55 protein-coding genes (2 of these 55 only partly in view) are annotated in these 57,671 nt (G+C 47.9%); 36 read left to right on the top strand and 19 right to left on the bottom strand.

All coding sequences use genetic code 11. From position 1 onward, the window contains the following. Positions 1-201, top strand: partial view of a KPN_02809 family neutral zinc metallopeptidase gene (gene ypfJ, locus KXJ80_RS21360; RefSeq protein ID WP_218737549.1) — the final stretch only. The gene continues 678 nt to the left of window position 1, outside the view; 201 of the gene's 879 nt are visible here — the last part of the coding sequence; its start codon lies beyond the left edge, outside the window; its stop codon occupies positions 199-201. A 97-nt stretch (positions 202-298) separates the two neighbouring features. Next, the gene (locus tag KXJ80_RS21355; protein ID WP_218737548.1) at positions 299-706 is read left to right on the top strand and encodes an NUDIX hydrolase; all 408 of its coding nucleotides are present in this window, start codon (positions 299-301) and stop codon (positions 704-706) included. 285 nt (positions 707-991) lie between these two features. Here the strand turns inward: KXJ80_RS21355 and KXJ80_RS21350 are convergent, their stop codons facing one another. Next, complete coding sequence (locus KXJ80_RS21350; RefSeq protein WP_218737547.1) at positions 992-1,330, bottom strand: DUF2314 domain-containing protein; 339 nt, start codon at positions 1,328-1,330, stop codon at positions 992-994. 696 nt (positions 1,331-2,026) lie between these two features. Then, a complete protein-coding gene (locus KXJ80_RS21345) occupies positions 2,027-2,482 on the bottom strand; it encodes a hypothetical protein (RefSeq protein ID WP_218737546.1) in 456 nt (151 codons plus the stop codon). Positions 2,483-3,262: 780 nt separating this feature from the next. Here KXJ80_RS21345 and uvrD point away from each other — a divergent pair. Next, positions 3,263-5,431, top strand: a complete 2,169-nt coding sequence (gene uvrD, locus KXJ80_RS21340; protein ID WP_188871845.1) for a DNA helicase II — start codon at positions 3,263-3,265, stop codon at positions 5,429-5,431. A 125-nt stretch (positions 5,432-5,556) separates the two neighbouring features. Beyond that, the gene (ubiA, locus tag KXJ80_RS21335) at positions 5,557-6,417 is read left to right on the top strand and encodes a 4-hydroxybenzoate octaprenyltransferase (RefSeq protein ID WP_069453723.1); all 861 of its coding nucleotides are present in this window, start codon (positions 5,557-5,559) and stop codon (positions 6,415-6,417) included. 75 nt (positions 6,418-6,492) lie between these two features. Here ubiA and KXJ80_RS21330 read toward each other — a convergent pair whose 3' ends face one another. Together KXJ80_RS21330 and KXJ80_RS21325 are read right to left on the bottom strand one after the other, a co-directional pair. Next, positions 6,493-6,885 (bottom strand): DUF4156 domain-containing protein, encoded by a 393-nt coding sequence (locus KXJ80_RS21330; RefSeq protein WP_218737544.1) that lies wholly within the window; start codon positions 6,883-6,885, stop codon positions 6,493-6,495. 91 nt (positions 6,886-6,976) lie between these two features. Continuing rightward, positions 6,977-7,393: a DUF2541 family protein gene (locus KXJ80_RS21325; protein ID WP_218737543.1), complete on the bottom strand. Its 417-nt coding sequence runs from the start codon at positions 7,391-7,393 to the stop codon at positions 6,977-6,979. 390 nt (positions 7,394-7,783) lie between these two features. Between KXJ80_RS21325 and KXJ80_RS21320 the strand changes: the two genes are divergently transcribed. Next, on the top strand, positions 7,784-8,842 hold the full coding sequence (locus tag KXJ80_RS21320; protein ID WP_218737542.1) for an NAD(P)H-dependent flavin oxidoreductase: 1,059 nt from the start codon (positions 7,784-7,786) through the stop codon (positions 8,840-8,842). 279 nt (positions 8,843-9,121) lie between these two features. After that, entirely contained in the window at positions 9,122-10,228 is a 1,107-nt protein-coding gene (locus KXJ80_RS21315; protein ID WP_055648687.1) for an AI-2E family transporter, read from the top strand. On the opposite strand, the gene KXJ80_RS21310 is transcribed toward KXJ80_RS21315, so the two are convergent. Further along, the gene (locus KXJ80_RS21310) at positions 10,225-10,515 is read right to left on the bottom strand and encodes a helix-hairpin-helix domain-containing protein (RefSeq protein ID WP_218737541.1); all 291 of its coding nucleotides are present in this window, start codon (positions 10,513-10,515) and stop codon (positions 10,225-10,227) included. The genes KXJ80_RS21315 and KXJ80_RS21310 overlap by 4 nt on opposite strands. Before the next feature lie 159 nt (positions 10,516-10,674). After that, complete coding sequence (locus KXJ80_RS21305) at positions 10,675-12,735, bottom strand: prolyl oligopeptidase family serine peptidase (protein WP_218737540.1); 2,061 nt, start codon at positions 12,733-12,735, stop codon at positions 10,675-10,677. A gap of 157 nt (positions 12,736-12,892) precedes the next feature. On the opposite strand from KXJ80_RS21305, the gene KXJ80_RS21300 reads away from it, so the two are divergent. Together KXJ80_RS21300 and KXJ80_RS21295 are read left to right on the top strand one after the other, a co-directional pair. Further along, positions 12,893-13,411 carry a DUF2975 domain-containing protein gene (locus KXJ80_RS21300; RefSeq protein WP_172589202.1) on the top strand — a complete coding sequence of 173 codons (519 nt, stop codon included), beginning with the start codon at positions 12,893-12,895 and terminating at the stop codon, positions 13,409-13,411. A 2-nt stretch (positions 13,412-13,413) separates the two neighbouring features. After that, positions 13,414-13,641, top strand: a complete 228-nt coding sequence (locus KXJ80_RS21295) for a helix-turn-helix domain-containing protein (protein WP_039978987.1) — start codon at positions 13,414-13,416, stop codon at positions 13,639-13,641. A 45-nt stretch (positions 13,642-13,686) separates the two neighbouring features. Here the strand turns inward: KXJ80_RS21295 and KXJ80_RS21290 are convergent, their stop codons facing one another. From KXJ80_RS21290 to KXJ80_RS21275, 4 genes are all read right to left on the bottom strand, one after another. Continuing rightward, on the bottom strand, positions 13,687-14,265 hold the full coding sequence (locus KXJ80_RS21290; protein WP_218737539.1) for a nucleoside triphosphate pyrophosphohydrolase family protein: 579 nt from the start codon (positions 14,263-14,265) through the stop codon (positions 13,687-13,689). A 252-nt stretch (positions 14,266-14,517) separates the two neighbouring features. After that, positions 14,518-15,102: a TlpA family protein disulfide reductase gene (locus KXJ80_RS21285; protein ID WP_037413878.1), complete on the bottom strand. Its 585-nt coding sequence runs from the start codon at positions 15,100-15,102 to the stop codon at positions 14,518-14,520. A gap of 16 nt (positions 15,103-15,118) precedes the next feature. Next, positions 15,119-15,568, bottom strand: a complete 450-nt coding sequence (locus KXJ80_RS21280) for a cytochrome c-type biogenesis protein (protein WP_037413880.1) — start codon at positions 15,566-15,568, stop codon at positions 15,119-15,121. 4 nt (positions 15,569-15,572) lie between these two features. Beyond that, positions 15,573-17,630, bottom strand: a complete 2,058-nt coding sequence (locus KXJ80_RS21275; protein WP_218737538.1) for a heme lyase CcmF/NrfE family subunit — start codon at positions 17,628-17,630, stop codon at positions 15,573-15,575. Between the two features lie 502 nt (positions 17,631-18,132). On the opposite strand from KXJ80_RS21275, the gene sirA reads away from it, so the two are divergent. The 12 genes from sirA (at position 18,133) to KXJ80_RS21215 (ending at position 31,814) form a co-directional block, all read left to right on the top strand. After that, a complete protein-coding gene (gene sirA / locus KXJ80_RS21270) occupies positions 18,133-20,262 on the top strand; it encodes a dissimilatory sulfite reductase SirA (protein WP_037413884.1) in 2,130 nt (709 codons plus the stop codon). A 61-nt stretch (positions 20,263-20,323) separates the two neighbouring features. Beyond that, positions 20,324-20,764 carry a rhodanese-like domain-containing protein gene (locus tag KXJ80_RS21265; protein ID WP_037413886.1) on the top strand — a complete coding sequence of 147 codons (441 nt, stop codon included), beginning with the start codon at positions 20,324-20,326 and terminating at the stop codon, positions 20,762-20,764. A 93-nt stretch (positions 20,765-20,857) separates the two neighbouring features. Further along, complete coding sequence (locus KXJ80_RS21260; protein WP_037413888.1) at positions 20,858-21,637, top strand: FKBP-type peptidyl-prolyl cis-trans isomerase N-terminal domain-containing protein; 780 nt, start codon at positions 20,858-20,860, stop codon at positions 21,635-21,637. 77 nt (positions 21,638-21,714) lie between these two features. Continuing rightward, positions 21,715-22,389 (top strand): tetratricopeptide repeat protein, encoded by a 675-nt coding sequence (locus tag KXJ80_RS21255; protein ID WP_218737537.1) that lies wholly within the window; start codon positions 21,715-21,717, stop codon positions 22,387-22,389. 86 nt (positions 22,390-22,475) lie between these two features. Beyond that, positions 22,476-23,183, top strand: a complete 708-nt coding sequence (locus tag KXJ80_RS21250; RefSeq protein WP_037427340.1) for a 4Fe-4S dicluster domain-containing protein — start codon at positions 22,476-22,478, stop codon at positions 23,181-23,183. Between the two features lie 2 nt (positions 23,184-23,185). Beyond that, positions 23,186-24,133 (top strand): NrfD/PsrC family molybdoenzyme membrane anchor subunit, encoded by a 948-nt coding sequence (nrfD, locus tag KXJ80_RS21245; protein WP_047537518.1) that lies wholly within the window; start codon positions 23,186-23,188, stop codon positions 24,131-24,133. A gap of 117 nt (positions 24,134-24,250) precedes the next feature. After that, a complete protein-coding gene (locus KXJ80_RS21240) occupies positions 24,251-24,742 on the top strand; it encodes a nitrous oxide reductase accessory protein NosL (protein ID WP_037413896.1) in 492 nt (163 codons plus the stop codon). A gap of 10 nt (positions 24,743-24,752) precedes the next feature. Beyond that, positions 24,753-26,027, top strand: coding sequence for a nitrous oxide reductase family maturation protein NosD (gene nosD / locus KXJ80_RS21235; RefSeq protein WP_218737536.1), 1,275 nt, complete (start codon positions 24,753-24,755; stop codon positions 26,025-26,027). After that, positions 26,024-27,070, top strand: coding sequence for an ABC transporter ATP-binding protein (locus KXJ80_RS21230; protein ID WP_218737535.1), 1,047 nt, complete (start codon positions 26,024-26,026; stop codon positions 27,068-27,070). The genes nosD and KXJ80_RS21230 overlap by 4 nt, the downstream gene beginning before the upstream one ends. Beyond that, entirely contained in the window at positions 27,067-27,963 is an 897-nt protein-coding gene (locus tag KXJ80_RS21225) for an ABC transporter permease (RefSeq protein ID WP_218737534.1), read from the top strand. Before KXJ80_RS21230 ends, KXJ80_RS21225 begins: the two co-directional genes overlap by 4 nt. 214 nt (positions 27,964-28,177) lie before the next feature. After that, complete coding sequence (locus tag KXJ80_RS21220) at positions 28,178-29,461, top strand: winged helix-turn-helix domain-containing protein (protein ID WP_218737533.1); 1,284 nt, start codon at positions 28,178-28,180, stop codon at positions 29,459-29,461. A gap of 220 nt (positions 29,462-29,681) precedes the next feature. Beyond that, on the top strand, positions 29,682-31,814 hold the full coding sequence (locus tag KXJ80_RS21215; protein WP_218737532.1) for a M13 family metallopeptidase: 2,133 nt from the start codon (positions 29,682-29,684) through the stop codon (positions 31,812-31,814). A 45-nt stretch (positions 31,815-31,859) separates the two neighbouring features. Here KXJ80_RS21215 and KXJ80_RS21210 read toward each other — a convergent pair whose 3' ends face one another. Continuing rightward, a complete protein-coding gene (locus KXJ80_RS21210; RefSeq protein ID WP_259474508.1) occupies positions 31,860-34,253 on the bottom strand; it encodes a fatty acid cis/trans isomerase in 2,394 nt (797 codons plus the stop codon). Between the two features lie 183 nt (positions 34,254-34,436). On the opposite strand from KXJ80_RS21210, the gene KXJ80_RS21205 reads away from it, so the two are divergent. The 5 genes from KXJ80_RS21205 (at position 34,437) to KXJ80_RS21185 (ending at position 39,002) form a co-directional block, all read left to right on the top strand. Beyond that, the gene (locus tag KXJ80_RS21205) at positions 34,437-35,063 is read left to right on the top strand and encodes a flavin reductase family protein (protein ID WP_218737530.1); all 627 of its coding nucleotides are present in this window, start codon (positions 34,437-34,439) and stop codon (positions 35,061-35,063) included. Positions 35,064-35,752: 689 nt separating this feature from the next. Next, a complete protein-coding gene (locus KXJ80_RS21200) occupies positions 35,753-36,730 on the top strand; it encodes a hypothetical protein (RefSeq protein ID WP_218737529.1) in 978 nt (325 codons plus the stop codon). 194 nt (positions 36,731-36,924) lie between these two features. Then, positions 36,925-37,350: a hypothetical protein gene (locus tag KXJ80_RS21195; protein ID WP_218737528.1), complete on the top strand. Its 426-nt coding sequence runs from the start codon at positions 36,925-36,927 to the stop codon at positions 37,348-37,350. Positions 37,351-37,470: 120 nt separating this feature from the next. Then, the gene (locus tag KXJ80_RS21190) at positions 37,471-37,863 is read left to right on the top strand and encodes an SMI1/KNR4 family protein (protein ID WP_218737527.1); all 393 of its coding nucleotides are present in this window, start codon (positions 37,471-37,473) and stop codon (positions 37,861-37,863) included. Between the two features lie 392 nt (positions 37,864-38,255). Beyond that, positions 38,256-39,002, top strand: a complete 747-nt coding sequence (locus tag KXJ80_RS21185; RefSeq protein ID WP_231570500.1) for a DUF3313 domain-containing protein — start codon at positions 38,256-38,258, stop codon at positions 39,000-39,002. Positions 39,003-39,141: 139 nt separating this feature from the next. Here KXJ80_RS21185 and fre read toward each other — a convergent pair whose 3' ends face one another. Both fre and ubiD read right to left on the bottom strand, forming a co-directional pair. After that, positions 39,142-39,840, bottom strand: a complete 699-nt coding sequence (gene fre / locus KXJ80_RS21180; RefSeq protein ID WP_218737526.1) for an NAD(P)H-flavin reductase — start codon at positions 39,838-39,840, stop codon at positions 39,142-39,144. A gap of 101 nt (positions 39,841-39,941) precedes the next feature. After that, the gene (gene ubiD / locus KXJ80_RS21175) at positions 39,942-41,423 is read right to left on the bottom strand and encodes a 4-hydroxy-3-polyprenylbenzoate decarboxylase (RefSeq protein WP_037413946.1); all 1,482 of its coding nucleotides are present in this window, start codon (positions 41,421-41,423) and stop codon (positions 39,942-39,944) included. Between the two features lie 158 nt (positions 41,424-41,581). Between ubiD and KXJ80_RS21170 the strand changes: the two genes are divergently transcribed. Both KXJ80_RS21170 and KXJ80_RS21165 read left to right on the top strand, forming a co-directional pair. Beyond that, a complete protein-coding gene (locus KXJ80_RS21170) occupies positions 41,582-42,340 on the top strand; it encodes a hypothetical protein (protein WP_218737525.1) in 759 nt (252 codons plus the stop codon). Positions 42,341-42,435: 95 nt separating this feature from the next. Beyond that, positions 42,436-43,647, top strand: a complete 1,212-nt coding sequence (locus KXJ80_RS21165) for an MFS transporter (RefSeq protein ID WP_037414028.1) — start codon at positions 42,436-42,438, stop codon at positions 43,645-43,647. Positions 43,648-43,698: 51 nt separating this feature from the next. Here the strand turns inward: KXJ80_RS21165 and KXJ80_RS21160 are convergent, their stop codons facing one another. From KXJ80_RS21160 to arfB, 4 genes are all read right to left on the bottom strand, one after another. Next, positions 43,699-44,376, bottom strand: coding sequence for an SDR family NAD(P)-dependent oxidoreductase (locus KXJ80_RS21160; protein WP_037413948.1), 678 nt, complete (start codon positions 44,374-44,376; stop codon positions 43,699-43,701). Positions 44,377-44,403: 27 nt separating this feature from the next. Next, positions 44,404-44,859 carry an acetyl-CoA carboxylase biotin carboxyl carrier protein gene (gene accB / locus KXJ80_RS21155; protein WP_037428704.1) on the bottom strand — a complete coding sequence of 152 codons (456 nt, stop codon included), beginning with the start codon at positions 44,857-44,859 and terminating at the stop codon, positions 44,404-44,406. 34 nt (positions 44,860-44,893) lie between these two features. Beyond that, positions 44,894-45,328 (bottom strand): type II 3-dehydroquinate dehydratase, encoded by a 435-nt coding sequence (gene aroQ, locus KXJ80_RS21150; protein ID WP_259474507.1) that lies wholly within the window; start codon positions 45,326-45,328, stop codon positions 44,894-44,896. Positions 45,329-45,429: 101 nt separating this feature from the next. Continuing rightward, positions 45,430-45,843: an alternative ribosome rescue aminoacyl-tRNA hydrolase ArfB gene (arfB, locus tag KXJ80_RS21145; RefSeq protein ID WP_037413953.1), complete on the bottom strand. Its 414-nt coding sequence runs from the start codon at positions 45,841-45,843 to the stop codon at positions 45,430-45,432. Between the two features lie 149 nt (positions 45,844-45,992). On the opposite strand from arfB, the gene KXJ80_RS21140 reads away from it, so the two are divergent. The 7 genes from KXJ80_RS21140 to KXJ80_RS21110 all read left to right on the top strand — a co-directional run bounded on the left by KXJ80_RS21140 (position 45,993) and on the right by KXJ80_RS21110 (position 53,809). After that, on the top strand, positions 45,993-46,358 hold the full coding sequence (locus KXJ80_RS21140; RefSeq protein ID WP_023268861.1) for a SpoIIAA family protein: 366 nt from the start codon (positions 45,993-45,995) through the stop codon (positions 46,356-46,358). A gap of 36 nt (positions 46,359-46,394) precedes the next feature. Continuing rightward, on the top strand, positions 46,395-46,598 hold the full coding sequence (locus KXJ80_RS21135) for a DUF3012 domain-containing protein (RefSeq protein ID WP_037428695.1): 204 nt from the start codon (positions 46,395-46,397) through the stop codon (positions 46,596-46,598). A 163-nt stretch (positions 46,599-46,761) separates the two neighbouring features. Continuing rightward, positions 46,762-47,211: a hypothetical protein gene (locus tag KXJ80_RS21130; RefSeq protein WP_203433859.1), complete on the top strand. Its 450-nt coding sequence runs from the start codon at positions 46,762-46,764 to the stop codon at positions 47,209-47,211. A gap of 222 nt (positions 47,212-47,433) precedes the next feature. After that, on the top strand, positions 47,434-48,786 hold the full coding sequence (locus KXJ80_RS21125; protein WP_218737522.1) for a TolC family protein: 1,353 nt from the start codon (positions 47,434-47,436) through the stop codon (positions 48,784-48,786). Continuing rightward, the gene (locus KXJ80_RS21120) at positions 48,786-50,090 is read left to right on the top strand and encodes an efflux RND transporter periplasmic adaptor subunit (protein ID WP_218737521.1); all 1,305 of its coding nucleotides are present in this window, start codon (positions 48,786-48,788) and stop codon (positions 50,088-50,090) included. The genes KXJ80_RS21125 and KXJ80_RS21120 overlap by 1 nt, the downstream gene beginning before the upstream one ends. A gap of 47 nt (positions 50,091-50,137) precedes the next feature. Then, a complete protein-coding gene (locus KXJ80_RS21115; RefSeq protein WP_218737520.1) occupies positions 50,138-53,356 on the top strand; it encodes an efflux RND transporter permease subunit in 3,219 nt (1,072 codons plus the stop codon). A 129-nt stretch (positions 53,357-53,485) separates the two neighbouring features. After that, positions 53,486-53,809, top strand: coding sequence for an antibiotic biosynthesis monooxygenase family protein (locus tag KXJ80_RS21110; protein ID WP_218737519.1), 324 nt, complete (start codon positions 53,486-53,488; stop codon positions 53,807-53,809). An 80-nt stretch (positions 53,810-53,889) separates the two neighbouring features. Here KXJ80_RS21110 and mscL read toward each other — a convergent pair whose 3' ends face one another. Beyond that, positions 53,890-54,300, bottom strand: a complete 411-nt coding sequence (gene mscL, locus KXJ80_RS21105; protein WP_218737518.1) for a large-conductance mechanosensitive channel protein MscL — start codon at positions 54,298-54,300, stop codon at positions 53,890-53,892. A gap of 204 nt (positions 54,301-54,504) precedes the next feature. Next, a complete protein-coding gene (locus tag KXJ80_RS21100; RefSeq protein ID WP_088586195.1) occupies positions 54,505-55,437 on the bottom strand; it encodes a LysR family transcriptional regulator in 933 nt (310 codons plus the stop codon). A 97-nt stretch (positions 55,438-55,534) separates the two neighbouring features. Between KXJ80_RS21100 and KXJ80_RS21095 the strand changes: the two genes are divergently transcribed. Further along, positions 55,535-56,590 carry an HlyD family secretion protein gene (locus KXJ80_RS21095; protein WP_218737517.1) on the top strand — a complete coding sequence of 352 codons (1,056 nt, stop codon included), beginning with the start codon at positions 55,535-55,537 and terminating at the stop codon, positions 56,588-56,590. Between the two features lie 13 nt (positions 56,591-56,603). Continuing rightward, positions 56,604-57,671, top strand: the 5' portion of a protein-coding gene (locus KXJ80_RS21090) for a DHA2 family efflux MFS transporter permease subunit (RefSeq protein ID WP_144375745.1). The gene runs 540 nt beyond the window's last position; only the first 1,068 of its 1,608 coding nucleotides appear in the window; it begins with the start codon at positions 56,604-56,606; its stop codon lies beyond the right edge, outside the window.

The raw sequence follows: 57,671 nt of genomic DNA, 5'->3' as shown, positions 1-57,671 counted from the left end.
AATTTGCTTGAGCCTGGCGATGTAGAAGAAGGCATTGCCGCGGCCAGTGCCGTGGGTGATGATCGCTTGCAAAAAATGGCGGGTCGCGCGGTGCAACCCGAAGCCTTTACCCATGGAAGCTCCGCGGACAGAGTGAAATGGTTTAATATCGGCTTTGCCTCCGGCAAGCTCGCTAGCTGCGATACTTTTAATAGCAAATAGCAAATAGCAAATAGCAAATAGCAAATAGCAAATAGCAAATAGCAAATAGCAAATAGCAAATAGCGAGCTGGTAATCGCGCCAACGTAGGATGGATAGATGGCATTTGAAGATAGGTTTCGGCTCAGTAGTCATGCAGTGATTACCAATGAGTTAGGGCAAGTGCTGCTGCTCAAAGCGAACTATGGCAATTTTGCTTGGGGTTTACCCGGCGGCGCCTTAGAGCTTGGAGAGACCATTCACGAAGCGCTGCTGCGCGAATGCCAAGAGGAATTGGGATTAGAGGTGAACATTCACTATCTTAGCGGCGTTTATTATCACAGCGCCTATCAATCCCAAGCTTTTATCTTTCGTTGTGAGTTTGCATCTGTCGATGTGATGATTCGCTTAAGTCATGAACACTCAGAGTTTGCCTTCCATGATATCGACACGCTTAGCGCGGTTCAGCAGCAAAGAGTTAAAGATTGCCTTAATTTTAACGGTGCTGTCGTGAGTGCAAAGTTTTAAGGCTTTATCAGTAAACTTGGAGTGAATCGGCTTAGGTTTGCGCGATTAGATTTTTAAGCAATGTACCTTTTAAGCCTAGATTTTCACCCATGTAAAATCATTTAGTTAGACTGTCTCTTGCTTTTTATTAATAAAATCAAATGGTTTAGTTCGCGCTTGCGCTGTAAAATTTAACAAAGACTGTCTTGATAAACTCCCATACCTCCGAACTTAACAAAAGCAATCTTAATCATTTTTGATAAAGATGATCAAATTAGCGGTCAGGGGCGCATTGTTAGATTACTGCTATTCGTAAATATCTATTACGTGCTTTGGCTGAAACCATACTTCCATACCAGATCTTATTTCTTCCGTGCAGTATGGGTCATTATCAAGTTGCCCTCTATAAATGTTATCGATGCGGCCTTTAACGATGACCCACATACGTTCTACATTTATCTCTTCCACGCCAGCGTCATCTTCAGTAACTATCTGGAAGATGAGCTTAACCAATTGTCCTGTTTCAAGGTTGTTCCTTGCCTCAAAGGAAGGAATCCAGAAAGTGTCTGAATGCTGATGATGAATGGCCTCCCCATCATTGAGTTCCCATCCATCAATTTCTATGCGGGCAAATTTATCTTCCATAGAGCCTCAGTAATCTAATGTTTAAAGCAAACGCGTGGTGCGAGTTTGTTAGGATCTTATGCCAGTTTATATATGACACTGTTCCCTAAACTGTTTTAGTTTTATAGCCGAAAGCTAGCTTGCCATATATGTGAAGACTCACCAATTGCTCAATTATCCATGCTGCAATTCCGAGGGATGGTGTATTCCACTGACTGTTGAGTTGTTTTGGGACTTAAAGCATTGAAGAGTTGCGGATCTCCAGTTTCTGCTTGTTGGAGGGGGGCAGCCCTAATCTTGTTTGATTTATTTAATAAAAATAAAACCTAAATCAAAATCAAAATCAAAATCAAAGTCAAAGTCAAAGTCGTGGGGCTTCACCCCACACCCGACCAAGGAGGACTGCTCGTCCTATCCTCCTTGGATGCTCCAAGACGTCCCTAGCGAAGTTACATGCTTTGGTTAGTGGCTTCGTGCTTATTCGAAAATCGCTAACGCTTCCGATGGTACATCCTGTACCCCGAAAGCTAGCGAGGCATCCGTGCCTCGCTCACGCGATTTTTTCAACGCCCTTCAGCAACTTCGCAGGGGAAGGTGAACTTCTGTAGTTTTTGTGTTGTTTTTTAGTATTTAAAATAGATCACTAACACTCCATTGTTTTAAAATTTAACAGTGGGTGTCCTAATAAACTTATTGAAAAAATCTGAATGCTCCAATCTAGTCTTTCAAAAATTCAATTTTATGATTTTCTTTTATAAAGCCAGTTGGCGCTAAACACTTAATTATTAAGTTAGGTTCGGTTATTTTAATTATACATGGGCACTCCTTAATTTTTGACGCAAAGTATGCTCCTGCTGCTGCACCAAAAGGCCCCGCGACAACTGCACCCACAAGGGCTCCGCCCCCCATATTCTTAATCTGCGTCGTCTGCTCATCGCCTTTAACAAGTAATTCAATTGTATACTGATGATGGTCTAAACTAAGGCCGATGACGAGCTTTTCTTTTGATGAAAAGAAAAAACCTGGCTTTAAGATGCCAGTTAGGTAGGCTATTGAAATGTTAAGTTTTTTCTTGTGTGGCACATATGCTACAACGGTGTCAGATTCGCAAAATTCATATTTTTTGCCATCCAATTGAAAATCCAATATCTTAAATCTATAAAATAAAGCCATCTACAACGTCCTATATATGTAAGAAAGACAAGTAAGATACAAGCTTTAACTCGCGTTGTTGAATCAATTTCAGAAGAGCTGGATCCCATTAATTGGATAAATAAATTAATTTTCCAGTGAGCAATCTGAGTCATACGGCGAACATTTGTTTTCTAAAGTACACCTCATAAGGGGCGAGATTTGTATTAAGCGATGTATGAGAATAGGTACAAGGCATTGATTTATATCATGCTACATTCGCTATGCCTCTGATGTAAAGCGATAAATATTCGATAGGAATTAGTAATTAACAAGTCACCCATTGTTAAATTTTCAGAGTGCATGCTTGTAAGAAGGGGTTCAGATTACTGTAGGGGTTGGCAAGATTAAGCGCTGACATGGGAGTGACCGTCCGTGACATGGTCGCTCTTTCACATCCATGTGATCGCGACATTCGTAAATCCTTTTACATCAGATGCCGTCGTCGAGCCCTCAGGGATGAGTTAATGGCGTGTCACTGGAATGACAGTGCTTAATCGTTGAAACAGAATGATGAACACCCTTTCTATGAGTAATTAATACCGCTGTGTCTTTGTTTAATTCCAACCCAAAACAAATACAAGCTGGATTCCCGCTCACAAGCATTGCGGCAATGACAGTGCTTAAGAATGGACTGTTCCATACCGATCATCTTATGGCTACTGTCTCGTGCTTCTTGGCTTATGCCTCTTGTCTTGTGGATCAGGCGCGCAGGTGGGATTTCTTCTGTTATAATGCCCCCTCGATTTTTTGGAGGCGAGAATGGACGTATCTTCTTTACTAGACGGCCTGAATGATAAACAGCGCGAGGCTGTCGCGGCACCGCAATCTAGCATGTTAGTGCTTGCGGGGGCGGGCAGTGGTAAAACGCGGGTGTTAACCCACCGTATCGCGTGGTTAATGCAGGTTGAACAGCAGAGTCCTTACTCGATTTTAGCCGTGACGTTTACCAATAAAGCTGCGGCCGAGATGCGTGAGCGGGTTGAAAAAGTCGCTGGCACCAATATGGGGCGGATGTGGATTGGCACCTTCCACGGGCTAGCGCATCGTTTATTACGCACTCACTTCCAAGATGCGGGATTACCGCAGAGCTTCCAAATTCTTGATTCAGACGATCAGCTGCGTTTGCTGAAACGCATCCTGAAAAGTTTGAATCTGGATGAAAAACAATATCCTCCCCGTCAGGCGCAGGGTTATATCAATGGTAAAAAAGACCAAGGATTGCGGCCTAAGCATATCGATGCGGGTGGTTTTCCGATTGAGCAAAACCTGCTGAAGATTTATCAGGTTTATCAAGAGTCTTGCGATCGCGCAGGTCTTGTCGACTTTGCCGAAATCCTGCTGCGTGCCCACGAGCTTTGGCTCAATAAGCCGCATTTGCTGGCACATTATCAAGAGCGTTTTAAGCATATTCTGGTGGACGAGTTCCAAGATACCAACGCCATTCAATATGCCTGGATCCGCGTGCTGGCCGGCCAAACGGCTAATGTCATGATAGTCGGTGATGACGACCAATCGATTTACGGTTGGCGTGGCGCTCAGGTTGAAAACCTGCACCGCTTCCTGAAGGATTTCCCGACGGCGACCACGATTCGCCTCGAACAAAATTATCGCTCCAAGGGCAATATTTTGAAGGCGTCGAACGCCCTTATTGCCAATAACCCCGAGCGCTTAGGTAAAGAGCTGTGGACCGACGAAGCCGATGGTGAGCCGATTTCCCTCTACTGCGCCTTTAACGAAATGGATGAGGCGCGCTTTATTGTCGGCCGTATCAATGATTGGTACGAAAAAGGCGGCAATTTAAGTGACTGCGCGATTTTATATCGTTCAAACGCCCAGTCGCGCGTGCTCGAAGAAGCCTTATTACACAAAGGCTTAGCTTATCGTATTTACGGTGGCCTGCGCTTCTTCGAACGCCAAGAGATTAAAGACGCTATGGGTTATATGCGGCTTATTAGCAATAAAAATGACGATGCCGCCTTCGAGCGAGTGGTTAATACGCCGCCCCGTGGCATTGGCGATCGCACCTTAGATATTCTGCGTTCGACCGCGCGTCAGCAGGAACTCACCCTGTGGCAGGCTTGTTTACGGCTGCTGGATGAAAAAGTGCTTGCGGGCCGCGCAGCCTCAGCGGTGCGTGGTTTTATGGATCTTATCGTCACCCTACAGGAAGAAACCCAGGATATGGCGCTGTACCGGATGACGGACACAGTGATCCAAGCCTCTGGCCTCAAAGCCATGTACGAAGCGGAAAAGGGCGAAAAGGCCCACGCTCGTATCGAAAACTTAGAGGAACTCGTCACCGCCGCGCGCACCTTCGAAATGCCAGAGGAACTCGAGGATATGGGCGAGCTTAACGCCTTCTTATCCCACGCGGCCCTAGAGGCGGGCGAAGGTCAGGCCGACGCCTTTACCGATGCAGTACAGCTGATGACACTGCACTCGGCCAAGGGGCTGGAGTTTACTATGGTGTTTATGGCGGGTGTCGAGGAGGGGATCTTCCCGAGTAAGATGGCGCTCGAAGAGGGCGACAGACTCGATGAGGAACGCCGCCTCTGTTACGTGGGCATGACCCGCGCGATGGAAAAACTCTATATCACCTATGCCGAGTCCCGCCGTATTTATGGCCGTGAAGATTACGCCCGTCCATCGCGTTTTATTAAGGAAATCCCGCCGCAATATGTGGACGAAATTCGCTTAAAGGCGCAGGTGTCGACACCGATGGCTAATAATCGCTTCAGTGCGCAAAAGTCGGCGGTCGCCAACGATACTGGCTTTAGCGTCGGCCAAAGAGTGCATCATCCAAAGTTTGGTGACGGCAAAGTGACTAACTTTGAAGGCAGTGGCGCACAGGCGCGGGTACAGGTGAATTTTAGTGATTTTGGCAGCAAATGGCTGGTGGTCGCTTACGCGCGCTTAGAGGCGCGTTGATTGGTATGAATGTCATGATTTTGTGACAGTTTCAGCCTATGCAAATTCGCTTAAAAGGGGGCTAGGGTATATGATGTTTACCCTAGCAACCGAGATAAAAAATTAGGTTTGGGAGTAGTTAGTTAATGAATCTAAAGCAGAAGTGGGACGTGTATTCCCGCCTGACTCGACTCGACCGTCCTATCGGCACCTTGTTATTACTCTGGCCGTGTTTGATGGCGCTGGTGCTAGCAGCAGGTGGTATGCCCGATCTTAAGGTACTCATTATCTTCATTATTGGTGTGGTGATTATGCGTGCCTGTGGCTGCATTATTAACGACTATGCCGATCGCGATCTCGACTCCCATGTTGAACGTACCAAATCCCGCCCTCTCGCCAGCGGCGAAATCAGCACCAAAGAAGCGTTATTACTGTTTGTGATCTTAGGTTTAGCCGCTTTTGGTTTAGTCTTACTGCTCAATGGCTTAGTGGTTAAATTATCCGTTGTAGGCATTATCCTCACCATTATTTACCCCTTTACTAAGCGGGTAACAAACATGCCGCAGATGTTTTTGGGTGTGGTATGGAGCTGGTCTATCCCCATGGCCTATGCGGCGCAAACCGGTGAAGTGCCCATCGAAGCCTGGTGGTTATTTGCGGCGAATTGGTTTTGGACTGTGGCCTACGACACCATGTACGCCATGGTCGATAGGGATGATGATTTAAAAGTCGGTATCAAATCAACCGCCATTCTTTTTGGCCAATATGACCGTCAAATCATTGGATTATTTCAACTGGCTGCACTGCTGTGTTTTATCGCCGCGGGTTGGAGTGCCGACCGTGGCCTGCTTTATGGTCTAGGACTGCTTACCTTTGTTGGTTTTAGCACTTACCAACAGATGTTGATTTTTGGCCGTGAAAGAGCTCCTTGTTTTAAAGCCTTTCTTAACAATAACTGGGCTGGATTAGCACTGTTTGTTGGTTTAGGTGCCGATTACCTGTTTTAGTTTTCCTCACCGTTTGAATGAGTGCTATCAGGCGTGTCGCCTGATAGCCGCTCAAAAATTAGCTCAAGCCGCGACTCACTGACTCGAAGTGGTATCCTGCGTCGCATCAATTTGCGGATACTGACTGGCTGAACTTTGGATGTCAGAGCATTGGTAAGCATTTCCCATCATAGTCACAGAGCCTAAAAACTTAAGCGGTTGATAGAGATAAACAGTATCGGCGCCGAGCGCATGGCTTTTGATGCGCATCTCGTTGAGTGTACCCCACACCATATCCCTATCACTGTGCAGCCAATAATCATAGAAATGCCCCTGCGAACCAATCACTGTGCCTTTATAAGTACAGTTTTCAATAGCTACGGAGTTTTCCCATAATATTTTGACATGTGCCGATTCCTTAGTAGGAAAGGTAACACACGCTGTTACATTAAGGCCGAGTAATAACATTAATATTGTGCGAAAATTCATTTATTTATGACTCATATTCAGACTATTAATAAAAATCGGCTAGCTCAAAGAATATTATTAGCTGATTAATACTTATTGTTGATGACTTAAGTTATTTACGTCCTAATACTTTTATCCCAGCTTTACTACGATCTGAGTTTCCATATACTTCAATTTTTTTAACACAGCGGCGGGCGCCTAATGATTTCCATTCCGAGTGTTCGTGTTTGTCGATATCGGTATCAAATTTGATGGTGCGGGTTTTATCATCCCCATAGGTGACGACAACGCGATCGATACTCACATCTCTTTCTGCTTTGATTTTGATATATTTTGCCTGTCGGCAAATGATCAAAGGTATGGTGGCTGGATGATCGCCAATGCCGAGTAATATGGTGCGGCCAAGGGTGATTTCATCGTCATTATCATCTTTTTTTGCATAGGCAACGGATGTGGTAAACATCAAGAGTAAGCAGATAATTATTCGATTAATATTGAACGTCGAAAATAGACTAGATTTTATTAACATATGGCCTCCAAAAAATGGGGGCGAATCATAAAGTATTTAATGTAACCTAAATAGTTTTTTTATCGCTTAGTGCGGCTGATATCACGGGTTTTATTTGAATAAGGTCAATAAGTGTTTTGCATTATGATACAAATGTAATTTAAATTATGCCGATATTATTTTTACTTTTAATTAGACTTAAATATCCCTTAACGCATGACATTTTATGATCTAAGCCAATTTACCGATTTTTCAATATTTGGCAAATACTATAAGTTGCGTGCAGTTTTCTGGTAGATTGTGATAAATGCCACTCAGTTTGGTGGTAATCGTTGTTTAAGCTGGCGGTCTCGGAGTGAGTAACTGCTGCGGAGTGAGTGACAGCAGGATTAAGTTCAAAGGAGGTGAAGTATGCCGTGTCGACTTACACGATTATTTGGGATTGAATTTCCGATTATTCAAGCGCCTATGGCTGGAGTGCAAGGCAGTACGCTTGCTATCGCCGTGTCTGAGGCGGGTGGTTTAGGTTCATTACCTTGCGCCATGTTATCCCTCGAGGCGCTTGAAGCTGAGTTAACTGAAATTCGAGCTAACACGACTAAACCTATCAATGTGAACTTCTTTTGCCATAGCGAGCCTCTGCCACAGGCGGCCAAGCAAGCAGCTTGGCTCGAACAGTTAGCCCCCTATTTTTCGGAATTTAATCTCGACTCAAGTGTGCAGCCTGCTGGCGCCCAGCGTACACCCTACAGCAAGTCACAGGCCGAGGTGTTAGCCAAATTTAAGCCCGAGGTGGTGAGTTTTCACTTTGGTTTGCCCGATGAAGAATTGCTGCTGGAAATCAAATCATGGGGCTCGAAAGTTATCTCTACGGCGACAACCGTCGAGGAAGCACTCTGGCTTGAGGCCCACGGCGCCGATGCGATTATTGCCCAAGGCCTTGAGGCGGGTGGGCACCGAGGGCACTTTTTATCCGAGGATTTAACCGAGCAGCTCGGCACTTTTAGTCTATTACCGCAGGTGATTGCGGCGGTGGATATTCCGGTGATTGCCGCAGGTGGCATTGTCGATGTAGCCACAGTGCGCGCAGCCATGACGATGGGCGCTTCGGCCGTGCAAGTGGGGACGGTCTATTTGCTCTGCCCTGAGTGCAATACCAGTGCAATCCATCGTGAGGTGCTGCAAAGCGATGCCGCGCAGCATACAGCGCTGACTAATTTATTTTCTGGTCGACCTGCGCGCGGCATAGTAAACCGCTTTATGGCTGAAATGGGGCCGATGAATGAGGCTGTACCGGATTTCCCCTTGGCATCCTCAGCGGTTGCAGGCTTAAGGACGGCGGCGGAGCGACAAGGATGTGGCGATTTTAGCCCGCTGTGGTGCGGGCAAAATGCCAGAGGTTGCCGAACGATTCCCGCAGCCGAGCTGACACGGCAATTGGCTTTAGGCTTTGGGTTTAATATCCAATAAATAGTTACAGGTGCAAAGCCTGCATCTACTGTTTACTTCCAAGGCTCAAGGCCGCGCCATAAGGATTTTCAGCCATTCGGCCTTCGAGATATTTGAATACCTTTGGGGATGCAAGCACCACTGATACACTACTCACGCTTTTGTTAAATGTCGTTGCCCATGGAAAGCACTGCGCAATAAACTGGCTAACAAAATGGGGAAGACCCAAAGGCTGGTTGTTGCTTGGCACTCTGCCGAGTTTTCCACCTTGTTGTTGGATTCTATTGTGGGAGTATGTGGATGGCACAGATTATCAGTAATGCTGCGGTGGGTCGTACCCTATTGATTTTATTGCTGTGTGCTGGTGTTTTCTTTTTTATCGATTTTTTAGTTCCCGCCTTGGCCGCCCTGATCGTCTGCTTCTCCAGTTGGCCGCTGTATCAAAAATTATTGGTTAAATGCGGTGGTCGCTCGGCGCTGTCTGCCACTATCGCGTTAGTTTTGATTATTGTCGGGCTAATTACACCGCTGATATTTGTTTTTTCCTATGCTTTACAAGAGATTAGGATATGGGCTGAATGGTTGGTGTATGCTAACCAGCATGGCGCGCCCGTTCCCCTTTGGATTAAGGATTTACCTTGGGTTGGTGCGTGGTTTACCCAGCAATGGCAACAGTTTATCGGTGAACCCCATGAACTGGGCAAGATAGTCAGTGCAATTAGCGGACAAAATTTGACAGGCATTTCCCGTTGGGTGCTGCAATTGGGCTGGAATACTTTAGGCTTGCTGCTGACCTTGTTGTTTATGCTGATCACCTTGTTTTTCTTATATAAAGATGGCGCGTCGGTGGCGAAGCAGATTGATATTGTCGGTGAGCGTATTCTACCCGCCCGCTGGTATCGCTTTTCCCGTGTGGTGCCCGCGACGGTAAGTTCAACCGTTATCGGCATGACGCTTATCGCCATCGGTGAAGGCATAGTGCTGGGGATTGCCTACTGGATTGCTGGCGTGCCTTCGGCTGTGGCCTTTGGGGTGTTGACTGCTTTTATGGCCTTAGTGCCCGGCGGCGCGCCAACCATGTTTACCCTGATCTCACTTTATTTAGTCGGCACTGGCGATATGACCGCTGGGGTAGGGTTATTCCTCTGGGGCAGTATCGAGCTGTTTATCGTCGATAAAACCCTGCGCCCTAATCTGGTTGGTGGGCCTATTAAGCTGCCTTTCTTACCGACTTTTTTCGGCTTGATTGGTGGAGTGAAAACCATGGGCTTTGTGGGTCTGTTTGTCGGCCCCGTGTTGATGGCGCTGTTAGTCGCTATCTGGCGCGAATGGTTAAGGGATGATCCTGATAGTTCGGTTGTAACTGAATCCCTTGAATCACCGCAGGAACACGGTCATTCAAATTAAGGATGAGTGAGTGCTTGTTTGCGCTCCTCGGTATAAAACCACCAAGGTTGAGGATCGTCGCCCGCCATAAAGCGGGTAATCGAAATAAACACATCGAGCATACAGGGATCGTGTCTTTGCCCCGTTTTGTCACACAGGGTTTGATACATTTCATAGGGATTTCTCCCAAGCAATTGCATTGGCGTCTCTATGCCGAGCAGACGTAGATCCGCCGCGCTCGCTTTACCAATATTCGGTAAATCCGTTAATTGTTTTACTTGGGTTCTGACAACCTTTGCTGGATTCATTCTTTATCCCTAACCAACTGAAATATTACATCTTTAAGTATAGATTGTTACGGTTTTTTGCTCGTTATCCGGCATGATCTTGAGAGCTGAAGGTGAGCTTATATATAAAATCTAGGCTAGTTTGCCGCCTTTCCCTTCCCTGGTAAAGGCGGCAAAAGTTTAGAGCTTACTGATGTCGACGTTCAAGCTGTCTAAGTGTTTTAGAATTTCAGGATTCACATTGGTGTCGACACGCCCACCTAAATGCTCAGCAAAAAACTGTTCGGTGGCGACAATCGAGGCTAGCTTGTTGGCACGTTTACTAAAGCCATGTCCTTCGTCTTTTGCCAGTACGTACTTAACGGGTAAAGACTTTTGATACATCTTCTTGGCGATATTATCCGACTCAATTTGCGTGACGCGTGGATCGTTTGCCCCTTGGATCAGCATCAATGGCGCCTTGATATTATCGACATAGTTAATTGGTGAGCGATTTTCCATATCTTGCTTCTGCTCGGCAATTTGCGGGTCGCCAACCGACTCAAACCATTGGCCTAAATAGGGACGCCAGTAGTCGGGGAAGGAATTCATCAGTGTCACTAGGCTCGATGGCCCTACATAGGCGATCACAGCATGGTACAAGTCAGGTGTAAAGGTCGCGCCAGACAGCGCCGCATAACCACCGTAGGAGGCGCCGAAGATCCCTAAACGTTGTTTATCGGCAATACCTTGTTCGACTAAGTAATTGGCACCATCGGTGAGATCGTGCTGCATGCTGCCAATGCCCCAGTTACGGTTGCCTAGGTTTAAGAATTTCTTACCGAAACCCGTCGAGGCGCGGAAGTTAGGTTGCAACACGGCATAACCACGGTTGGCATAGAACTGGGCAATCGCGTGGAAATAACCCGAGTCGAGTGTCCAAAAATTCCGTGCCCAAGGGCCGCCATGGGGCAGGATAATGGTCGGTAGCTGAGTCTGTTTACCTTTCGGTAGCGTTAAATAAGCCTGGATTTTCACCCCATCCCGCGCGGTATACACGATAGATTGGCGTGGCGAGAGTTGCTCCGCAGGAATGCTGGCCGGAATGTCGACTAACAGATGGATATCCCCAGTGGCGGCATTGTATTGATAGTCCGCGCCTGCGGCTCTGTCGCTGGCGACATGAATTTGCCACAGATGGGTTTTCTCGTTCATCTCGCCAATTGTGATTTCAACATCTTGATTAAAATGACGATTTATCACATCCCAGTGGCGGGCAAACTCGGCATCTAAGGGATAAACCCGTAAACGTCCACCGTAGTAACCAACCGCTAAGGGCTCACCCGCATCGCTAAACTGTACCCCAAATACGTCGGCCTCGTTGTCGGGATCCCTGTGAATGGTTTCATATTTACCCGTCATCAGATCGACTTTCAGCAATTCTTGCTTATCGCGATCGCCGATATTGGCGCTGATATAGGCGAGCTTCTTATCATCGTTCACTTTAAGAATATCGATGCTCTCGCCCTTGGCACTTTGAATGATCTTGCGCCACTTACCGTCGATCAGCACATACAAGGCATTGGTGTTATCGAGATTACTGCTGCTGGCAATCACAGGTTGACCCTGCTTGTTAAACTTCACCTGAGTAAAGCTCTGCTCGTTCTTCAAGATAGGGGTTAACTTGCCGTCGTTGATATTGAGCAGATAAATATCCATGCGGCTCGAATCGTCGTGGTTGGCTTGAACAACCAACAAATCGGGATTGTCTTTTACCTGCTCGAGCACGCTATATTGCACATCGTCCTTATGTATTAAGCGCTGCTCTTTGGCGGTGATCTTGCCGGCTTTTTCCTCAAAACTCAGCTTATAAATTTGCGTATTTTCGTTACCGCCTTTGTCCTTCATAAAGAATAAGTCATTACCCTTGGCGGACCATTCGAAGGCGCGGATGGGTTCTACCGATTTGGTCAGTGGTGTGGCACTGGCAAGGTCGGCCTTATCGGCCATCAGGAAGATATTGCTGGCTCCTTGGTACTCCTTCACAAAGGCAAGCCACTTGCCATCGTCGGACATTTTTAGATGGCGAATGCTTTGCTGATTGAAGAAGTTTTCGATAGGAATGAGCGGCGCCTCGGTTTGCTGTGTCGCGGCAACTTGAGGTTGCTCGTTGCGAACATCCGCCGTAGTGCAACCCGTCAGCAGCAGTGCGGCGGCAATGGCAGCACTGCATAACTGACTCGTAAAAGGAAATTTTTGCATTGTCGTAACCTTAGTTTAGGAAAATTGACATTATGCTAATACGAAAATTAATTATCGTAAAACAATAAAATTATATTTCTTTGTAATATTTTTTGTCGAAGGATTATACTGGTGTTCGTTCGCTATGAACGGCTTGGGATGATGTTTGGGTGAGTGGATGAATCAAAATTTTAAAAAATTAATAAAAATCAGTGGCTTTTGTCGCTGGCTGGTGCTCTTGTCTGCTGTGGCGATTATCGCCCATCTGCTTTATAGCTATTGGGCCTATGATGAAATCCGCTTCAATACCAGTAATTCCCAGTTCCTCGAACTGTGGAACTTGCCGAACGCTAACCGAAACCTGTTGCTCGTCATGCTAACCCCATTATTTATCTCATTTTTAGTCGGTGTTTATTGGCTACAACGGCTCTTATCCTGCTATCAACGGGGGTTATTTTTCAGTGATGAGAGTATGAAATGTTACTTGTGGCTCGTATGGCTGAAAGCAGCCGCTTTAGTGTTTGAAATGCTACAAAACTTAGGCATAGGCTATTATCATCAGTCATTTTTTGAGGATGGTCGCATCGAATTAGTGCTTGATTTTGGCAATATCACCACGATTTTATTGATGTTGCTTATCGTGTATTTGCTTAAAGCCGCCCGCGATTATGAGGCGGAAAACAAAGAGTTTGTGTGATCTTGAATATTATCGTTAATTTAGACGTCATGATGGCGATGCGAAAGGTTAGTTCTAAAGAGCTTGCCAAGGCAGTAGGCATTACCGAGGCGAACTTGTCCTTGCTTAAGCGGGGCAAAGTCAAAGGGGTGCGTTTTGATACCTTGGCGAGTATCTGTGAATACTTAGCCTGTCAGCCGGGGGATATTTTGGAATACCGAAAGGATGCTGAGCAAGACACGTCGGACTAAGGGAAGATGCCTAGGCTGCATGCTGTGCAGCCTAGGTTTGCGGTTTTACGCTTTTACTAACTGAGTTAAATCCGCTGGGCGATAGTACACCGACTTTAATACCTTGCCTTGGCGCACGACTTTACCGGCCATTTCTACATCTTTAGCGCATTTGGCGATGATAAATTCGCCCTTTTTACTGCCGACGATGTCAACGCCTTGCTCGGCATAAAAAGCAATGGTTTCGGCTAGCTCTTGCTCGTTGCGGCACACTTTGCTCATATTGCTCGAATGGACTTCGTCCCAGCAGGCGATAAAGTCAATTTCACGGTTTTTGGCGACACACAGCAGCAAGTCGATAAGGTAGCTGATTTCTAATTTGTCATGCATGTGATCGGCGCCTAAGTGCACTAAACGCCCCATCAACACATACACTGAATCGACAATGGCATCGGCTTGTTCGATACGGCTATCGGCTTCGGCAAGTTCAGTTAACTCTTCAATAATCAGCGAAGTATGTAAGGTGTCAGCCTTATCATCCAATGAGCTGGCATCGTTGACTGCGAGGTCGAAGGTACTGCGAAACTCACTGATATCACGATACAAGTGGTCATAAATAGGTTGAGTTAAACAGCTGAGTTTCATCGGAGTGCCTTAGATTTTATCAATAGGTTTTACAAATAGATTGGTGAAATCGATTTATGGATAACTGCGGCAATTCTAAAGAAAGGTGGCGCAGAATACAAAGTGTGCTGGCCTTGAAGTAAAAAATACCCGCTGCCAAATCGGGGAGCAGCGGGTTTCGGCAAAGATTAGGGTGGACACCGAATGGAGATTTGATTAACAGGCACGGACTAAGTCACTAAAGACCTCGTCATTGACCGCTGGGTTAACGGCTTATTGCGCGTATTTGGCGATCAGCTTATCCAAATAAGGGGCAACCTCTTTGTCAGACCAATCTAAATAGCCACGAACAAACCCAACAAGATTACCTTTTGCATCAAATAAATAAGTCGCAGGAACCACATTGGCAGGAATGATCTGCTCGATATTTTTGTTGGGGTCGAGCCAAGTGCTGTATTGATTAAAACCATGCTGATTAAGAAACGGGCGTACTTCTTTTATCTCTTCATCAATTGAAATTGGCACAATAGCGATTTTTTTATCGGCAAATTGCTGTTGTAGTTTTTGCAGCTCGGGGATTTCCCTTAAACAAGGGACACACCAGGTTGCCCAGAGGTTTACTAGCGTAAGCTTACCTTGATGTTGTTTGAGGCTTTGTGCTTGTCCTGCTTCATCCATAAAAGGCACTTCGGGTATCCCGCGGGCATGTTGCATCTCAATAAAACCCGTCATGACTCGTGGTTTTGGAATTGCTTCGCCAGTGTCATAGAGTTTGTTTTGCAGAGAATGGGCCTGCACGACGCAGCTCAGCAGCAATGAAGTGCAAAGGAGGGTGAGCTTGGCTGTGGATGATTTCATGGGGTTATCCTTATATTCAAACTGAGCGAGTCGCGTTGTTAGCGGAAGGTGACTTGCGTTTTATCAGGGTAAGACCTAAGCCTAACCCTATGATTAATAACGCCAGTGGGCCTAGCCAAAGCGCCAGTGTTGAGGGTTTTAATTCCGGCTGATAACGGATTTTTTCACCGTAGCGCTGCACCATAAAATCGAGGATCTCATCCCGTTTATAGCCTTGTTCAAGCAGCGAAAAAATTTGCCCTTTGAGCTCATGGGCGATAGGTGCCTGCGACTCGAATAAGGTTTGGTTGGTCGCCATCGGGCAGCGCAGTACTTTGCTGATCGCTATTGCCTGTTGCTGATAGGATGTGCCCATATCCGAGCTTTCCTGTGCTGTAGCGAGAAAGGTTGTCCCGCCAAAACAGAGGATGAGTGACAACAACCAAAACAATAAACTCAAATAGGGGGAGCGAAATAATGGATTCATGGGGTTACAGTCTCCCTAGCTGAGGGGTACCTGCTGCCCTCAGTGCTTCTGTGTGTTCAACATGGCGAACTTGTCTGACGGGCCACGCTGCGATTGCTCCTGCGAGCATCATCAACATGGCGCCTAGCCAAATCCAAGTCGCTAATGGTTTATAGCTAATGCGGATCAGGTACTCAGTGTCGCTCAGTTGCAGTCCCATTGAGACGTAAATATCGCGCCAAAAACCGTGGTCGATGCCCGCGTGGGACATCTCCATACCATTGCTTTTAAAGGTTTGTCTTTGTGGTTGGATATAGCCCAGTACTCGATCGTCCTGCTTGGCATCGCGTACACTGATATTGGCCTGAATAGCAGTAAAACTTTGGCTCTCAACTTGCTCGGTACTCTCATACACCAGCACATAATCCGCTAACGGTTTACCTTGGCCTGGCCCCATTCGTAGCAGGGCTTCCTGCTCGAAAAAAGACACCGATGTTGCGCCGATAATCGTCACTACAACCCCGAAGTGTCCGAGCATCATGGCGACCCTTGCGCGCTTTGATGCTGACGGCTGGATTGGTCGTGCTGTGGATAAGTGTTCTGGAGCGCCGCGTGGTGGCTTGAGTATCATCTTTAGACTCAAACCAAGGCATAACAATAAAAATAACGCGCTGGCACTGCCAAGAACGAGGAATAATGCGCCATCGCCTTTAGTTTGATAACCCAGCACTGTTGCAATAATGGCAATGGCTACAGTGGGGACAGCCAATACCTTGAGTGGTTTGTGGGTGGATTGTCCCCAATTGAGTAGCGGGGCGAGGCCCATTAAGACGACAGCGATAAAGGTCAATGGGACAAAAATCGCATTAAAATAAGGTGCGCCCACCGACAAAGTACCTAGGTTTAACAGCTCATATATCAGGGGATAAAAGGTGCCAAGTAGTACGGAAAAAGCCGCGACTACCAGCACGATCACCCCAAGCAGTAATAAGGCCTCTTTGCTTAATAGAGCATGGGTGACTTCTCGTCTCAGTGCGGAGGCTTTTATCGCAAAAATAAATAGGGCCGCACCAACAAAAAGCACTAATAAACATAGGATTGACATACCTCTGGTTGGGTCAGCAGCAAAGGCATGTACCGATTGCACGATACCGGAACGCACCAAAAAGCTGCCTAACAAACTGAGGGAGAATGCTAATAAACATAAAAACAGTGTGGTAAGGGTAAAGCCCTGTGTTTTTCGGGTGAGCACTAAAGAATGCACCAGCGCTGTAGCAACCAGCCAAGGAATAAATGACGCGTTTTCAACGGGATCCCAAAACCACCAACCGCCCCAGCCCAGTTCGTTATAAGCCCACCAAGAACCAAAGGCATTGCCCCCTGTGAGGAAAATCCACGCCAATAGCACCCAAGGGCGCATGTATTCGAGGTGGCGAGTCGGTAACTTTCCTCCCAGTAACGATGCTAGCGCTGCGGCAAAGCAAACCGTTAGCCCGACATAACCCAAAAACAGCATAGGTGGATGCAGTATTAAGCCTATGTCCTGCAATATGGGGTTAAGGTCGCGCCCTTCGACTGGAATATTTGGTAGCAAGCGGGCAAAGGGATTGGAGGTGAAGAGTAAAAACAAATTAAAGCCGAGGATCACTAAGGCCAAAATTGCGAGGACTTGACCAAAGTAAGCCTTATCAGCCTGTAAACTGGCACTATCGAGATTAACCTTATTCGTTGCTTGGCGCCAATTGATCACTGCGCCCCACAGGGCAATGGCGAATACCCAAAATAACATTGAGCCTTCATGGCTGCCCCACACGGCCGCAATTTTATAGCCCAGAGCGAGTTGACTATTAGAATGGTTGGCAACATAGGCGACTGAAAAATCATCGCTAATAAAGCTAAATATTAAGCTACACAGTGCGGCAAATAAGGTAATAAATAGTGCGTAAAATAATTTATTGCCAAAGTGGATTAGGTAAAAATTATTCCGGTAACTACCAATTAAATGATTCGTTGCCGACAATAATGCAAAAACAGTACTCATGATTAGCAATATGTGCCCTATTTCTGGAATCATATTTATCATTGATATTTCCTGCATGGCATTAGTTATCGATTTACATTAATACTGAAATTAATGGAGGTTATTTTTTTAGCGGTTAATCGGTACAGACTTATTTGTTTTTATCTAGGTAAGTTAGATGTGAAGTCTTTACCCATTCCACGATTGGCTTGCAGGGTAACTGAGTTTTAACGGAAGGAATGTGATCTGTCTCGGTATTAAAATCGTCATTTGTGGCTTTGGTTATTTTTGAAAATTCAAAGCTGTTTTTAGGTTTTTTTAGATCTAAAAAAACAGATTTAAAATCTAAAAAATCACTAATAAAATTTTATCAAATTTATGATTTGTATGTATTTTTTGATTTTTATCTCTATTGATTTCTGAATCAAAATTTAATGTGCTCTAGCGCAGATTTTTTGCTTTTTCTCTCATTCATTATGCCGTCACTGGTCAATTGTTTATGTCGTTCAGTGAACAGTTAGGTTCAGTGGAAAATATAAAACTAATGATAAATTAGGAGTGAATGATGAAGCGATGGAAAACCAAAACAGCCTTAGGCGTGCTGTTTTGTTTAGGTTCTGCCGTAAGCGCTACCACAATCGCATCCGATGCTAAATCGGATGGTAAAGTGGTCCCTGGTGTGGGTAATAAACAACAAACTCACTATACTCAAGATATCTTGGCTAACCCCAATTTAAATGAAAATTTAATGGAGAAATCCCGTGGTGTTAAAACACTGCAGGATTATATTGTTCAAGAGCAAGAATTGTTTGATTTTCTATTTGAAAATCACCCAGTTTTTAAATATGACGCAGAAGGTCGTTTAAAAGGCACTTATAAAGTCAGTGATCGTGGTGAAGAATATTTACACGGTGGTGACAGTGTTGCTTACAGTAAACACAGTAAAGAAGTGAACTCAACCGATGGCACCGCTGTACGTTATAGTTCTTATAATGATGGTCAGCGTCCAAAAGCACTGCAATACCGTTTAGGGGCAAAATCGATTTTAGATTTCCCGAACAAGTTTGTGGGCCCAGAAAAATGCGGTGAGTGTCATGGCCCGCAATACGAAAAATGGAGACGTTCACGTCACTCTAAGACGATTCGCTTCCCTGGCGAACATCCAGAAGTCGATAACGACCTGAAAAAAACCATGTATACCACCAAAGATACCACGATTCTGCCATCGGGTATTACGCCAGACGCTATCTACGCGACTGTGGGTACGCCACGTACTAAATATGGTTTTATCGACGCCTACCTAGTGCGCGGTACTTACCATGTGAAAGACGGTCTGTTGAAAGATGGCACTGGTACTATGGTCGCTGGTGGTAACCAATTCTCCCGCGGTTGGGCTGAGTGGTTAACTCCTGAAATGGCTGCAAAAATTAACAAAGCTATTCCAAGTTTCCCCGTCAAAATGGAAGATTTTGGTACCAGCGGTTCACACCAATGGGGCATGAGTTCATACGGTGCTAAGTATGAGAAGGAATTCCTATTCCAACCTGCTAGCTCCTATTGCGAAATGTGCCATAGCTTCAAGTTTGACTTCCAAACGAAAGATGAATTCTTCGCTGCTTTAGGTAACCCGAAAGAGCTGCAAAAACACACGATTTCTAAAGGGATTACCTGTGAAGAGTGTCATGGCGCAGGCGGCCACTTAGACGGCGGTATTGGTGGCGGTATGCCATCTAACTGTGAACGTTGTCACCAACGCTTCAACTTTGTTGAAGAGTTAGCTGAAACGCCACAGGGTAAAGAGAAGCTGGAATATGCCTTCAACGTGAAGATGAAATCTTCTTGCCCATCTTGCGGTACTGAAGGTTCACAAATGTTTGCCTCTGCTCACTATGACAAAGGTATGCGTTGTTCAACCTGTCACGATCCTCACGAAGTGACCGATGGTGATTGGAAGTCAGGCATTACTAAACCAAAAATCATCAAAGAGTGTACTGAGTGTCATACGGCTCAAGCCGAGATTGCTAAGAACACTAACACCCACAGCAACCAAACTTGCCAAAGCTGTCACATGCCAAACATGGGAAGCTGTGAAAACTTCACTGCGATCCAATTCCCAGATATGGCGGGCTTCGACAACGTTCGTAAGTCACACATGTGGAAGATTGATGTCGATCCACTGCGTAAGACCCTTAACCCACCAGAAGGTAAGTCTCGCGATGCGACGACCAAAGGTTGGACTGTGGCGAAAGATGAAAACGGCTACAACTACCTCGACTTGATGTGGACCTGTGCTCGTACTTCGGCTTCAGACCACGATGTAGTGGAAAACAAAGGTTGTCACAGCCAGTTCCAATCTGAACTTGAAGTGGGTCTGCACTTTGAAGACCAGATGGAAATTTACGGCGAAGTTCAAAAGTGGCAAAAACCAGTTAAAGAAACTTTTGCCCAAGTAGAGCAAGCCCTTGCCCGTATCGATAAGCTGTTAGAAGTCACCAAGCTGTCGGTAGAAGACAAGACTCAAGTGCTGATGTTGACCGACAAAGCCCAAGATGTTGTTCGCCTGATCAAGGCTGACGGCTCATGGGGTGCGCACGGCCCAACTTACTCACTGAAACGTCTCGATGCAGCCTTAACCTATGTCACTCAAGCCCAAGCCATTATCGATGGTAAAGGTCTGAGCGCACAGAAAATCTAGTTCGACTCGAGTCTAACTTGTCCCCGGCACATCCGTGCCGGGGAATATACGAGGCCAAATAATGAATAACGTGATCCGACAAAGCCTGATAGGCGGCTTAATGGCACTGAGCTTGGGTGGCATCAGCCTTCCAGCCATTGCAGGGGGCGGTTCTGATATTTCTGAAGCACCCTATAACGAAATTCAGTTGAATCCTATTTCCATGCGGGAAGCAGAGACCTTAGTCGGTAAGCAAGGGGTTTATTTTTTCGACGTAAACACGCTGGAAATCTGGGCGGAAGGTTTTATCCCCGGGGCGGTTTTTTTCAATGTTCAAAATTGGAGAGAGTTACTTCCAAAGAATAAAGATGCGGTGATGGTGTTTTATTGCGCTAACCGCCTTTGTACCGCCAGCAACATGGCTGCACGGGAAACCATGAAGCTAGGTTATACCGGTGTACGCCATATGGCCGATGGCATTTTCGGTTGGCGCATGTCTGGAAGAGCAACAGAAAAACCCTAGTAATCAAATAAATATATTAATCGGTTATGGGCAATGTCCATACGTTTTCGGCTAACGCACCAAGCCCCAGGGCTAAATTGTAGAGAACATAAAATGAAAACATCTATGCCAACGTCTTTTATCCCAAAAACCATCACAGTGGCGACCTGCGCCGCACTGTTTGTGTCTATGGCGAGCTTTGCCGCCCCAAGCCTTAAAACCGATGCAGATAAAGCGTCTTACAGTATCGGTGCCTCTGTCGGTAACTATATTTCTGGCCAGGTTTATAACCAAGTGGAACTGGGCGCAGAAGTGAATGTGGACTTAGTGGTTCAAGGTTTTGTGGACGCGCTGAAAAAACAACAGCAATTAACCGATGAAGAAGTGGTGACGTATCTCAATCAACGCGCCGAAGAATTAAATCAAGTGAGAAAAGCCAACGCTGAAAAATTAGCTGCTGAAAATACCAAGGCGGGTGAAGCCTTTCTTGCTGAAAACAAAAAGAAAGCTGGCGTGATTGTGACCGAATCCGGCCTGCAATATGAAGTGTTAACCCAAGGAACCGGTAACAAACCTAATCCTGAGGACGTGGTCACCGTTGAATACGTTGGCAAGCTTATCGATGGTACTGAATTTGAAAATACCGTTGGCCGCAAAGACCCTACGCGTTTTGCCTTAATGACGGTAATCCCTGGTTGGGAAGAAGGCTTAAAACTGATGCCTATGGGCTCTAAATACCGCTTTGTTATCCCAGCAAACTTAGCCTATGGCAATGAATTTGTGGGTGAAATTCCACCGCAATCTACCTTGATCTTTGAAATCGAACTGAAAAATATCGAAAAGCCAAGTGAGAAAAAAGAAGCCCGCATGATGGGCATGATGCCTGCCCACTAAGAGCAAACATCGGGGACTGAGCGTTCGGTTTTGTTCGCTCAGTCATAAGCTTGGAGCGGCAAGCAAAGAGGTTAGATATGGCAAGTTTAGGGTTCACTATCGCACTCCTATTAAGCGGGTTTGTTGCTTGGATATTTTGGCAACACGCACGCTTAAATCAACAGCAAACCGTTGCGGGGCTGCCTTTAGTCTCCCCTGGGTTGCCAGTGCTGTGCAGTGGTGTATTGCTTGCTATGACGCTCGCTATCTACAGCCAAACGGGGCGTTATCAGGATTGGGATAAGGGCATAGTCAATGAACATATTGACTACTTAGTGGCAGCCGATATCACCAAAGCCGTTCGCCTGGTGGACGATCAACCACAAAACCCGCTGGCATTGATGTCACTTGCCCAGGCCTATAGCGCGGGTGGTTTATATAGCGATGCGGTGCAGACCTTGGACAAGTTGCTTGCGTTGGTGGGAGAGGATGCCGAGGTGCTCGGTGCTAAAGCGAATGCACTCTATTACCGCGATGGTCGCCAAATGACGCCGCAAACCCAAGCGCTGATTGCACAGATCTTGGCGTTTGCGCCCTTTGAGCCGCAGACCCGCATGTTACAGGCCACCGATGCGTATCTTCATGGGCGTTACCAAGAGGCGATAGACCATTGGCAGACACTACTGTCACAGCCAACGGCAGAGATTAATCGTGAGGCCATTTTAAACGCCATTGGCAAGGCCCAAAGCAAATTGAATGAAAGTGGATATTAATCAAGTCGCTAGCCATTTTCAGGCATGTAGGAACGATAACGATATAAATAAAAACGTCGGTATAAAACCGATAGATGGAGGATGTTGTGAGTGAAAATATAGAGAGACGGAGGTTCCTTAAAAGCGCTGGCATGTGCTCTTTGATGTTAACACCTTTAGCGGGTTGTTCGGTCAAAGAAGATGCTGACAGCGCCCATAAGTCCCATTACGTCATGGTGTTTGACCAAAATAAATGTGTCGGTTGTGGTGATTGTAAAACCGCCTGTAACCAAGCAAACAACTTACCCGCGGGTGTTTCTCGGGTGATCCTTGAGCAGCAAAGTGGTCGTGTTGAAGGTCAAGCTTGCCCTCACTGCGGCAAGATGAGTTGCGACTGTGAGCGTAAGTTTGTGCGAGTTTCCTGCCAGCAGTGTAAAAACGCCCCCTGTGTCACGGTTTGTCCAACGGGCGCGGCGCACCGCGACGCGAAAACGGGCATCGTGACTATGGATGCGAGCAAATGTGCGGGTTGTAAGTACTGTATTGGTGCTTGCCCTTACAACGCTCGTTACATCAACAAAGAGACGGATGTGGCGGATAACTGTGACTTCTGTTTGCATAGCAAGCTGTCTAAGGGCGAGTTACCCGCCTGCGTGCAGAGTTGTAAGTACGACGCGCTGATCTTTGGTGATGCCAATGATCCTCAGTCCTATGTGAGTAAGTTATTAGCGGTAAAAGACTCAGTGCGGATTAAGCCGCAGTTTGGTACTGAGCCGAGCTTACGTTACATACCAATCGTCAAACTGGGAGTGTAAATATGGATACCAGTATGGAATTTACCCTCGGCTTATCCCAAGGCGTTGCTTGGCCTTGGCCGATTGCAGTGTATTTATTTTTCGCGGGGATTTCGGGCGGGGCGTTAACCATTGCGCTGGCGCTGCGTTTTTACCTAGGCCAGGTTGAAAATACCGCCTTCTTAAAAGCCGCGACCTTGCTGTCCTTTGTGACCATTAGCTTAGGGATGTTATGTCTGGTACTCGACTTGACTAACCCCTTATTCTTCTGGCGAATTTTGGTGTTTTATAACTTAAATTCTGTGATGTCGATTGGTGTTATTGCGCTGTCGGTATATATCCCGTTAGTGGCAGTGGTAGCACTTTTAGCCCTCGAAAAAGAGCTGATGGCCATCCCACAATTGAAGTTTTTAGCGCCGATTATTGCCAAGTTAAAAGGCTTTAGACGCCCAATGGAAGCGCTCGCGTTAGTGCTGGCGTTATCAGTGTGTGCTTACACAGGCTTCTTGATTTCTGCGTTGATCCGCTTCCCGCTGATCAACACCTCGGTACTCCCTGCGCTGTTTATTGCCTCGGGTCTATCCGCGGGTGGCGCTTCAGCCAAAATGCTGGCGGTGTGGTTATTTAAAGAACCCCTGCACAGCGGCGAAATGAAGATTCTGCACGGCGCTGAGTGGCCCATTATGTTCGCCGAAGCCATGTTTATTTTCATGATCGCGACAGCACTATTAACGGGTAATGCCGGTGGTCAATTTGCTTTTGCCGCCTTCCATGAAGGTGTGTGGGCAAGCGTATTCTGGATTGGTGTTGTGGGTATCGGCTTTGCCGCGCCACTGCTACTGAACTTTGCGACGGGTAAACATTTTAGCCATTCGGCCAAAGCGTTTTATATGTCGGGAATGTGTGCGGTAGTGGGGATGATGTGTCTACGACTCTTTATCCTGTTAGCGGGCCAAAACTACGCGATTTAACGATGTACTAAGGCCTCGGCCTTTGATGAACCATTTTTTTATCAACCCTCGTCGCAAGAGGTCTGTCCCTGCAAGGTGCCTTGGCGAGGCGTTGATATTTTTCAAAGGATTAACAGCATGAAAAAGTTCTTTGGGTTGTTACTACTCGCTCCTTTGTTATTAGGCTGCAATAAGAGTGAAGCGACCGATCACCAACACAAAGCCGAGATGATCCACGAGCATGATCGTTGCCACCTATGCGGTATGGTGATCACTAAATACCCTGGACCAAAGGGTCAAGTACACCTTAAGGCCGAGAAGATGGTGCCTAAGTTTTGCTCTAGCCGCGATATGTTTAACTTTGCCTTACAGCCTGAAAATAAAAGACAAATTGCTTACATGATGGTGCATGACGCCGCGACAACCGATTGGGAACAGCCTGATGATGGCGCCTTTATCGATGCCGCCAGCGCATTTTATGTTTACGGCACTAGTAAAAAAGCCGTGATGGGGCCAGCAGTCGCACCTTTTAGCACTAAAGCCGCCGCCGAAGCCTTTGCAAAGGAATACGGTGGACGCGTATTAACCTTTGAAGATATCACTCTCGAATTACTCGCTGGCGATAAGTAGGCGATTGATCATGCTGCGTTTATTGCTCCTCTGTTGGCTCTGCACCTTATCCTTTATCGGTGTGACGCAGGAGTTAAGGGTTAAAGATTCCGCCTCTTTAACCCAAGCATTAGCGCAGGCGCAGGATGGTGACACACTCGTACTTGATACCGCAGTGTATGAAGGTAATTTCAGTGTCACCCGCTCCATTCATATTAAGGCCGAAGCGGGCGCGACCCTCGATGCCCTACGCCAAGGCAGCGCCCTCACCATTACTGCACCCAAAGTGATTGTCGAAGGACTCAATATTCGCCATTGGGGGCGGGATCTTTATTACCATGATGCAGGCATTTTATTGCAGCCCGGGGCAGACGAGGCGCTTGTTAAGGGCAATCGGCTGGTGGGGGATGGCTTTGGGATTTATGGCGAACAACTTGCTGCGCCCCGTATTCTTGAAAATAGCATCAGTGGCAATGGCGCTATCTATGTATTAGACCGAGGCGATGGGATTTTCCTTAAGCATGTGACCGCGCCCGATGTGCAACAAAATCATGTTATCTTTGTCCGTGATGGGGTATATCTCGAGTCGGTGACGGACAGCAACATTCACCATAATCAATTCGCTAAGCTTCAATACGGCATTCACTACATGTATACCCGAGGTGATGAAGCCTCAAACAATCAAGCGATTAGTGTCGACGGCGGCTACGCATTGATGAATTCACAACAAATCTACCTGCACCATAATCGCGTCAGCCAAGCGCGGGACTTTGGCATTCTGCTCAATATCACCAACGACTCTCATATTCAGGCGAATATCGCCACAGACGTGAAGCATCCCCAAGGTTCGGTAGAACTCGGTAACGAAGGCAAGGGCATTTTTATCTACGCCGCGCAGAATAATCGCATTCAAGATAATGAATTTAGTCACAGTGATACTGGGATCAGCATGGCGATGGGCGGTGAAGCAAACCGCCTTTGGCATAATCGTATTTTAGCCAATCAGACCCAAGTTAAGTACGTCGGCGAAGCGCAGCTGGAGTGGAGTTATCAGGGGCAGGGCAATTATTGGTCTGAATACCGCGGCTGGGATGCTAATGGCGACGGAGTGGGGGATGTTACCCACAGACCTAACGACAATTTAGACAAGCTATTTTGGCTCTATCCCGAGGCGAAACTACTGATGGAAAGCCCAGTGGTATTGCTGCTGCGTTGGGTAGAGCGGCAGTTTCAGCCAACGAGTGTCAGCGGTGTGAGTGATAGTTTCCCCTTAATGCGACTGACCACAGAGGGAGATGGAATATGAGCCATTTTACCAACAACGCCATCAATCTACAGGCACTGACATTAATGACAAAGCAAACTGCCGCCCAAGGGCAAGTGGCTGTTAAGGCCGTGGGATTGAGCAAGCGCTATGCCGAATTTGAAGCGGTAAAAGATCTTAATTTTGAGGTGTTTACAGGCCAAACCTTAGCGCTGCTAGGCCATAATGGTGCCGGTAAATCTACGCTGATCAAAATGATTTTAGGCTTGGTATCCCCAAGCGCGGGCCAGTTATTTGTGCAGGGGCAAGAGGTACAAGCCAAGCGGGTCAATGCGAGTTTATCTTTAGGGTATTTGCCTGAAAATGTAAGCTTTTATGACAATATGACGGCGCATGAACTCTTAAGTTACTTTGCCAAGCTTAAGGGCGTTGCACCTGTGCGAGTCAACCTTTTACTGGAAGAGTTTGGTCTGATGGCGGCTAAGGATAAACGGCTGCGCACCTTTTCCAAGGGGATGCGCCAACGTTTAGGCTTAGCGCAGGCGGTGCTTGCTGACCCTAAAGTGCTGTTGTTGGACGAACCGACAGTCGGGCTCGACCCGCTGGCATCGGCCTTTTTGTATCAAAAAATGGCGCAACTTAAGGCCCAAGGCTGCGCGATCATTATCAGTACCCACGAGTTAGGTTTAGTGCAAGATCAAATGGATAGCGCGCTGATTTTAGGCCAAGGCCAGATGCTTGCCTCAGGGAATTTGCTCAGTCTTAGGGCTGCAACCTCGCTACCCAGCCTGATTGAATTGCATCACTTTACGCCGCTGCAATATCAGCAGTTGCTAAGCCAAGCGTTGTTCGCCTCACTGTTAGAACCCTCAGCCTCAGACCGAGTGTGCTTAAGGGTGCCTGATGCGCTAAAAGCCAAGGTGATACAGCAATTACACTCCCTGAAGATCCATGAGTTTTCTATTGTGCCGCCGAGTTTACAGGATATTTTCCATTGTTATATGGCGAATCTTCAGCCCCAGAGCGCGTCCAGTTGCAACACCTTTGCTGGTACAGAAAACCTTAATTCGGAGTTAGTGGCATGAGCCAAATCTGTCAGTTAGATCAGCAGCAAGGCTTGTCGAGTTTTCGTCCTCCTATGGCGCTGACATTGATTCAAGCCGTTGCGGTAAAAGAATTTAAAGACAATCTGCGTAACCGTTGGTTATGGCTTATGGCGGGTATGTTATTGATTCTTTCGCTGTGTGTGAGTTTTATGGGCAGCGCAGTATCGGGCAGTTTAGTGGTATTTGAGAGCGCGCAAATTTTTTCTGGTTTAGTCACGCTCGCGGTGTTTATTTTACCTTTGGGTGCCATTTTACTTAGCTACGATAGCTTTGTTGGTGAGCGGGAATCGGGCACCTTGCTGTTGTTGCTGACTTACCCCTTAGCCCGTTGGCATTTGGTTTGTGGCAAATTACTCGGCCACGCCTATGTGATGGCCACTGCCTGTTTATTGGGATTTGGCTTAACGGCCTTGTTGCTGCTTGTCCTTGGAGCCGAACACGCACGGCTGGCCTTAGTGATTGGCTTTATTCATCTGATGGGTAGCGGAATTTTATTGTCCTTAGTGTTTGTACTCTTAGGTTACTGCGTGAGCCTGTGTGTGCGCGAAAAAGCCAAAGCCTTAGGTGTATTACTGCTGCTCTGGTTTGTGTTGGTGTTGGTCTACGATTTGGTACTATTAACAGCCCTCGTCAGTATGGCTGAAGTACTCAATCGTCAACTATTTAACCTATTGATTTTAATCAATCCTACCGATCTTTTCCGGGCTTTAAACTTACTCGCAAACCCTGCCGATACCTTATCGGCAAAGAGTACTCTCGCCCTAATTTCCCAAATGGGTATGGGCTTGCCCTTAATGTATGGTGTATTTGTGTGCTGGTTGACTGTTTTGCTACTGGTTTGTTGCGTTATTTTTAATCGCCAAGAAGTTTAGATACCCCTGCATTAGTTTAAATTTACGCTTAAAAAACAATAGGTAAACTGAGTGTAGAGTCACAGTATTTTATGTTGTTAAAAGGTAAAATAAGCCATCTTGATTTGGTAGCCACAAGTCACGGTTGCTCTCGGGTGAAACTGAGTTTCACTGTGTTTGCCCGTTGTTAGCGCAATCATAGTCTATTGTTTTGGCTTAGTTTTGGGCGCTTAACATGCATAAAATTACTTCATACCTCATGCTAGATGAACAGGCCAAGCTGCTGGTTGACCATGTTCATGGAACCGAGATCGGCCTGACTTTTTCAGAGGCCGCCGTACTCGTGTTGCTGCTGTCATCGCCGAATGCCATTTTTACCAAGGAAGAATTGCTACAAGTAGGCTGGCCAAATCGCGTGGTCGCACCAACCTCTTTGACCCAATGCATCAGCACATTACGTAAAAAATTAGAGCCTTATACCGAGGTACAGCTCAAAACTGTGGCGCGCCGCGGTTATCAATTGCATGTCTCAGAACAGTCCCATGTAAAAATGTTGGCGATTAACGATGCTGATGCTATCCGCGATGCGATTGTGGGTGTCTCTGCTTGGACTAAGGTTGCTGGTATCGTCATGCTGGGGATGATCCTCACCTTGATCTGGTACTGGAGCGATCACCATGCTGTGGTGAAGCATGTCGCGAAATGGAATGCCGATAAATATATCAGCCTGAATATTGGTGGCACCTTAGGTACGGCGCAGGTGTTGTATATCGATGATGAAGAGCATTTACACCCCTCGTGGTGGCAAAAACATTTAGCCCCAGAAGGCAATCATATCGATGGCTTACCTTATTTCAGTGCCTTTGCGTCAACGGATGGTAAAAACTATTCGATGGCAATATGCCCTGCGTTAGATGCCAAGGATTGTACTGGCAAAGGCATCATCAATATCACTTCGATTGATGCTAAACCCGCTGGCCTGAGTATGGCGGAATTTATTCCACTTAGTAAAAAGATGGAAGAGCGGATCCGCTACAACCGCGTAGTCTTACCTGTTGATGATAAAGGGGTTGGGGAGCTACTGGAGCATAACTACCATGCGGATATTTATTTTCCGGTGGCTGGTGAGTTACTGGTTCGCACGGATCTCAGCATGTCGCTGGTGTACGAGGGGCAAAGCCGAGGCAAGTTTTACTCCACCTCATGCATTACCGATCAGGACTGTTTAACCACACCGATTAAGTACACCATTCGGGGCGATTTTGAGCAATATCAAACCCAGATAGGTGATCTCAATGTGGATGTTTTTCATGTCAAAGTATCACAAAAAGAGCTGACCAAACCCGATGAAGTGAGCCACTCGGCAATGCAGTTTTACCGCGCGATTCGTAAGCACGATATTCGCGATGAAGATCTGTTCTATTATCGGGTTTATCAAAATAAGGACACAGCCGTTTGGATCGTCCCGCAAATGGGACAACTGCTGGCGTGGACTCAGTACACCCAAGTCAAACTCTAACTTCGCATGTTATTAAAACAGCCGATAGTCATCGGCTGTTTTGTTTTGGGCTCGTCGCTCAAAAGCGTGTATTAAAGACTTTGCATTAACTTTCTATCATAAAGTGTGAGTTTCTTTTACATCCCACCATATCGCCAGTTACACTGCCAGACCATGCTAGCAAGCATCTAGATTAGCCAAAATACCAAAAATACAAGAATAACAACGGAAGGAGTCTCTTATGTCGGACCGCCTGATCCCCGCCTTATTACTGTCAACAACAGTACTGACGGGATTAACTGCCTGTGGTGATAACACCAAGGAAACCGCTGCTGCCGCCAGCGACAATGCTGCAAAAGTACAAACCAGCGCAGCACCTGCTGCTAGCCAACCCGCCATGCCGATTGGCATTAACCTCGCGGCCATGTCGCCCAAGGTGAAACCCGGTGATGACTTTTATACCTACGCCAATGGCGAATGGATGAAAACCACTGAGATCCCCGCCGATCGCTCAAGCACGGGCGCCTTTTTAGTGGCTTTCCAAGAGACGGAAAAGCATAAGACCAGCCTGATCGCCGACTTAGTCAAGGCCGAACACGCCGCTGGCAGCGATGATGCGCGCATTGCCGATTTCTACAAGGCGTACACTAACACTGCGGCAATCGATGCGGCGGGCATGAAGCCAATGGAAGCCGATTTAGCCCGTTATCAAGCCATTGCGGATAAACAAGCCTTATCGGCGGCGCTTGGTGCTAACCTGCGCGCCGATGTGGACCCGCTCAATGCCACCGACTTTTTCACCGAAAACCTCTTCGGTATTTTCGTCACCCAAGGTCTGGCGACTCCGGGTGAAGTATTACCTTATTTTCTCCAAGGCGGTTTAGGTTTACCCGAGCGCGAATACTATCTGTCGGACGATCCTAAAATGGTCGAGATCCGCACCGCTTACCGCGCTTATATCGAAACCCTGCTGACCGATGCGGGTATTAGCGATGCTGCTAGCCGTGCAGATCGTATTTTTGCTCTTGAACACAAGATCGCTAGCGCCCACGCCAGCCGTGAAGACAGTGAAGATTTCACTAAGGCATCGGGTGTGTGGAGCCGCGCCGACTTTGACGCTAAAGCCCCGGGTATCGACTGGACAGCGTTTTTAGATGCCGCCCAGCTTGGCAAGCAAGACAGATTTGCCGCCTATCACGCTAGTGCTATTACCAACCTCTCGGCGCTGGTGGCCTCTGAACCGCTGGATGCGTGGAAAGACTGGTTGGTGTTCCACCATATCAACAGCCACGCCGATGTATTGCCATCGGCTATCGATAACGCCTCTTTTGCCTTTAACGGCACTAAGTTGTCGGGTACCCCTGAGCAGCGTAGCCGTGATAAACGCGCCTTGAGTGCCTTGGATGAATACCTAGGTGATGCCGTGGGCCGCGCCTACGCCGAGCATTATTTCCCGGCCTCGGCCAAGGCCGAAGTTAGCACTATGGTGGATAACATCGTCAGTGCCTTTGGTAAGCGGGTCGAAAAACTCGAGTGGATGGACCCTTCAACTAAGAAGGAAGCTTTAGCTAAGGTCGCGACCATCGCCGTTGGCGTGGGTTACCCCGATAAGTGGCGCAATTACGATGCCTATGCCGTATCGCCAACCAATGCCTACGCCAATGCCATCAATGGTGAAAAGGTGGAATATGCCCATCAACTCGCCAAAATCGGCAAACCAATGGACAAGGGCGAGTGGTGGATGACGCCGCAAGTGGTTAACGCGGTTAACCTGCCAGTGCAGAACGCGCTTAACTTCCCAGCGGGGATTTTACAGCCGCCATTCTTCGATGCTAATGCCGATGCTGCCTATAACTATGGTGCGATTGGCGCTGTGATTGGCCATGAGATCAGCCATAGCTTCGATAACAATGGTGCGGCGTTCGACTCGACTGGCGCTATGCGTAACTGGTGGACACCAGCGGACTTTGCTCAGTTTGCTAAGCAGGGTGAGGCATTGGCGAAACAGTTTGATAGCTATGCGCCATTCCCAGATCTGCATGTAAACGGCAAGCTGACCTTAGGTGAGAACATTGCCGACGTGGCGGGCTTAGCGGCTGCGCTCGATGCCTACCATGCCTCGCTTAACGGTAAGCCTGCGCCGGTTATCGATGGCTTTACTGGCGACCAACGCTTCTTTATCGGCTTCGCGCAAACCTGGGCGACTAAGATGCGTGACGAAGCCCTGCGTGCCCGCGTGGCGACCGATGGTCATGCCCCTGGCATGTACCGCGCGCTGACCGTGCGTAACTTAGACGCTTGGTACACCGCATTCGATGTGAAACCCGGCGACAAGCTGTACTTAGCGCCAGAGGAACGTGTGAAGATCTGGTAAGTTTAAGGTGCTAAAAACAAAGGGAACCCTAGGGTTCCTTTTTTGTTAGCGATTTTGCAGTCGATTGTAGTCCAGCCAACCGCTTTCAATCGGATGACTGTCGAAAAAGGCTTGGTTGAGTTTGTCACTAAAGGCCCAAAAACGCGGATCGGTACGGCGCACCGCCGCCAAATCCAATAACGCCTCGTAGTCTTTTTCGGTTTGCATGCCTTCGACCTTAGCTACGACTTTGGCTAAGTCCTGCTCCTTAATATGCCAGAAGGCTTCGGGATAACTGCCCAAAAGCCCGCGCACTAGCGTGACATCATCCTTAGCGGGCTCGCGATTGCTTTCCTCATTGAATAGGCTCGAAATATTCCGATGGGCACTGTTACGCACTAAGGTAAAGATTTCCGCTTTGCCCGTTTTTTCAGGCTCAATCATAATCATCGTCAGCTCGGGCAAAAGAGTCGCTTGCGTACCTTTGACTCTGCCTAGCGCCTGCAACAATGCCTTGCTATTGGGTTGTAACTGACTGAGTGCGATTTGATAGCGTTGGGGCTGAACCTTGCCGACCTTAGCGGCCAGTTTTTGGTAGAGTTCGGCCTTAAGGTCGTCCGTGTAGTAGAGCACGCCCGTGGGTTGATTGAAGGTATTAATATCCCCCGCGATAAAGGCGGTTAGCTGGGTGCCAGCATCTTGATACCAATCCTTAAACTGCTTACGGCGCTCCTCTTGGGGCAACAAGGTCAAGAAGTTAGATTCGCCCTCCATGCGTAAAAAATCCATATACAGGCGGGTGAGCAGCTGGTGGCCATAGTTGCCATACACATCGAAACCTGCGACCAAGAGGTAGTGAATACGCTCTAGCAGGGCATAGTCGATCACCCAAGCCGTTTTGGGGGATTCTCCCACTAACCCTTTGACCACAGTGGCATTATCGAAATGCCTAAACACCGTCAGGCTGGCATTATCATTACTGCCTTCTCCGTCCCATAAACCATCGATAGTGAGGTGTCGGCCATTTTTAAACTTTTGATTTAAAAACTGATTTCTCGCTCGCATATAATCGCCCTGTTTGGCGGCGTATTTCACCCAGGTCACGGCAAGGGCGGTGCTTTCTTCCTCGGCGGGCATGCGTAGGTTCTCGATTTGGCCCTGATAGAAGTCGGTAAAGTCGCTATCGTCCATATATTCTGGGGTGACAAAGTAAACCCAAAATCTATCGTTGATCACATTGAGGGCGACCTGACCACGGCAAACCGGCCCCTTGATAAAGCCCATAATGGTGTCTTGGGCGCGGGTGAGCATAAAGCGATAACGCGAGCCTGCGGGCAGTTGAATAAAGGCCTCGAAGGGATTGGCCGCCACGCTCGGTTTATAGCTGGGCAGCGAGCTGACTTGGTATTGGGCATCGATAAACCACTGCTGCCAGTTTTGCAGAACAGTGTTATTTAAGGCGTAGGGAATATGGGTTTTATCGACGATCGTGGCGCGATAGGGCTGAAAGCGGTAATACACCCGCGAAACTTGCGGATCGTCGAAGGGGCGGCGGCTAGCAATCAGATCAATCGGTTTGCCCGGCGGTGTGCGTGAGCGCACTAACTCAAAGTAAATCGCAGGGGCATTGGCCGCGGTTAACGACTCAAAATACAGGTGGAAGGCAAACAAGTGCTCGTAAATATAACGGGCGCTCAGTTGCGCCTTGAGGCTATCGGCGTTTAAAAACTGCTCCCAGCGAGCGATTTCGTCGTTGAACTCGGCGCTAAGCGCAGCTGGCGTTGGCAACACAGCGCCCTGTTCGAGCCATTGCATTAATACCTTATGTTCCTGCTGATTGAGCGCAGGCAAGCCGTAGGGCATGCCCGCAAGCGGTTGGTATTGCTCGTATTTGTCCATTTCCTCAATGCTGGCGCATTGCTGAACCCGATCGAGGCTAAAGTCGAAACTTTTATCGAGCAGTTTAGTGTCCGGCAGGGGATGAGCCTGTTTTAGCGTTAGCATCCGCGCCAGTACTGAGGCCTGAGTATTGACCTGTGGGGTCTGAGCGCGCTCATTGAGCACGGGATAAAAACCGCGTTCGCGCCATGCTTCAGGTGTGTGGGCATCGACAAATAACCGATTCGGCGTTGCCGCCATCAAGCGGGTGCCCTGATAGACTTTTTCCTTGTTCGCGCCCCGTTCAATGCCCTCACTGGAAGTCATTTTAAGCTGACATGGCGCATCGTAACAAGCATGGCAAACCACGCAGCGACCGTTGATGATAGGTTCAACGGCAGAATGATAAGCCTTTGTTTGTGCTGTGAGTTCACTTTGGATTGGCTGATTATCGGCCCGCGTCTGCGGCGAGCTTTTACCGTAAAGGTTATCAAAATCCACTTGGGCGACGCTGGCACAACCCGTGACCGCTAACACTAGGGCCAATAGCCAGCGTTTCCAGACTGCATTTATCGGATTCATATCCACTCCTTTGCCCGATTGATGAGCTTTATCCATGCCTAATCTGCAACACTCTAGCAGAATAGTCTGAACAAGTTGAATTTACTGTTTATTTGGGGTGTTTATTCGACCTGTTCACGGGTTAAGATGAATGACATGCGTGAATGCTAAGCTTTACTGGGCACAAATCGATAAGGGAAGAAGATGACTACAGAACGCTATTTTTACGAGCCGAGTAAGGGACATGGGTTATCGCACGATCCCTTAAATGCCATTATAGCCCCCAGGCCCATAGGTTGGATCTCCTCCCGCAATGCACAGGGACAACGCAATCTCGCGCCCTATAGTTTTTTCAATTGTTTCAACTACCAACCACCTATCATCGGCTTTGCCAGCACAGGCTGGAAGGACAGTGTTGCTAATATCGTCGACACCGGCGAATTTGTGTGGAATCTCACTACCCGCAGCCTCGCCGAGAAAATGAATCAAACTTCCGCCATGTTACCCCGTGGGGAGGACGAGTTTGCCTTTGCCGGACTCACCCCAAAGGCTGGCACTATCGTTCAAGCCGAGCTGGTGGCCGAAAGCCCAGTAAACTTTGAGTGTAAGCTTTCTCAATGTATTCAATTAACTGCTGCCAATGGCGACAAGATTGATACTTGGCTAGTCTTAGGTGAAGTGGTTGCCGTACATATCGCCAAGCATTTGCTCAATAGTGAAGGTGTGTATCAAACCGCCCTCGCCGAACCCGTGCTGCGCGCCGGCGGCCCATCCGCCTACTATGGGATCTCTGAAGAATTAAGGTTTGATTTGCATAGACCACAGGTGTAAGGGTTGCTCAGGTGCCGCAGGGCTGTGGGTGTTTAACCCCGAGTTGGTTTATGGTTGTGGTGTTAAAGGTTTATACATTAGTAATTAAAAGCTAAATCAACGTCGTGGGGCTTCACCCCCTGATTTTTTATAAAGAGTCGACCAAGGAGGGAGCAACAGCAATTCCCTCTTGCCCCTTCGTTAACAAGAGTCCTCGCCGAACAACGTCCATGTTTAACTGCCAGTTCGCCGTCCATGGCTCTCGTTCGTATAGCTGCGTTGCAGCACTCACCCTAGTGAAGTTACATGCATTGGTTAGTGGTTTCGTGCTTATTCGAAAATCGCTAACGCTTTCGATGGTACATCCCCCTTTGTGTTAAACAGATAGTCCGAAAGCTAGCGATGCATCCGTGCAATCCTTTAAATAAAGTGTCTTCAACGCCCTTCAGCAACTTTGCAGGGGAGGTGACTGCTGTCAGTTCAATTGGTTATATCTAGTCTTAATATTTGATTGGTTATAACAAATACGAAAAATAAAACAATCAAAGATCATGCACATGCTCACTTTCTACCCAGAATGATTTTTGCTATTGTGTAAAAAATTTTAAATCAGCGGGTTATGAGTAATTTACCCAATTCTAAGGTGAGATTATGTGCATGTACAGGATACAAATGTTGTGTCCACTGGCTAGTGGATTGAGCGAACGGGAATGAATTCATATTTAGTGTCGGACAATCCGATAATATACGCGGACATGAACGTATACAGGTACTTGGCATGCGGAGATATATCTATCCATCAACCTGAGCGGTTTATTTGGGTTTATTCTCACGTTCATTTAGATGAAATACATAGGAATGGGAATACCGACGCTCTTGAGGGGATGCGTTTACTAAGAGCCGTAGAGATTAGTGATGTTTTAAATGAAAAATTCCACTCTGTAGGCAATATTGTCCTTCGCGACTACATTGATCCTTTTACGAGATACGATCTGCACTTAGATGCAATAGCTGGGTATGAATATGTGGCTGACCATTTGGTCGAGCATATCATACGAGCTTTTGGGGCGGATAACTTCAAAGAGCTTAGAGAAACGCCAGACAAAATGCTGGAAGAAATAGAAAGAATTACAAGCATTGTCGACGATGATCGGCGTCAACAGATAATTGGAAAAGCTTCTGTTGTTTCGTGCGACTTGAAGGATTCGATCGAGAAGCATCTTAAAGAGCGAATGCCAATAGATAAAACAAGGCAAGCCTTCGGCATCACAAGCGAAGCTCGAAAAAAAATTGAGCAATCTAATTTTGCAATAGATAAAGTTTGGGATCTAATATCTCCATCAATGCATAACATAACAAAGGACCAGTTTTTTGGGTTTGAGAAAATTTCTGGAGTTGAGGGTGTGGAGCACACTCAACATGGCGCAATCTCAAGTGCACATATAGTTCTTAATATGATTGGTATAAGTCCTGACAAGGGATTAGCTAAGCGAGAAAAAATCAAGAACATTATGTCTGATAGCCAACATATCGGCATGGCTTCTTACTGCAATGCATTAGTTTCAGCAGATAAAGCAATTATTAATAAAGCAGCGTGCATATATTCATATCTAAAAAATATCACAAGTGCTTTGCATTTTGAGTACAAGAAAGGATATGAACTAAATCTCGGCATCAATAAATCATAACAAGCATAGGAATAATGACTACATTTTTTCTTTGCTACAGTGTTGGTATGTCTCCCGAGAAAAAGAAGTAGAAAAAAGTTAAAGAATAATTGGATAGTCAATACTTTTGGGGATACTTTTTAAAAGTTGTTATACACAGTGGTTTGTAATTATTTTTATGTTCCTAGTTGTGTTTTAAGGAAAAGGACTTGTAAATGAACTCCATATCTTTCAGTGAAGCGGTAAATGGTCATAAGAAAACATTAGATGTTTGCAATTTATTTTGCAAAGGATTTGCAAGTTGGCTTGTTAAGCATGAAATCGGAAATGCAAATTTATCTTATTTTGTTTTTTATGGACAAAAAATAGAGGTTTCACTTTCTCCTGTTTATATGGGTAGGCTGCTCGGTAAATTGGAACTGTACTTGTTAGCTCCAACAGAAATAGCTGAGCAAATGAAAAGAGTATATTTGATTTCTATATATATGTCACATGAGCAATGTTATGGGATATTAAATAATGAATCTAATGATAGCAACATTTTTTACATAAAAAGTACTAATAAGACTGAAATGGAAAGCTATATTTATAAACCTATAATTAAAAAGTTTTTTCAGCATTACAATGTTGAAACTTTCTAGAGTGCAAAATGGTTACTATATTTTTATATAAAAATTGGTTTTAGATGGATTAAACCCCCACGACTTTGATTTGTGCTTTGATTAAAGAAATAACCTTTTTAATTTTCTAAGGAGAGGTTGGTGCCTTTTGATTTATCGGAAGAACAGTTAGCGCTAACGGAACAAGAGTTGGGGGCGACACTGCCTCGTGAGTACCGTGAAGCGATGAAATTGGATAATGGTGGCGAAGCCGTTACAGCAGAAGATGATTGGGAGTTGTATCCGATTAAAGATACTTCTGATAGAAAACGAATTTCCCGTACTTGCAATCATATCCTTTATGAAACTGAGTCGTGCAAAGGGTTTCACCATTTCCCCGATAATGCGGTCGCGATTGCGGGCAATGGGTTAGGCGATCAAATGGTTTTTATTAAAGAATCAGGCCGGATTTTGGACGCTGTGTATTTGTGGCTGCATGAAACGGGTGAGCTTCAAGAGTTGGCTGCATCTTTTAATGGAATCGAAAAGTCGTAAGCGCAGGTGCTAGTTGACCCATTAGCGTGAAGATCAAGGACTTTTATTCATAAAAGAAGTTTGGAAAGTGGCAATTCTGTAGCCCTGATGTTTGCATTCATTTTCGAAAAACTAAATTGCGGCTAAAACCGTGCATGCTTGTAATTATTTTTGACAAAATGTTGATTTGTGTGTTTTTGCTGGTTTTTTTATATCTTTGATGTTGTGTTAGCGCTATGGCACATACCTTATTTACAGATAAATAATCCCCTGACTTTCTAATCGCCAAAATCTAGGTTATTACTATTCTATCAGTAAGATAAAGTGCTGAACCCGTTTAATAAAGTGAGTTCTGTTGTCACTGTTTGAGTCGTCGTTACGGGCTGCCTTGTCGTGTCCACTGTGGAAGGCTGTTGGTTGGAATACTACTTAGGAGAAGGCCCGCTTATCGCGGTGTTCATCCTAAAAACAAATTATTAATCAGTGCAGGAGCAAATATGAAAAAAGTGGTAATGATTGCCATGGCGACGGTCTTACTGGGGATGGGAGGATGCTCGGTAAAGGAAAGGGCGATGAGTGGGTTTCAAGTTGTGCCCTTTGATGCGTTCAAAACGAGTGAAACTAATCCCAATCAGCGTATTTATAAGGAGCAGGGTGTAGATCTGCGCCAGTACAATCAAGTGTTGCTCGATCCATTACAATTTATTCGTCAAGAGAATGGCCAGTGGTATCTATTAACGGCTAATGAGCAGAATGAGATTGGCCGTTATTATCATACGAAGTTTAAAAATGAATTGACGAAAAATGGAGTCAAGATTGCGACAGAGTCGGGCCCTGGCGTGATTAGAGTTCAAGCGGCGGTGACAAATTTCGATTTGACTCGACCAGAGCTTAAATTACGCGATTTATTACCGGCGAAGATTGCCATTGATGTGACAAAAGAGGCAATAGGTATGGAGCCTTACTTGCTCAAGGTTGGCAGCATGTCGCAATTGCTTGACTCACAAAGCGGTAAGTTATTAGTGCGAGTTTTAGATGCTCGCGAGAGTGAAGACACTACCCAAAAAGATACCCCAATTAGTGCAAGCGAGCTGGAAAAGATGATCGACCAGTGGGCTGCCAGTCGCGCTAAACAGTTAGCTGACAACTTGGGCAAATAAGCACAAAAATCTGTTTAAGGTTGGCTAAAATACTTAGCCTTTACGCATCCGGTTATAAAACAAAACCCCAGTGAAAACTGGGGTTTATTGTTTGAGTCTATATTGGCAGGTTAACCTGCCAAGCTAATCAATCAATGCGTTATTTGATAAACGCGAAGGCATCGCCATAGAGATGGGCTTCGTCTACTCCCATTTCGCGGAAGATTTCGCGGGCGGCACCGACCATATCGAAACGACCTGCGATATAGATGTCATAGCCATTGAGGCTAATAAAATCCTGTTTGATTTGCGCGAGCAGGTTAGCGGTTTTCCCCTGCCAGTTAGCTGGGGCCTCTTCAATAACGGGCACAAAATGCAACCAAGGGTGAGCGTCGTGCCATGCGCGGGCGATGCTTTCGTAGTACATCGCATCTTGGGTGCGGCAACCCCAATACAAGGTTGTTTCGACCTGTTGGCCGAGGGCGATTTGTTGCTCGACAATACTCTTGATGTAAGAGAAGCCTGTGCCACCGGCGATCAATAAACGTGGGCGCAGGCTGTCGTGGCGTAGGTGAGCGTCGCCACCTGGCGCTTCGATGTCGATATGCGTGTTATTACGCAATCTTTCAACTACTTGCATTGGATAACTTTCGCTGACGGCCGCACCAATATGAAGCTCAATCACTTCGGCATTAGGGGCGGACGCGATAGAGAAGGGACGTTTATCTTTTTCACCAATCACAACACACAGGTATTGTCCCGCTTGAAATTCAAAGGGGGTGTCAGGCTTTAACCACACCTGATATACGGCGTCGTTAAAGGGGGTTACTTTCTCTATCTTACAACGTATGGTTTTCATCAAACTTCCTTTGCACCTTTTTATTTTGTTAGAGGTGTCGCATTAGGGCCATTCGCGGCCAATTCTCTTGGCTTAAGTGGGTACGTCGTGCTTAAGCTGAATTATAGGGTCGGGCTGTCGTCTATGCCTAACTCATCCCAGATTGAGTCGATCTTTTGCTTAACCTTAGGGTCCATCACAATCGGCGTACCCCATTCGCGGGTGGTTTCGCCTTCCCACTTGTTGGTGGCATCGAGGCCCATTTTTGAGCCTAAGCCCGCTACTGGGGAGGCAAAGTCGAGGTAATCGATAGGGGTGTTATCGATCATCACGGTGTCGCGCTTAGGGTCCATACGGGTGGTAATGGCCCAAATCACATCGTTCCAGTCGCGGCAATTTACATCGTCGTCGACCACCACAATAAACTTGGTGTACATAAATTGGCGCAGGAAGGACCAAGCGCCCATCATCACCCGTTTCGCATGGCCGGGGTATTGTTTGCGAATCGAGATCACTGCCATCCGGTAAGAACAACCTTCAGGAGGCAGATAAAAATCAATAATTTCAGGATATTGCTTACGCAAAATCGGCACAAACACTTCGTTGAGTGCCACGCCTAACATGGCGGGTTCATCCGGTGGACGGCCAGTGTAGGTGCTGTGGTAAATCGGATCTTTACGGTGAGTAATATGGGTCACGGTAAAGACGGGGAATTTATCCGTCTCGTTGTAGTAACCCGTGTGGTCGCCGTAGGGGCCTTCTTCGGCCATTTCGTTGGGATCGATATAGCCTTCGAGGATAATCTCGCTGCTGGCGGGCACTTCTAAATCACAGCTTAAGGCTTTGCAGACTTCGGTGCGTTCACCGCGCAGCAATCCTGCAAAGGCGTATTCGCTCATCGCATCAGGTACTGGGGTTACCGCGCCTAAAATAGTCACTGGATCTGAGCCTAAGGCTACAACTACAGGGTAACGCTCACCGGGGAATTGCTCTTTAAAATCAGCAAAATCAAGCGCGCCACCACGGTGGGATAGCCAGCGCATAATGAGTTTATTCTTGCCGAGCAATTGCTGGCGATAGATCCCAAGATTTTGGCGATTCTTACGCGGGCCTTTAGTAATGGTTAAGCCCCAAGTGACCAGCGGCGCGACATCACCCGGCCAACAATGCTGAATCGGTAACTGGGTTAAATCGACTTCATCGCCAGTTTTTACCACTTGCTGACAAGCGGGATTACGCACCGTCTTGGGTGGCATATTCAAGGCTTGCTTGAACATAGGGATTTTTGAAATCGCGTCTTTAAAACCGCGTGGTGGCTCGGGTTCTTTTAAAAACGCTAATAGCTCACCGACTTCGCGCAGCGCTAACGGGTCGTCTTTACCCAGCGCCATGGCGACACGTTTTGGAGTACCAAAGAGGTTGGCCAGCACTGGCATGGAATGATTGGTTGGATTTTCGAACAGAAGTGCAGGGCCTTTGGCACGCAGAACGCGATCGGCGATCTCTGTCATTTCTAAATGAGGATCAACGGGGTAGCTAATGCGTTTGAGTTCGCCATTGGCTTCCAGATGATCAATAAAGCTGCGTAAATCCTTAAAACTCATGTGGAAATAGCCTCTGCAGTGGAAATCCGTGTGGCGCGCACTATAGCATTTTTCTGTTTTAGGGTTAACCTATTCAGTGATCTTCCAGCTTTGGAAGCGTAAAATACTTGTCCTAGGTCGGTGTTTATTTGACCAACGCCCGGTATATCGAGGTTTATATGAGATTCTATTCATTCCTTGCTAAAGATAAATGCCTTAAACATCAATTGGTTTGCTTAAGTAAGCACGCGGAGCCTTGGCATAAAACAGGCTTGGCTTTGTCTTTACTCGGCGCCTTGTTGATCGGTGGTCTTGCCGCGCCAGATTGGGCGATTGCGGGGGATCGAGGCACAAATGATCGCTATAGCGAGAGTTATGGGCGCCAAGATAATCACTATAAAAAGCATCATAAACATAGTGATAGCCATCGTTACTATCGCCCATATTACCGTCCCTATTATCCTTGGGGATTGGGTTTAGGAGTTGGCTTAGCGACGGGCTGGAACCTTGGCTATGGCTGGAATGATGGGATATGGAATGACGACTGGCGTTGGAATCGCGAGCGTTACTGGCATTCGCCTTATTCGGGCATCGGTTTGTCGATCCCGACGGGCTATGATGATACGCCAGTGGCCATTTCTGCGCCTGTGCGTGTTACCACCAGCATGCAATATTCGCCGAGCGAAGGTCGGATGGTGTCGAATATGCCAACCAATAGCGCAACTGTAATGTCTACGGCCTCGACGGCGAGAGCTTCAACAGTCTCAGCGGAGCCAACTGCCACAGTTCCCCGTGCGCGGGCGGCACGCAGTGTATCGAGTCTGCCGAGCAATGCTAGAATAGTGCAACAGGATGGCCGAACCTTATATGAGTGGCAAGGTACGCTTTACGCCTTCGATTGGAATAGCCAAACCTATCAAGAACAGTTAGTTAAGTAATCCATTTTTATCAACGCTTCTATAACTGGAGCCCCAAGTGGGCTCCTATTTTTTTCTTAGCCAGTTGTCGTTTTATAGAATCGCGGAGAAATCGTTTGCAAGCAGTTCAACCACCGCCTCAGGCTCAAAGCAGCGCGCTTTGGGTGTTGTTAGCCTTGGCATTAGGCACTTTTGCCCTAGGCACCACAGAATTTGCCGCCATGACCTTAGTGCCTTATATCGCCAGCGATTTAAGTGTCGATGTCGCCCATGTGAGTTATGCCATCAGTGCCTATGCCCTTGGGGTGGTGGTGGGATCGCCCATCATTATGGTGCTAGGGGTGAGGATTAAGCGGCGCACCCTGTTAATCGCCTTGGCCGCCATGATGGCGGTTGCCAATGGTTTAAGTGCCTTGGCGCCCAGCTTGAATTGGTTAGTCTTTTTCCGCTTTTTAAGTGGCTTGCCCCATGGTGCATATTTTGGTGTCGCTATGTTACTGGCGGCATCCTTAGTGCCCCCGGAGATGAAGGCTCGAGCGGTTTCTCGGGTGATTATCGGCTTAACCTTAGCCACTATCGTTGGCGTGCCCTTCGCGACTTGGATGGGGCAAACCGTCGGTTGGCGCTCTGGTATCGGCATAGTGGCGATTATTGCCACCGTTACTGCCGTGATGCTGTATTTTCTCGCCCCGAATGTCGCCGTACCGCAAAATGCCAGTCCGAAAAAAGAGCTGCAAACCCTGAAGAACCGTGAAGTTTGGCTCACGCTCGGCATTGCGGCTATCGGTTTTGGTGGGATTTTCTGTGTGTATACCTATCTGGCCGAGACCTTGATCCAAGTTACCCAGGTCGAGCCCTTTAAAATCCCGGTGATGATGGCAGTCTTTGGGATTGGCGCCACCTTAGGCACTTTAGTCTGTGGCTGGGCGGCAGATAAGTCGGCGCTGGCGGCGGCATTTTGGTCGCTGGTGTTAAGCACCTTAGTATTGGCGCTGTATCCAAGTTTGACGGGATCTTACTGGGCATTAATGCCAATTGTATTCTTTGTGGGTTCGGGGATTGGTCTGGCAACCATAGTGCAGGCGCGATTAATGGATGTGGCTCCCGATGGGCAAGCCATGACGGGCGCTTTAGTACAATGTGCCTTTAACCTTGCTAATGCCATTGGCCCTTGGGTTGGCAGCTTAGTGATCTTATCAGGCCAAGGCATCGCCGCGACTGGCTATGCCGCAGCACTTTTATCCCTCGGTGGTTTAGTCATGTGGTGGTTAACCCACAGGGAGAGCCGCCGCGCTGATAATCTTTGTACTGCAAACTGTATTGATTAAGCCGACCATGACGGCGCAGATCCATCTCTGCGCCGCTTTTAAGTAAACTTCTTAACCTCTTTGTATGGTGATATCGGCGATATAACCGTGCTCAGTAGCGAGTAGCGCTTGTTTTAGCATGCCTGCGGCCTCATCGGCGGACATAAAGCTTGAGGTATCTAGACTCTTACCACTGCTTGGCCAAAAGCCGGTATCCATACCGCCGGGATAAACCGCAATCAACTTCATTGGACTTTGCTTGAGCTCCAAACGTACCGATTCGATAAAGCCCCGCACCGCCCACTTGGCGGCGCAGTAGGTCGATTCACCCGCTTTGGCGGCGAGGGCGGCGGTGGACATAACGATCACCACCTTAACCGCTTGCTGCTTATAGCGTTTCACCAATTCACGTACCAACAGAATGGTTGAAGTGACATTGTTATTCAGCAGCGCTTGGATCTCACTCGCGCCTTGGGTTTCCAGTGCGCCAAAGTAACCACTGCCAGCGCAGTGGATAACCGTGTCGGGGGCATCGGTAAGGCCATCGAATAGCGCTTCGACACTCGCTTCGTCTGCTAAATTGGCACTGATGGCGCTAATGCTTTGATTCGAAAATGGGCTGAGGGCATTGGCCACGGTATGAAGACGGTTGGCATCGCGTCCCGTCAGTGTAAGTGCTTGGTTATCCTTGGCATACAGGGCGGCTAATGCTGCGCCTAAGCCACTGCTTGCGCCAGTAATCAGTATCATCTTTACCTCTAAATTCTATTTCGAAGTCTAAGTTTCGATCAGAGTGAACAGCGGCTGGTCGAAGGCGACCTCATCTCCGTCTTTCACCCAAATAGCGCCGACTATACCGTCACGCTCGGCCTCGATGGGATTTTGCATTCGCATGGCTTCGATAATGCAAAGCGTGTCGCCGCGAGCCACCCGTTGACCGATGCGCACCAAGGGCGCCTCGGTTTGGCCTTGCGAGGTATGGAAGGTGCCCACCATGGGCGATACTTGCACAAAACCTTCAATCACAGGTAAGGCGTCACGGGTTTTGGCAGGCTTTGGGCTCGATGCAGTGGAAGGCGGAGGATTATGCGCGCCTTCGAGTGTGCTTACTGTATGTGGGCCGTAGCGGGTGATGCGAATAGACTCTTCCCCTTCGGTAATCGCCAGTTCTGCAATCCCAGATTCCTGCACTAATTCAATCAGTTTTTTGATCTTCCGAAGGTCAACGGCCATGGCTTGTGGCTCCCTGTGCTGACGCTAATCGCGTTTATGCCTTTAATCTTTTAATCGCCGCCGTGAGGGCAAACTCATAGCCTTGGGCACCGAAACCACAAATCACCCCAATGGCCTTATCGGACAAATAGGAGTGGTGGCGGAAAGGTTCGCGGGCATGGACATTAGATAAGTGCACTTCATAAAAAGGAATATCTACCCCAAGCAGTGCGTCACGCAGGGCCACGCTGGTATGGGTAAAGGCTGCGGGGTTGATAATAATCATCTGCGCATCGGTAGCATGGATCGCGTTGATCAGTTCAAATTCGGCATTCGATTGAATATGCTCAAGTTCAACACCTGCTGCTTGAGCTTGTTCACTCAAAATGGCAACGATATTGGCTAAGGTTTGATGACCGTAAACACTGGGTTCGCGGCGGCCAAGGAGATTCAAATTGGGGCCATTGATGAGCAGAACTTTATGATTCATTACGCTTTCCTTTTACGACATGCCTTAACGGGTTGAATGCCATTAACTTAACCTGTTCGGGCGGATTTTGCATTATGAATGTCGTTACTGTGCAAGCTGGGTTAATCCAACTTAATCTGGCGCATAGCCTTAGTGGCACCACGTTGTTTTTTGGTGTCTAAGCGTTTGGTTTGGCTGCTTTTGGTCGCACGGGTGGGAATGCGTTTTTTGGGCACTTCGGCTACGCTGGCAACTAGGGCGATAAATTGTTCCAATGCGGTTTGCCGATTCGCCTCTTGGCTGCGGCTCGCCTGACATTTGATAATAATTTTGCCGCTGGCGGTAATCCGATGATCGGCTTTTTGCAGCAGGCGCTGCTGATAAAACTCGGGTAATGACGAGTTTCTGATATCAAAAATCAATTGGGCGGCGGTGGAGACTTTATTGACATTCTGCCCGCCAGCGCCGCTTGAGCGGATAAATTGCCACTCGATTTCATTTTCCGGAAGTTCCACACGGTTTGAGATTTTTATCATGGCAGACTTAGGGTTTTGTCCAATTGCTTTGAGAAGCGAGCAATAACTGCTTATGGCTTTTCAATAGATTTGTTATCATCGGGCGCATTCTTGCAGGGCAGGCGTGGTTGCCCGTTCGCAAAATAGTGTTCTCGTTTCGGAGTGCCTTTATGTTATGCCAAATCCCCGATATTGCTAAGGGTGTTATCAGTCTTTTCGCCAGTGGTCGACTCTCTTCAACCGATTATCGTACCCGTTTACAGCCGGCCATTAAGAGTTACCGCAAGGATTGGGGACAAGTTTGCCTGTATATCGAGGCGGACGTCTTACTCGAAGGTTGGGAATTTGAGTCGCTAACGGGTAGCGGCGAAGTCCAACTCCCTAATTTTGAAGCCTTAGTATTTGTTGGCGGCCCAGATTGGGTGGGTAATGCTGTGCGCTTACTCGGCCCCTTTATGCAGGGCGAAGTGGCTTGGTTCCCCTTGGAGCAGAAAGCCAAAGCCATTGCGTGGATCGCTAAACGTTCAACTTTTTAATGACCCATGGTGGGTATAACTTATAGGGAATTAACTATGTCTTTGTTGAAAACTATGACTGCCAAACCGACCGCTAAATTAGGCGCTATCGCCCTAGTGTTGGCCTTTACCGCAGGCTTAAGTGCCTGTGCGCCAGAGGTAGGTAGTGATGCTTGGTGTAAGCAAATGAAGGAAAAACCTAAAGGTGATTGGACGGCGAACGAAGCGGCCGATTACGCCAAACACTGCGTGTTTAAGTAAGTTTTTCAAGCGAATAGTGTCACAGCTTGACAGATTAATCCTTGCAAGCTGTGAACTTATGCTTAAAATCCCTGTCTTAAGTTTGCACAAGCTATTGCTGAATTATGACTAAATCGTCCAAAGGTGATATTTGATTTCGACCGCTAAGCCATTCTTTAGCCGAATGGTGACCCTACTGATAGCCATTATCGTGCTGCAATTTGCGGGCGCGAATTTGGGTGCCCATCAGTTACATGCGGGCAATGGCGTTGAAGAAGCCGAGAATCATCCCCACCTACAATTTAGTGCCCCTGTGACCACCTTAGCTCAATGTGTGGATTGTGTGTGCCCCAATGAGCAGACTCCCGGATTCAGCACCGAGCAGTTTGGTGAAGCCGCATTCAATGCGGGCGTATCGACTACCAGTGCTAGTAGCCACTCACATTTAGTGCAAACCACTGAAATTCAAAACTTTGACCTTTGCCTTGATTGCCAATGCCATGGCGGTCATGTTGCTTTACTCTCCTATTCCGACAGCCAAACGCTTACAGCCTTTGAGGCGGCCTATGTGCCAACGGATTTAGCCTATTTCCCTCCAGATCAATTACCTAAGTACCGCCCACCCATCGCTTAACCCTCAATATCTGCTTATTTCTGGTTGCGTATCTATTGTTCGGGCGCGCCGCAATAAGCCCTTAATTTATCCCCAAAGCAAAGGTTTTATTAACCTCGAACGTGTTTGGCTCGCGCTAGCGTTTTGAGCTTATTCGACATTTTGCCTCTGGGGAGCATTCGATTGGTATCCGCACGTCGATGGCGTAGGGCCAATCCTATTTAGATATTGTTAGGAATTGCGATGAAGAAAAACATTATCGCCCAGACCTTGTTTGGCCTGTTGAGTACGCTAGTGCTCGTTGGTGGACAGGTGAATTACGCTGTTGCAGCAAGCTCAAGCCTAGACGTCAAAGAGTTAGATGCAGTAGCGCAAGGCGAACTATTAACCCAAGAAACTCAAACCTCGCTGAATCAGTGGTTGCCAGAGTTACTCAAGCAAATTAATCAGTTGCCAGAGGTGCAGGCGCAAATTGCTCGGCAGCAACAGGCTGAGCTGGTGATTGCCGCGGCGGATCGCGCCGTCTATAACCCTGAACTTGGACTCAATTATCAAAACGCCGACACAGATACCTACAGCCTAGGGCTGAGCCAAACCATCGATTGGGGCGATAAGCGTGGCGTAGCAACCCGCCTTGCCCAGCTTGAGGCGCAGATCCTGTTAGCGGATATACAGTTAGAACGCAGTCAGATGTTGGCCGAGCGTCTATTAGCGCTGGCCGAGCAGTCGCAAAGCCACAAGGCGCTTACTTTTGCAGAGCAGCAATTAAGATTTACTCAGGCACAGCTCAATATTGCCGAGCAGCGCTTTGCCGCGGGAGATTTGTCTGATGTTGAGTTGCAACTGCTTAAACTCGAACTGGCAAGCAATACCGCCGACTATGCGCTGGCCGAACAAGCGGCCTTAGTCGCCGAAGGTAAAGTGATTGAGTTACTTGGGGTTGATAAGCTCAAGTTTAGGGAGTTCATCTCTGACATTGGCCAATTTGTGTCGATGATTGCCCCGAAAGCGGAATTACCCGCATTGACCAGTGCCCATCAGCAGGTGTTATTGGCCAAGGCCAATGCCATGAAGGTTAAGGCTGATACAGCGGCGGATCCCACCATCAACCTTGGTCTCGAACGGGAAGGCTCTGACAACAAGTTTGGCGTCGGTGTGGCTATCCCCCTGCAGGTTCGTAATAACTACAGTGAGTTACAGTCGGTTGCAGATAAGGGCATCGCTATCGCAGAGCAGTCCTACTTAGCCCGTGAGCGAGTACTTACTGCTAAACAGGCGCAATTTAACAATGCCTTACCCCGTTTACTGGCGCGTTACCAAGATTGGCGTGAGCGAGTCGCAGCCTCGGGGAGTAAAGCCGCTAAATCCTTAAGTGAACAGTGGCGCTCGGGCGATGTGAGCACCAGTGAGTATTTACAGAGTCGGCGACAACTTGCGGCCAGTTATTTGGTCGGTTTAAACCTCGAAACGGCGATTTATCAGAGCTGGTTAACCTGGATGGGGGACAGCGGTCAACTGCTGCCCTTTATCGATTCGTTAACAGCCACTTCTCCCACTAACGCCGTGCCAGCCAAGTCAATCGTGAGGTCACACTAATGAATTCAACTTTTCCTAAATCTGTTTTTCACTCTTTCGCCAATGTGTCTGCCGCAGGTTTCATATCGGTGTTTACGCCATCACGTTTAGCGTTGGCACTGATGCTTACCTCGTTAACCGTGATTACGCCAACGTCAGCATTTGCTGGTGACGGCCATGATCATGCTGGCGAAAAACAAGTTAACAACGCAGCGAAGAGTACTGCTGCCGAGCAAGCACCGGATGACCATGGTGAGCAAGCATTAACCTTTACGCCGGCACAGTTGGAGCTGGCGGGAATTCGCCTGTTACCCTTGAGCAGCGATAGCTTAAGTCTTGCCAATTTAAACCTCGATGTTCGAGCAACGGCTTCTTTAGTGGTTGATCGTGATAGAACCGCGACCTTAGCGCCACAGCTCGATGTTCGCGTACAAGCGCGTCATGTGGTACCAGGCCAAGAGGTGAAAAAGGGTGAGCCTTTACTTACCTTGGGTGGCGCAGCCGTTGCGCAGGCACAGGCGGACTACATTAATGCCGCTGCTGAATGGAGTCGAGTCAAGCGCATGAGTGAAGGTGCGGTTAGCGTCAGTCGGCGGATGCAGGCTCAAGTCGATGCCGAACTGAAACGGGCGATTTTAGAGGCGATAAAAATGACCCCTGAGCAAATTCGTACCTTAGAGTCGAGCCCTGAAGCTATCGGTAGCTATCAACTGTTGGCGCCTATCGACGGGCGTGTGCAGCAAGATATCGCCATGCTGGGGCAAGTGTTTAGCGCAGGCACGCCATTAATGCAGTTGACCGATGAGTCGCACCTTTGGGTGGAAGCTCAGCTAACGCCTGCGCAGGCAGTCAATGTGAAGGTGGGGGCCCCAGCGCTGATTCAGGTGGGAGATAAAACCTTAGCAGGTAAGATTATCGGCCGCTCCCACGAGCTGGATAGCGTGACACGTACTGAGCAAGTGTTAGTCAGTATGCCTAATCCTGATCATGTGTTGCACGCTGGGCAATTTGCCGAGCTGTACTTTGCCGATGCCTCTCAAAACATGGCAGCGGCGAGTAGCGGGTCAGGTATTTCATCGGGAATTGTATTACCCGATGCAGCGTTAACCCGAAGCAGTGATGGCGATTGGCAGATTTTTATTCAGGATGAGGATGGTTTTGAAGCCATTGAGGTGGAGCTGGTGCAGCGTCAGCGCGGCTTGAGTTTAGTGCGCGGCAGTGAGCTGGATAAAGCACGGCAGGCACAATTAAAGGTGGTAGTTGCAGGGGCATTTTTCTTGGCATCGGAGCAGGCGAAAGCTGGTTTTGATATTCATGCCCACTAATCGCGATGCCTATCACTGTGCCTATGATTCTCGCTTAAGGAATTCTTATGTTGCAAAAAGCAATCGAAGCCGCGATTAAAAATCGGCTATTAGTGGTGTTGGCGCTGCTTGCGGCGGTCGCTGCCAGTGTGGCCATGTTGCCCAAGTTGAATCTCGATGCCTTTCCCGATGTCACCAACGTACAGGTGACCATCAATACCGAGGCCGAGGGCTTGGCCGCCGAAGAGGTAGAAAAACTCATCAGTTATCCGGTCGAATCGGCCATGTATGCTTTGCCAGCGGTGACTGAAGTGCGTTCGTTATCGCGCACAGGCTTGTCCATTGTGACGGTCGTCTTTGCTGAGGGCACGGATATTTACTTTGCCCGACAGCAAGTGTTTGAGCAGTTACAGGCGGCGCGGGAGATGATCCCAAGCGGGGTGGGTGTGCCAGAAATTGGCCCTAACACCTCTGGATTGGGGCAGATTTATCAATATATTTTGCGGGCAGATCCAAGTGCAGGCATCAATGCCGCCGAGCTGCGTAGTCTTAACGACTACCTCGTCAAACTTATCTTGATGCCCGTTGGCGGCGTGACCGATGTGTTATCTTTTGGCGGCGAAGTTCGTCAATATCAAGTGCAGGTCGACCCTAATAAGTTGCGTGCTTATGGCTTGTCGATGGCGCAAGTGAGTGAGGCGCTCGAGAGCAATAACCGCAACGCTGGTGGCTGGTTTATGGACCAAGGCCAAGAGCAATTAGTGGTGCGGGGTTATGGCATGTTGCCCGCCGGAGAGGCAGGGCTTGCCTCGATTGCTCAAATGCCACTCACTGAAGTACGTGGCACGCCTGTGCGAGTGGGCGACATTGCTAAGGTCGATTTTGGTAGTGAGATCCGCGTAGGCGCAGTGACTATGACGCGCCGTGATGAGGCGGGGCAGGCGCAAGCCTTGGGCGAAGTGGTCGCGGGCGTAGTGCTTAAACGGATGGGCGCTAACACTAAGGCGACGATTGATGATATCGATGCGCGGATTAATCTGATTGAGCAGGCGTTGCCCAAGGGCGTGTCCTTTGAGGTGTTTTACGACCAAGCAGACTTAGTGGATAAAGCCGTTACCACAGTGCGCGATGCGCTGCTGATGGCTTTTGTGTTTATTGTGGTTATCTTGGCGCTGTTCCTTGTGAATATCCGCGCCACCCTGTTGGTGTTGCTGTCTATCCCTGTGTCCATCGGTTTGGCGCTGATGGTGATGTCCTACTATGGCCTTTCAGCCAACTTGATGTCCCTCGGTGGGTTAGCGGTTGCCATTGGTATGTTGGTCGATGGCTCAGTGGTGATGGTTGAGAATATTTTCAAACATTTAACCCAACCGGATCGCCGTCATTTAGCTGAGGCAAGGGCGCGTGCCGATGGTGAAACTGACCCGTACCATGGTGATGAGGATGGTGGTGTTAACGCTGATGATGACGAACATCAGGGGAATATGGCCGTGCGCATTATGCTGGCGGCGAAAGAAGTGTGCAGTCCTATCTTCTTCGCGACGGCGATTATCATTGTGGTGTTTGCGCCGCTATTTGCGCTGGAAGGGGTTGAGGGCAAGCTGTTCCAACCTATGGCCGTCAGCATTATTTTGGCGATGATTTCCGCCTTGCTGGTGGCATTAATCGCGGTGCCAGCTTTAGCGGTATATCTGTTTAAACGTGGAGTTGTGCTGAAAGAAAGTGTGATCTTAAGGCCGCTGGATAGCGCATATCGCAAACTGCTCAGTGCAACGCTAGCGCGTCCTAAAATGGTGGTACTCAGTGCGGCACTGATGTTTGTCATGAGCATGGCATTGCTGCCCAGACTCGGCACCGAGTTTGTGCCCGAGTTAGAGGAAGGCACGATTAACCTGAGGGTAACGTTAGCACCCACCGCCAGCCTTGGCACATCTTTGGATGTCGCACCTAAGCTTGAGGCTTTGCTGCTGGAATTCCCCGAGGTGGAGTATGCCTTAAGCCGAATCGGTGCGCCCGAATTAGGCGGCGATCCTGAGCCTGTCAGCAATATTGAAGTCTATATCGGCCTAAAACCAATAGAAGAATGGCAATCGGCCAGTTCGCGTTTGGAGTTGCAACGGCTGATGGAGGAAAAGCTCAGTGTCTTCCCTGGGCTGCTACTCACCTTCTCACAACCGATTGCGACTCGGGTCGATGAGCTGCTTTCGGGGGTTAAGGCGCAGTTAGCGATTAAACTCTTTGGCCCCGATTTAGAAGTTTTATCTGAAAAAGGCCAAGTGCTGACCGATCTGGTGGCGAAAATCCCCGGCGCTGTGGATGTGTCCCTCGAACAGGTGAGTGGTGAGGCGCAGCTGGTAGTGCGGCCTGACCGTTCGCAGCTTGCCCGTTATGGCATCAGTGTTGATCAGGTGATGACACTCGTCAGTCAAGGTATTGGTGGCGCCAGCGCTGGCCAAGTCATCGACGGTAACGCCAGATACGACATTAATTTACGCCTTGCCGCCGAGTTTCGCAGCAGTCCAGATGTGATTAAGGATTTGCTCTTGAGTGGCACCAATGGCGCAATTGTGCGCTTAGGCGAAGTGGCCAGCGTTGCAGTGGAAATGGCGCCGCCGAATATTCGCCGTGACGATGTGCAGCGCCGCGTGGTGGTGCAAGCGAACGTGGCGGGGCGAGACATGGGCTCTGTGGTAAACGATATTTACGCGCTGGTGCCAAAGGCCGATCTACCTGCTGGATATACTGTGATTGTGGGTGGTCAGTATGAAAATCAGCAGCGGGCACAGCAAAAGCTGATGTTGGTAGTGCCAGTCTCAATCGCCTTGATTGCCTTGCTGTTGTACTTCTCCTTCGGCGCGGTTAAGCAGGTATTACTGATTATGGCGAACGTGCCGCTAGCACTCATCGGCGGTATTGTGGCGCTGTTTGTTAGTGGTACTTATCTATCGGTGCCAAGCTCCATTGGCTTTATCACGCTGTTTGGGGTGGCGGTGCTCAACGGAGTGGTATTAGTGGATTCGATAAACCAACGCAGGCAGAGCGGCGAGTCGCTCTATGACTCGGTTTACGAAGGCACGGTTGGCCGTTTACGCCCCGTGCTGATGACGGCCTTGACCTCGGCCTTGGGCTTGATCCCCATCTTAGTGTCATCGGGTGTGGGCAGTGAAATCCAAAAGCCGCTGGCGGTGGTGATTATCGGCGGGCTGTTTAGCTCTACGGCACTGACGTTATTGGTGTTACCGACCCTGTATCGTTGGTTATATCGCCACGATAAGTCGCCCGCCTAGTGGGATGTTGAGCCTTGGCCTCATTTTGTGGCAAGGCTCAATGTTAAAGTTAAAAATCAGTGAGCTATAGTGCGCGATCTAGGCTAGGCTTAGCTCTGGTATTAAGGATTACTATCTCTGGAGAGCATTATGATCGCAGTCATTTTTGAAGTCGTGCCCACGAAAGAAGGCAAGGAAGAATATCTGCACGTGGCAGCTGAGATGCGCCAATATTTAGAAGGGCGTCAGGGGCTGATTTCAATTGAACGGTTTCAGAGCTTAACCGACGATGGCAAGGTGCTGAGCTTATCGTTTTGGGATAACATGGCCTCTATTACTCAATGGCGTAATCAAATGGCCCACAGCATTGCTGAGCAATCTGGCATTGTGCCTTGCTTATTTAACTCTTATCGCATCCGCGTTGCCGAAGTAGTGCAAGACTATAGCGAAACAGTGCACGATGTGCCCGAGTAAGCTAAGCGCTTGAACAAAAACAAAACCCATCGAAGTCGATGGGTTTTTTATTGCAATCAATCAAATAAAAAGGCGTTAGCTTATTTTTCTTGCTGCGCTTTAAGCAGATCGCGGATCTCTGATAACAGCTCTTGATCTTTGGTCGGTGCAGGTGGCGCTTTCGGCGCTTCTTCCTGTTTGCGTTTTAGGCTGTTAATGGCTTTTAAGCCCATAAAAATCGCGAAGGCGATAATGGTAAAGTCGATAACGGTTTGGATAAATTTACCGTAAGCGATGACAACAGCTGGCGCATCACCTTGGGCAGCGAGGAGCACAACGCTCAGATCACTAAAATTCACCCCCCCTAAAATGATCCCAATCGGCGGCATAATGATATCGGCCACAAAGGATGAGACTATCTTGCCAAAAGCGGCACCGATGATAATACCCACCGCCATATCGATTACATTGCCACGGGATGCAAAAGCCTTGAACTCTTTAAGTAAGCTCATTAGGTTTCCTCCGAAAATATGATTAAATGTTAAATTTTATTGTATTAACTGTATCAGGAAAACCTTAGGGTCTTTTGCTGCCTGTTACCTTGCCAAGCTTATAGGGGCTTAAGGATTAAGGCAATTCTGAGATTAAGGATTTATCCTGCACTGGCAGATTTCACACTCTCAAGGTTACAGTTGTTAATTTCTGTGTGAATGGGTCTATTTTTGCTGACCGATAAATTCTGGCACTTCTAATACCTGTGACCCCCAGCGTTTAAACAAAGAGGCGTAGATAAACTCGATAAAAACGCGGTATTTGCGCGGCAGATAGGCTCGCTTGGGATAGCTGAGTACCACCTTGGTTTGCACCATAGGATAATCGTCAAGGAGTCGCACTAAATAGCCTTTCTCTATCGCCTCTTGGGCAATAATCGACGGCACGGCCGTAATGCCAAGCCCTGCAATGGCAGCTTCGCGGGCAATGGTGACATTATTCACTGTCAATTGCGTGACGGGCTCAATGACTACCCAAGTTTTACCATCAAATAGCTTCCATGCCCCTTCAATATGGGCCGACTGTAAACGAATCGCTTTATGTTTAGCCAAATCCTGTGGCACTTTTGGCGTGCCATGTTCGGCCAAATATTTAGGGCTGGCCATTAAGGATTTATAGGCGTTAACTAAGGAATAACTTTGTAGGCGGGTATCACTCGAGTCAGCGATTTGGAATAGCAGATCCACACCTTCTTCTATCACATCCACTTTACGGTTAGTGAGCTCGGCTTCTATGGTGATATCGGGATAAAGGGTTAAAAACTGGGCGAAGATCGGCCCAAGAAACAGTTGACCTAATTCAATAGGGCATACGATTCTTAGGTTACCTTTGATTAATTGCTGGTGGGCACTGAGCTGATTTTCGGCGCTTTGAAGATCACTTAAGATCTTATTGATTCGATTGTAATAACTTGAACCCGCTTCTGTGAGTTTGAGTGCGCGAGTCGTTCGGAATAATAGCTGAGTACCCGTATCGGCTTCTAGTTCGGCAATTTTGCGACTGACTGTTGCCTTAGTGAGTCCGAGGGCTTTAGCTGCCCCGGTAAAACTACCTTGCTCTACCACTTGAGCAAATATTTGCACCCGATTGAGATCCATGATTGTTACACCTGTGAAACAGTGGGTTGATTTTTAACTACCTAATAAACTTGATGAGACAGTAGTACACTAGTACTCACTAATCAAGGAGTCATTCATGTCCAAAAGTAAGCTCATTATCGCCGTTCCACTATTACTCGCCGCCGCTGCGGGTGGCGGCTATTACTGGTGGACGCAAGTACGTTTTATCGAAACCACTGATAATGCTTATGTTGAGGCCGATATCTCCCATGTGAGCGTAAAAGTGCCAGGTTATGTGGTGTTATCCGATGTGACCGATAACCAGCATGTGCGTAAGGGCGAGTTATTGGCGCAACTTGAAGATAACCAGTTTAGCGCCAAAGTCAGCCAAGCCGAGGCTGCACTTGCCAGTGCCAAAGCAGATCTACAAACCTTAGCCGCTAAGGTGGATCTGCAACATGCGCTGATCAGCCAAGCGAGTGCGGGTGTGGTGGCGGCGCAGGCTGATAAAATTCGTGCCGAGCAACAATTAAGCCGAGCGAAAAAGTTAAAAGTCAGCAATTACAGCTCACAGGACGATGTCGACCAATTACAGGCGGGTTTTGATTCTGCTGCTGCGCGCCTCGATGAAGCCAAGGCGCTGTTAGTGGCTAAAGAACGTGAGCTTGCTGTGTTTAATGCTCAGCTTAATCAAGCCAGCTCTGTGGTTGAGCAGTCGAATGCGGCATTGGAGCTAGCTAACATTCAGCTCAATGATACCCGTGTGACCGCGCCCTTCTCTGGGGTGATTGGTAAACGCGGCGCTATGGTGGGGCAGTATGTGCAGCCCGGCCAAGCACTCTTTAGTTTGGTTCCGGATGGGGCTGTGTGGATCTCGGCGAACTTTAAAGAAACCCAAATCCAACATATGCAACCCGGGCAGTCGGTGCAGGTCAGTCTCGATGCGTTTCCCGACAAAACCTTTACAGGTGTAATCGATAGTCTGTCGCCGGCGTCCGGAGCCAAATTTAGTCTGCTGCCCGCCGAAAATGCCACGGGTAACTTCACCAAAATCGTGCAGCGTATTCCAGTGCGGATCCGTTTAGATCTCTCAGAAGAAGAGGCGCGAGTGGTCCCCGGGTTAAGTGCGGTGGTGAAGGTCGATACTGCGTCGCATCCGACGACAGCTATTGCTGCAAACGTCGGTCGCTAAGTAGGTCGTTAACATGAGCACAATTGCTGCTGCACCTGAGGCTATCGCCGCTGGGGCTACGCCGAGCGAATATGAGCGTGGTAGTCGCCGTTCGTGGATTGCCGTTTTTGGTGGTTTGATTGGCGCCTTTATGGCGATCCTCGATATTCAAATCACCAATGCCTCGATGAAAGAGATTCAAGGCAGCCTTGGGGCAACGCTTGAGGAAGGCAGTTGGATTTCAACGGCTTATCTGGTTGCCGAGATGATTGCGATTCCGCTCTCGGGCTGGTTAAGCACTGGGCTCTCGGTCAGGCGTTATCTGCTGTGGACCACCGCAGCCTTTATCTTTGCTTCTATCCTGTGTTCGATTTCGTGGAACCTCGAGGCCATGATCGCCTTTCGGGCGTTGCAGGGCTTCTTTGGTGGCGCGTTGATCCCGCTGGCCTTTCGGTTGATCTTAGAATTTTTACCTGAGAATAAACGTGCCGTGGGGATGGCGTTATTCGGGGTGACTGCGACATTTGCACCCTCGATTGGCCCAACCTTAGGTGGTTGGTTAACTGAGCATTTTAGTTGGCATTACCTGTTTTATATCAACGTGCCGCCCGGATTGCTGGTAATGGCGATGTTGGCCTATGGTCTCGAAAAACGCCCTGTGGTATGGGACAAGCTGAAAAATGCCGATTTAGCGGGCATTGTCACCATGGCGCTGGGCATGGGTTGCCTCGAGGTGGTGCTTGAGGAGGGAAACCGTAAGGATTGGTTTGGCTCGGATTTGATCCGCAATCTCGCCATCATTGCCGCCGTGAATTTAGTGCTGTTTGTGTGGATCCAACTCAACCGTAAAGATCCTTTAGTGAATTTACGCTTACTCGGTAAACGTGATTTTGTGCTTTCAACCGTGGCGTATTTTTTACTGGGGATGGCGCTCTTTGGCGCGATCTATTTGATCCCACTTTATTTGTCTCAAGTGCATGATTACACACCACTGGAAATTGGTGAGGTGATTATGTGGATGGGCTTCCCGCAGTTGTTAGTTTTGCCCTTAGTGCCACGTTTAATGCAACGTTTCGACGGGCGTTACTTAGCCGCCTTCGGC

The sequence above is a fragment of the Shewanella xiamenensis genome, from assembly GCF_024971755.1.
Classification (GTDB): Bacteria; Pseudomonadota; Gammaproteobacteria; order Enterobacterales; family Shewanellaceae; genus Shewanella; species Shewanella xiamenensis.
The sequence above is the reverse complement of the archived record's forward strand: the minus strand, read 5'-3'. Positions and strand labels throughout refer to the sequence as shown.

Excerpts from the sequence above, each read along its gene's own strand:
- accB (WP_037428704.1), bottom strand. The coding sequence starts at position 44,859 with ATGGCCGTTGACCTTCGGAAGATCAAAAAACTGATTGAATTAGTGCAG.
- KXJ80_RS21120 (WP_218737521.1), top strand. The coding sequence starts at position 48,786 with ATGAATTCAACTTTTCCTAAATCTGTTTTTCACTCTTTCGCCAATGTG.
- arfB (WP_037413953.1), bottom strand. The coding sequence starts at position 45,843 with ATGATAAAAATCTCAAACCGTGTGGAACTTCCGGAAAATGAAATCGAG.
- KXJ80_RS21115 (WP_218737520.1), top strand. The coding sequence starts at position 50,138 with ATGTTGCAAAAAGCAATCGAAGCCGCGATTAAAAATCGGCTATTAGTG.
- mscL (WP_218737518.1), bottom strand. The coding sequence starts at position 54,300 with ATGAGCTTACTTAAAGAGTTCAAGGCTTTTGCATCCCGTGGCAATGTA.
- KXJ80_RS21265 (WP_037413886.1), top strand. The coding sequence starts at position 20,324 with ATGAATAACGTGATCCGACAAAGCCTGATAGGCGGCTTAATGGCACTG.
- KXJ80_RS21170 (WP_218737525.1), top strand. The coding sequence starts at position 41,582 with ATGAGATTCTATTCATTCCTTGCTAAAGATAAATGCCTTAAACATCAA.
- KXJ80_RS21205 (WP_218737530.1), top strand. The coding sequence starts at position 34,437 with ATGACTACAGAACGCTATTTTTACGAGCCGAGTAAGGGACATGGGTTA.
- KXJ80_RS21135 (WP_037428695.1), top strand. The coding sequence starts at position 46,395 with ATGTCTTTGTTGAAAACTATGACTGCCAAACCGACCGCTAAATTAGGC.
- KXJ80_RS21100 (WP_088586195.1), bottom strand. The coding sequence starts at position 55,437 with ATGGATCTCAATCGGGTGCAAATATTTGCTCAAGTGGTAGAGCAAGGT.
- KXJ80_RS21325 (WP_218737543.1), bottom strand. The coding sequence starts at position 7,393 with ATGTTAATAAAATCTAGTCTATTTTCGACGTTCAATATTAATCGAATA.
- KXJ80_RS21195 (WP_218737528.1), top strand. The coding sequence starts at position 36,925 with ATGAACTCCATATCTTTCAGTGAAGCGGTAAATGGTCATAAGAAAACA.
- KXJ80_RS21215 (WP_218737532.1), top strand. The coding sequence starts at position 29,682 with ATGTCGGACCGCCTGATCCCCGCCTTATTACTGTCAACAACAGTACTG.
- KXJ80_RS21300 (WP_172589202.1), top strand. The coding sequence starts at position 12,893 with ATGAATCAAAATTTTAAAAAATTAATAAAAATCAGTGGCTTTTGTCGC.
- KXJ80_RS21095 (WP_218737517.1), top strand. The coding sequence starts at position 55,535 with ATGTCCAAAAGTAAGCTCATTATCGCCGTTCCACTATTACTCGCCGCC.
- KXJ80_RS21330 (WP_218737544.1), bottom strand. The coding sequence starts at position 6,885 with ATGAATTTTCGCACAATATTAATGTTATTACTCGGCCTTAATGTAACA.
- KXJ80_RS21275 (WP_218737538.1), bottom strand. The coding sequence starts at position 17,630 with ATGATAAATATGATTCCAGAAATAGGGCACATATTGCTAATCATGAGT.
- aroQ (WP_259474507.1), bottom strand. The coding sequence starts at position 45,328 with ATGAATCATAAAGTTCTGCTCATCAATGGCCCCAATTTGAATCTCCTT.
- ubiD (WP_037413946.1), bottom strand. The coding sequence starts at position 41,423 with ATGAGTTTTAAGGATTTACGCAGCTTTATTGATCATCTGGAAGCCAAT.
- KXJ80_RS21230 (WP_218737535.1), top strand. The coding sequence starts at position 26,024 with ATGAGCCATTTTACCAACAACGCCATCAATCTACAGGCACTGACATTA.
- KXJ80_RS21225 (WP_218737534.1), top strand. The coding sequence starts at position 27,067 with ATGAGCCAAATCTGTCAGTTAGATCAGCAGCAAGGCTTGTCGAGTTTT.
- KXJ80_RS21240 (WP_037413896.1), top strand. The coding sequence starts at position 24,251 with ATGAAAAAGTTCTTTGGGTTGTTACTACTCGCTCCTTTGTTATTAGGC.
- KXJ80_RS21315 (WP_055648687.1), top strand. The coding sequence starts at position 9,122 with ATGGCACAGATTATCAGTAATGCTGCGGTGGGTCGTACCCTATTGATT.
- KXJ80_RS21130 (WP_203433859.1), top strand. The coding sequence starts at position 46,762 with ATGGTGACCCTACTGATAGCCATTATCGTGCTGCAATTTGCGGGCGCG.
- ubiA (WP_069453723.1), top strand. The coding sequence starts at position 5,557 with ATGAATCTAAAGCAGAAGTGGGACGTGTATTCCCGCCTGACTCGACTC.
- KXJ80_RS21110 (WP_218737519.1), top strand. The coding sequence starts at position 53,486 with ATGATCGCAGTCATTTTTGAAGTCGTGCCCACGAAAGAAGGCAAGGAA.
- fre (WP_218737526.1), bottom strand. The coding sequence starts at position 39,840 with ATGAAAACCATACGTTGTAAGATAGAGAAAGTAACCCCCTTTAACGAC.
- KXJ80_RS21260 (WP_037413888.1), top strand. The coding sequence starts at position 20,858 with ATGAAAACATCTATGCCAACGTCTTTTATCCCAAAAACCATCACAGTG.
- KXJ80_RS21200 (WP_218737529.1), top strand. The coding sequence starts at position 35,753 with ATGAATTCATATTTAGTGTCGGACAATCCGATAATATACGCGGACATG.
- KXJ80_RS21350 (WP_218737547.1), bottom strand. The coding sequence starts at position 1,330 with ATGGAAGATAAATTTGCCCGCATAGAAATTGATGGATGGGAACTCAAT.
- KXJ80_RS21220 (WP_218737533.1), top strand. The coding sequence starts at position 28,178 with ATGCATAAAATTACTTCATACCTCATGCTAGATGAACAGGCCAAGCTG.
- KXJ80_RS21210 (WP_259474508.1), bottom strand. The coding sequence starts at position 34,253 with ATGAATCCGATAAATGCAGTCTGGAAACGCTGGCTATTGGCCCTAGTG.
- KXJ80_RS21355 (WP_218737548.1), top strand. The coding sequence starts at position 299 with ATGGCATTTGAAGATAGGTTTCGGCTCAGTAGTCATGCAGTGATTACC.
- KXJ80_RS21255 (WP_218737537.1), top strand. The coding sequence starts at position 21,715 with ATGGCAAGTTTAGGGTTCACTATCGCACTCCTATTAAGCGGGTTTGTT.
- KXJ80_RS21310 (WP_218737541.1), bottom strand. The coding sequence starts at position 10,515 with ATGAATCCAGCAAAGGTTGTCAGAACCCAAGTAAAACAATTAACGGAT.
- uvrD (WP_188871845.1), top strand. The coding sequence starts at position 3,263 with ATGGACGTATCTTCTTTACTAGACGGCCTGAATGATAAACAGCGCGAG.
- KXJ80_RS21125 (WP_218737522.1), top strand. The coding sequence starts at position 47,434 with ATGAAGAAAAACATTATCGCCCAGACCTTGTTTGGCCTGTTGAGTACG.
- nosD (WP_218737536.1), top strand. The coding sequence starts at position 24,753 with ATGCTGCGTTTATTGCTCCTCTGTTGGCTCTGCACCTTATCCTTTATC.
- KXJ80_RS21140 (WP_023268861.1), top strand. The coding sequence starts at position 45,993 with ATGTTATGCCAAATCCCCGATATTGCTAAGGGTGTTATCAGTCTTTTC.
- KXJ80_RS21345 (WP_218737546.1), bottom strand. The coding sequence starts at position 2,482 with ATGGCTTTATTTTATAGATTTAAGATATTGGATTTTCAATTGGATGGC.
- nrfD (WP_047537518.1), top strand. The coding sequence starts at position 23,186 with ATGGATACCAGTATGGAATTTACCCTCGGCTTATCCCAAGGCGTTGCT.
- KXJ80_RS21290 (WP_218737539.1), bottom strand. The coding sequence starts at position 14,265 with ATGAAACTCAGCTGTTTAACTCAACCTATTTATGACCACTTGTATCGT.
- KXJ80_RS21320 (WP_218737542.1), top strand. The coding sequence starts at position 7,784 with ATGCCGTGTCGACTTACACGATTATTTGGGATTGAATTTCCGATTATT.
- KXJ80_RS21160 (WP_037413948.1), bottom strand. The coding sequence starts at position 44,376 with ATGATACTGATTACTGGCGCAAGCAGTGGCTTAGGCGCAGCATTAGCC.
- KXJ80_RS21280 (WP_037413880.1), bottom strand. The coding sequence starts at position 15,568 with ATGAATCCATTATTTCGCTCCCCCTATTTGAGTTTATTGTTTTGGTTG.
- KXJ80_RS21305 (WP_218737540.1), bottom strand. The coding sequence starts at position 12,735 with ATGCAAAAATTTCCTTTTACGAGTCAGTTATGCAGTGCTGCCATTGCC.
- sirA (WP_037413884.1), top strand. The coding sequence starts at position 18,133 with ATGAAGCGATGGAAAACCAAAACAGCCTTAGGCGTGCTGTTTTGTTTA.
- KXJ80_RS21285 (WP_037413878.1), bottom strand. The coding sequence starts at position 15,102 with ATGAAATCATCCACAGCCAAGCTCACCCTCCTTTGCACTTCATTGCTG.